This is a genomic window from Legionella erythra, from assembly GCF_001467615.1.
Taxonomy (GTDB): Bacteria; Pseudomonadota; Gammaproteobacteria; order Legionellales; family Legionellaceae; genus Legionella_C; species Legionella_C erythra.
In genome coordinates this window covers 122,259-179,929 of the sequence record NZ_LNYA01000023.1, presented here as the reverse complement: position 1 = coordinate 179,929, position 57,671 = coordinate 122,259, and the positions used below count along the sequence as shown (strand labels likewise).

Genomic DNA, 57,671 nt, shown 5'->3' with positions numbered 1-57,671 from the left:
CCTGGCCGCTGAACGCACCCGGGTTGATGGCGGCAATGCTCAGTTTATTTAATAAATCCATAGCATTCTCCTAGGCGTAATAATGACCAAAACGATTGGCGAGGACATCCGACAACAGGAAGTTTTCCTGCAGGATTAAACCACGGTATTCATTTTCCTGCCCCAGAACCAAATCAACGACAGCGCAAACACCCGAGGCGGTGCTGACCTGAATAGCAGACCATTCCAGTCCGCAAATCGTCGCCGGATAGACTTTTCTAACGTAGCTTTTCTCTGACAGTTCACCGTGTTTGATGCCTTCAACCGATACATACACAATCACGATGTCCTGATAGGTTTTAGGAATGGCGCGCTCTAAAATACGCTTTAAGGTATCACGGTCTTCATTTAATTTTAGATCATTCATCAGCAGGCGCATTTTTTCGCAATGGCCAGGGTAGCGCATGGTTTTGTAATTCAGGGTCTGAATTTTACCCTCGTACAATTCAGCCAGACTCCCCAACCCGCCAGAGGTGTTAAAGGCTTCGTATTCACACCCATCAATCTGGATGGACTCCAAGCCTTCCAATGGCCGCATGATTGCGGGCTTGCCATTTTCAATACCGTAACAGAGGTTACCGTATTCATTAATTACACCATCGGTAGACCAGGTCAGTGAATAATGCAGCGCATTATTAGCTCGCTGTGGTAAAGCACCGACACGAAGTTCAGCATGCAGGCATTCATCAAACTCTTTCATGAGGCTGTTGGCTGCGATACTGATAAAACCGGGCGCCAGGCCGCACTGAGGCACAAAGGCCGTGTCTGCGCCCTCAGCAATCTTCTTCACGGCATCAGTGACCGACGTATCTTCAGTTAAATCAAAATAATGCGCTTTAGCCGCTTTGGCTACTTTAGCAACATGGGTGTTGAGGAAATAAGGCAGACTTGAAATAACCGCAACAATGTTATTGGTTTGAAGATAAGTCAGGATTGAGTGCTCGTCTTTCACATCCATCGCGACTGTTTTGATTTGCGGCATGGTTTGCAGCAACCGGCTGACGTCCGTTCCGGAAAATTCCAAATCAGCGATATGAACCTGATAATCGCCGCTTTCCGCTAACAAACAGGCAATCAGGCTGCCAATTTTACCCGCTCCGGTAATCATAACGTTGTACATACATTCCCTCTCCATTGTAAAACGAGCCGTCATCGTACACTAAATAGGCACGCACTTGAATACTGAATTGATCTTCTTGAATTATTTGTAAAATTCTTGACCTTTTCGAGGGAGTGATTTATTGTTGCAATCATTTCTATTCTTTTTAACTAATGGAAGTCAGCACCCCAATTGAACAATTTGAATCCTTTTCTGTAAAAAGAAAGGCTGTTCCTGTCTTTTTACGATTCTTTTTGTTTGGTTTATTGCTTCCCTTGAGTTTTGCACCTTTCCATCTACCCGGCATGGCCATCCTGTCGCTGGGACTCTTTTATTATCAGTTAAGCGTTTCCCCCAAGTCCCCTTTCCTTCATGGATTAATGTATGGATTTGGCTTTTTCGGATTAGGTGTTTCCTGGATTTTTGTGAGCATTCATGAGTACGGCCATCTCAATGATTTGCTGTCAGCGTTCATTACCTGCCTGTTCATAGTTTACCTGTCCCTGTTCCCAGCCTTGATGGCATACTTGTTCAGCCGGTTAAAGATTCAGCCTTTTACCTTGCTTTCTGCGCTTGCCTTCAGTGCCCTTTGGATCCTGAGTGAATACCTCCGAGCCACATTTCTGACTGGATTTCCCTGGCTTTTGCTTGGTTTCGGCCAGTTTGATGCCCCCATTAAATCCCTGCTTCCTGTCATCGGGGTTTACGGTACGGGTCTTTTAACCTGCTTTGGTGCTGCGCTGTTATCTCTCAGTGTTCGGGCACAGGGGGGGAAGCGTTTAAAACATCTTGCTGTCTTCACATTAATTATGCTCATACCTTTTGCATTCAAGCACAGACAATGGAGTGAATCCCATGCGTCGCCGGTCAGCGTTGGCGTGATCCAGGCGAATCTGTCCATGCGCGACAAATGGGATGAGGCTTTATTCTGGCAATTACTGCAGGGGTATCAGGAAGAAACAGAAAAGCTGCTCGGTACTCAATTGATTCTTATGCCGGAATCCGCTATTCCCCTGCCGCCGAGCTATGTCAGTGATTTTCTCTATCAATTGCAGCAGCGGGCCAAACGTGCAGGCAGCGCCATCCTGCTCGGAATCCCCCAACCGGTATCTCCAGGCGACGAGCGGTATTTTAATTCGCTCATGACTTTGGGCAAAGCCAAAGGCAGCTACCAGAAACAGCATCTCGTTCCCTTCGGCGAATACATGCCCCGGTTTTTTATTGCCTTAAGCGACTGGCTGGGTATACCCGATGCGAATCTGCAGGCCGGAAAAAAAGATCAAACGCTCGTGCGTGTTCAGAAGCATGCCATTGCCAGCCTTATCTGTTATGAATTGGCTTATGGCGACCTGCTGCGCCGACAGTTACCCGCCGCCGAGTGGATAGTCTCTATCAGTGATGATGGCTGGTTTGGCCGCTCCCTTGCCATGTACCAGCAACAGCAAATGGCTCAGGTACGGTCACTGCAGGTATCCCGGTATCAGGTTGTAGCCAACAACGATGGGCTGTCATCTGTTATTAACCACCAGGGGGATATCGTCGCCTCCCTGCCGGCATTCAGTTCGGGCCTGCTTCGTGCCTCTCTTTACCCGATGACAGGCAGCACACCCTGGATACATTGGGGTGATATGCCCATTTTATTATTTTGCGCCTTGACTTACCTGTTCTGCCTGGCTCAAAAGCAATTAAAAAACAAAGACTCGGCAGAAGCTATTGCTGGCGAGGTCAAGAGGCGTTATCCTTACCAGCCTGTCTGAAATATAACGTTTAACTATGGATATTAGCTATAAACCGCGAGATGTTGAAGAGCAAGCCCAACAATATTGGCTTAAAAAACAATCGTTTAATGTCACTGAAGATTTAAACAGAGAAAAATTTTATTGCTTATCCATGTTCCCTTACCCCAGTGGAACACTTCACATGGGGCATGTGCGCAATTACACACTGGGTGATGTGATTGCCCGCTACCAGCGCGCGCTGGGTAAAAATGTTTTGCAGCCCATTGGTTGGGATGCATTCGGTTTACCGGCTGAAAACGCTGCCATCAAGCACGGTATTCATCCCGCGGAATGGACCCGAAAAAACATCGCCTCCATGAAAGAACAGTTCATGCGTCTTGGCAACGCCTATGACTGGAAACGGGAAATTGCGACTTGCGATGCTGATTATTACCGTTGGGAACAATGGTTTTTCATTAAACTGTATGAAAAAGGTCTGGTTTATAAAAAGAATGCCCTGGTTAACTGGGATCCTGTAGATCAAACCGTTCTCGCTAATGAGCAGGTTGTCGACGGCCGCGGCTGGCGCTCAGGAGCACTGGTTGAACGCCGGGAAATATCCCAGTGGTTTATAAAAATCACCGCTTATGCGGATGAACTGCTTCATGATTTGGACACACTCGATGAGTGGCCTTCCCAGGTCAAGCAGATGCAGCGTAACTGGATAGGCCGTTCCGAGGGCTGTGAAATTGCCTTTAAAGTAGACGGCTACCCGAAAAAGCTTAAAATTTATACCACACGCCCCGATACGCTCATGGGTGTGACTTACCTCGCCGTCGCACCAGACCATCCTCTGGCTAAAGAAGCCGCAAAAACAGATACGTCGATCCAGACATTTGTTGAAAGTTGCCAGGGTGTTCGTATGGCTGAGGCCGATCTGGCCACCATGGAAAAAAGAGGAATAGCCACCTCATTTAAAGCCATTCATCCAATTACCGGTGCCGAAGTTCCTGTGTGGATAGCCAACTTTGTCCTGATGCAATATGGTTCCGGAGCAGTCATGGCTGTGCCTGCACATGATCAGCGCGATTGGGAGTTTGCCCAGAAATATAGCTTGCCGTTGAAAGAAGTCATCAAACCGGTTGAAGGCTCCCATGACTACAGCCAATCCGCTTTTACCGGCGAAGGGGAACTCATTCATTCCGAACCGTTTAACGGGCTTTCCTCCATTCAGGCGATAAAAACCATCTCAGCTTACATTGAAGAGCATGAATTGGGCAAAATCACCGTGAATTACCGTCTTCGTGACTGGGGTGTTTCAAGGCAACGCTACTGGGGAACGCCAATTCCCATGATTCATTGTGAAGAATGCGGTATTGTCCCTGTCCCAGAGGACCAATTACCCGTCCAACTTCCTGAAAACATTGAATTCTCAGGCAACGGCTCGCCCTTGGCGCAGTGCAGCGAGTTCGTGCACACACAATGCCCCAAGTGCGGTCAGGACGCAACGCGCGAAACCGATACATTTGACACCTTCGTGGAGTCGTCCTGGTACTATGCACGCTTTGCCTGCAAAGGACAGGACAATGCCATGCTTGACGATCGCGCCAAATACTGGACACCGGTGGATCAATACATCGGCGGCATTGAACATGCGGTGATGCATTTACTTTATGCCCGTTTTTTCCACAAATTGATGCGGGATGAGGGACTGCTCAATTCCGATGAGCCCTTCAAAGCACTGCTGACTCAAGGGATGGTGCTTAAGGACGGCCATAAAATGTCCAAGTCCCTGGGCAATATTGTTGATCCAAACCACCTGATTGATACCTATGGCGCCGACACGGCCCGATTGTTCGTTATGTTTGCAGCGCCACCTGAGCAATCGCTGGAATGGTCGGATACGGCCGTTGAAGGAGCGCATCGTTTCATCAAGCGCGTTTGGGCCTTTGCTTTTCAACATCAGGACATCATCAAAGAGGCCAACAATGCCATTTCTGACGGCAATGGCCACGTTGATTGGCAGCAATCGGAAAGCCGTCTTAAAAAATCACGGATGATGGTCAATCAAATCCTGGCGCAGGCCAGCAATGATTATGAAAAACACCAGTTCAATACAGTGGTTTCAGGCTGCATGAAATTATTCAATGAGATATCCGCCTATACCATCGAAACGGAAAACGATAAATATTTTATTCATGCGGCCATGAGTATTTTATTGCGTCTATTAGCGCCGATCACACCGCATATTTGTCACCATGTATGGCAGCAACTCGGCTATGACCGTGTAATCATTGACGCACCATGGCCAAAGGTGGATAAAAGTGCGCTGAAAAGCGACGAACTGGATTTTGTTGTTCAGGTTAACGGCAAGTTGCGTGCGCAATTCAGTGCGGATAGTGACAGTGATGAGGAAACACTGATTCAGTTAGCTAAAGAGCATGCCCATGCCTTTATTGAGAACAAAGCCATCAAAAAGGCCATTGTGGTCACGCATCGTCAATTAATTAACCTGGTTGTCGGTTGATGCGAGGTCGCATTGCTCTCCTGGGCCTGGTGAGCCTGCTCACCGCCTGCGGCTTTAAACTGCGCGGGGTAGCAGAAATGCCACGCTGGCTTAACCATGTCGCGGTGATCATTCAGGATGCTCATCGCGATTTAGGCCCCCTGCTGAAAGAACAACTTGAGGCTTACAACATTGTTGTTGTCCCAAACCCTGCCGAAGCCCAATACCTGCTTCTTGTTGAACGGGATCAGAACCAACAGCAATTGACCAGCGTCAGTGCCAGTACAAGCCCCCGTCAATATCAACTGTTATACACCGTCCGTTTTTCTTTGGTTAAAAATAAAGGGCCTGTACTGATTCCACCAACCCAAGTTGGGGTATCTCGGCAATTAACCGTGAATAATGATAGAATTTTAGGTTCCGATTTTGAAGAATCAACTCTGTATAACGAAATGCGCCGTGACGCCGTTATGCAAATCCTTATTCGCTTGAATCGCAAGGCGTAATAGATAAATAACATGTTAATAAAGCATCAGGATATCCACTTTCAAGTCAATACCCCGTTGCCTGCCGTTTTTGTGTTGATGGGGCAGGACATGTTTCTTATCGACCAAGCGGCCACAACCTTAAAACAAACCTGGCAATCGCTGCATCATCAACGCAGTGATATCAAGATTATGGATATCGAGGCATCGAGTGATTGGTTGAGACTCATGGATGAGGTCAATAACTACTCCCTGTTTGCTGATGCCACCCTGATTGATGGGCGCTACGCAAAGAAATCCTTAGACAGTGAAGGCAAGGCATTTTTTGAATCCTACTTAACTCGGATTAACCCGGACTGTTTACTCCTTTTACGTGCCCCTGAGCTAACGCAAAAATCAATGCAATTTCTGATCAATCATCCCCAGGTGACGCTGGTGCAAACTAGAACCCCGGATAAAGCAACCGTGCAGCGCTGGGTAAAAGAACAGTTTGCCCGTCATGCCATTCGCTACCAGGCCGCTGTTCTACCGTTAATTGATCAGTATACCCGTGGGAATCTAGCCGCCTGCGCTCAATTGTTGGAAAAAATCAAACTCACGCACGTGCTTGAACAGGAGTTAACGGTTGATTTGTTGAAGCAATACCTGTTTGACCAGGCCCAGTACCAACTGTTTGAATTGAGCGATGCCTGCCTGCAAGGCGACACCGCTCAGGCATTGCTCATACTGCGGCATGCTGTCGAAAACCGAGTGGAATTAACCTTGATCCTATGGGTTCTGGCTCAAGAAATACGGCTTTTGCTGCAACTTCAGCTCAGCCATCAACGGCAACTTAATTTTTCCACGACCCTGAGTCAGTTGAAAATATGGCCGCAACGCGGCAGGCTTTACCAAGGCGCATTAAAAAGGCATAGCGAGGAGGGATTATCCAGCTTGCTGGCTTTTTGCGGCAAACTGGATACGCTCATCAAAACAAGCCAGACCCCGCAGCTTTATCGCCATTTCGAGTTGCTGATTTTAAGTTTCTGCTTGGGTAAACAGGTTATTTTATCTTGAAAAATCTCATCATTTATGGCGGTACCTTCGATCCTGTCCACCAGGGGCATATCAAAACAGCCTTGGCTGTGCAGACACATTTTCATTTTGACTGCTTTTATTTTCTCCCCTGCAGGATTCCCTTGTTAAAGGATGATGCGCATGCCTCCGGAGAGCACCGCATTGCCATGTTAAGGCTTGCCCTTGCAGAATTACCCTCTAATTTGAATTTTCAAATCGATTGCACTGAAATCGAGCGTGAATCGCCTTCTTACATGGTTACCACCCTGGAACAATTGCGGCAAAAACTGGGCCGTGAGTTGCCTATCACCCTGCTTCTGGGTCAAGACACCTTTCATCAACTCCCAGCCTGGCATCAGTGGGAAAAACTGCTGGATCTCTGCAATCTCCTCATCATCAGGCGCCCCTCTGCCCCGAGTCAATTGTCAAACGCGCTGCAATCCTTGTTGCGGCATCATGAGAGCAAAGAGAGTGGCTTGCTTTTGACTAAAAAGGCGGGGGTTATTCAACCATTTGATGCAGGACAATACGCCATCTCCTCAACTCAAATTCGTATGCAGTTGCGCCAGGGTGATAAAATCAGCAGCGACATCCTGCCTGCCTCCGTCATGGCTTACATCGATATGCAGGGTTTGTACCGTCTCACTAGCCGTTAGGGTTTCGTTCAGGCTTCATCAAGATTGGTAAATTCCAGTTCCTGGGATGCGTTAGCAACCAGTTTCTGAGTGTCCATCAGTTGAACTTTCTTGATGAAATCAGGCAGCATGGTATAAAGCCATTGCACAATTGGATTAAATTTGGCATAGAGACGGGAGTTTTTTGAGTACTCTTCATGGGGCATGGACGTCATTTGAATAACAAGCATAATCAGCGACACGATAAAGACGCCACGAACAAAGCCAAAGGCCATGCCCAACAATCGATCGGTACCACTCAATCCAGTGCGTTTGAGAACAAAACTTAAAATGGCATTGACAATCGCCCCAATCAGCAAGGTTGCTAATAAGATCAGGACAAAGCCAGCCCCTTTACGTGCCGTGGGATCTTGCATGTAAGGCTGAAACCAGGGCCCAACCACATCGGTGTAGGTATAAGCAAGCCAAAGAGCTAAAATCCAGACAACCAAAGCGATTAATTCTTTGATAAACCCACGAAACAAGCCCGTAATAACCGAAAGCCCGATAATTGAAAGTATGACTAAATCAACCCAATACCATTGCATGCCTAGCTAACCTTTGTCGTCACAATGAAGCCATTTAACTGGATGGCGCTGGCCAATTGTTGCTGTAATTTCTGAGCTTGCTGCCGTTCTTTCAGGTTGCCAACAATCACCTTATAAACAGTGCCTTTGTTGTCGACCACTTTATTAAAGCGAGCCTGATACCCTTTACTTTTTAGACGGGCGATTAACGCCATGGCGTTACGTTGCTGGGAAAAAGTCGCCAGTTGGACGGCATACCCGTAACGCGTTGCCGCATTTGCTGTTGTAAGCGTTCTTTTAGCGACGGGCTCTGCTTTTTTCACGGCAATCTGAAGCGCTGCTGGTTTGGATACCGGTTTAGCCATAACACGCTTTTTAGCCTGGGCGATACGCGCCGGCTGAGTCTGCGCTTTAACTGCTTTGGCTATCTCGGGCTTTGCATTAGCAATGGCAATGGCCGGGGCATTTTTCGTCGATTCTTCCTCAGCAATAATTGCAGGGCCTTTGTTCATTTGGCTTAACGGCTCCGCCTTGGCCAGCGTCGATTCGGGCTTTGCTTCTTCATCAATCGGGGGAATGTCGACATGGGCGACCTTCACCGTTTTAAACATTTCTTTTTCATCTGGCATGGACACTTTAGGTAATGCCGGTTTTGGTGGCAATTTAACTGACATGCTTACATTATCATCAAATCGCTGGCTGGACTTTTTCATGATGGCCGGCATAAAAATAGCCACAACTGACAAAATGACGGCAATACCGACCAGACGATGCTTGACGCGCTCATCCATAATAAATTTCATATTAAACCCCTTCGCTCAAGTTTTCACTTTTTACCGTCGGTAATACAGCACACACCGTAAAAAATGAACCATAAACTAAAATCAAATCACCGGCAGAAGCCGTTTGACAAGCCGCCTCGTAAGCAGCCAATGGGCTATTATGACACAAAAAGCCGTCAATGCCATTGTTTGCAAATGCCTGGCTTAGTTGTTCAGAAGTCGCAGCCCGCTTGCCTGCCAGCAAGGCGGGATACCAACAATCAACCACATTCTTTAATGGAGCAATGATTCCGCCCAGATCTTTATCGCCAAGGGCCGAAAAGACCGCATGCAGGCGTCGGCCTGAATAATGTTGCCTTAAATGGTCTGCAAGATAAGCTGCGGCCTGTGGATTATGAGACACATCGAATAAGACCGTATGATCCCGGGTTTCAATGGCCTGTTGACGACCCTGTAGCGTCAAGCCGCTTAATCCCTGAGCAATCCCAGCTGGCGTCACCGGTAAACTGTCATTTAAATAGCGGGAAGCCATCATGGCAGCAGCGAGCGCATTCCCGTGCAGATACGGCTGTTGGCAGCTCAGTGTTCCGCGGCTGTCTGTAAAGACTAATTGCTGTTGCTCAAGCTGGTAACGATACTGCTGTCCATTGACCGAGCAGGGGCAGCTGAGCGCCTGGGCCGCATGCAGGATACTCGACGGCGGCGAGGTATCCGCATAGATAAAGGGCTTGCCTTCGCGTAATATCCCGGCTTTTTCGGCGCCTATCTTTTCCAGGGTGTCCCCCAGGTAATCCTGATGATCATAGTCAATGGTCGTAATAATGGCTAAATCAGTATCTATTATATTGGTTGCGTCGAGCCGCCCGCCTATCCCCACCTCCAGGATGATAAGGTCCAGAGGATACTGACGAAACAGGTAGAGCGCTGCAAGTGTCGCCATTTCAAAATAAGTCAGAAGGGTATCGCCGCGCCCTTCTTCAATCACCGAAAAAGCTTGAGCCAATGCCTCATCAGCCACCGGTTGCCCATTAATTCTTATTCGTTCATTAAATTGCAGCACATGCGGGGAGGTATATGCCCCGGTAGAGTACCCGCCGGCCTGATAAAGCGCCTCCAACGCAGCAACAGTCGACCCCTTGCCATTTGTTCCAGCCACGGTAATGATTTTGGGCTGGGGCATAAGCAGATCGAATCGACCAGCAACATGTCTAATGCGGTCCAATCCCAGCTGGATTTCATTTTTATGCCGGGTTTCAAGAATAGCCAGCCATTGTGCGAGTGACCAGCTGCGATAATCAGTGGCGTACGTCACGATGAGATAACTTGGCTATCAGTTCCGCAACAGTCGGACGCAGAAACTTGCGTTCAACTATCATATCGATGTGGCCATGCTCCAGCAGGAACTCACTGCGTTGAAAGCCCTCAGGCAGGGTTTGGCGTACGGTTTGTTCAATAACCCGGGGGCCTGCGAAACCAATTAAGGCATTGGGTTCTGCCAGAATGAGATCGCCTAAACTCGCAAAGCTTGCTGAAACCCCGCCCATGGTAGGATCTGTCAATACCACAATAAAGGGTAACCGGGTTTCTGAAAAGCGAGCTAATGCGGCGGATGTTTTTGCCATCTGCATCAATGAAAAGAGCCCTTCCTGCATTCGGGCGCCGCCACTGGCCGTAAAGCAGATGTAAGGGCGTTTTTCTGCCGTGGCGATATTGACGGCTCTGACAAATTTTTCTCCAACAGTGGCACCCATGGAGCCACCCATAAAATTAAATTCAAAGGCGCTGACTACGACGGGCTGCTGCAGGAGATTACCTTTAGCGACAATCAGGGCTTCTTTTTCACCGGTTGCTTTTTGCGCCTGAGTTATTCTGTCTTTGTATTTTTTAGAGTCTTTGAATTTAAGGCGATCGATAGGTTCCAAATGGGCGGCAATTTCTTCCTGGCTTCCTTCATCCAGGAACTGGGCTAGCCGTTCACGGGCGGTTAAGCGGTGATGATGATTGCAACTGGCACAAACAGACAGGTTTTTTTCAAGTTCGGAGCGATACAGGACCGAATTACAGCCCTGGCATTTAACCCATAGCCCTTCTGGCACCCCTTTTTTCTGGGATGTTTCGGTTCTGATTTTTGAAGGGAGTAATTTTTTAAGCCAACTCATAAATAAGAATCCGTCATGATCTTAAACGGCACATAGTATAACCTGAAAATTGCCTGAGAGCTTGCTTTTCTTCAAGAAAATGAAGAATTCTTTCCGCGCAAGTGCTTGAGGCAATAGAACAAAAATCCCCCTTTTTCAAGAAAAACCATTTAAGCACTAAAGTTCCCTTTTTTTATTCCGATAACAAGTGTGGGTACGGTGAATAACAATAATAACAGGATTCACCGAGAACAAAGCAGATCCCATATCCAGGGATTCAGGTGAGGAGATTTATTATGGCTCAAGTGGTTAATACCAACGTCATGTCGCTTAACGCACAACGTAACTTAAACAGTTCGCAAAAAATGATGTCAACCGCTATTCAACGGTTGTCTTCAAGCTTGCGAATCAACAGCGCGAAAGATGATGCTGCAGGTCTGGCAATTTCTGAACGCATGACTGCTCAAATAAGAGGGATGAACCAAGCTGTTCGTAACGCGAACGATGGTATTTCCCTGTCGCAAACGGCTGAAGGAGCCATGGGTGAAACCAACAACATCCTTCAACGTATGCGTGAGCTCGCTTTGCAATCAGCTAACTCAACCAACAACTCCGGTGACCGTCAGGCCATTCAGGAAGAGGTTAATCAGCTGCAATCCGAATTAGACCGTATTGCCAACAATACCGAGTTTAACGGTCAGCGTATCCTGGATGGTTCTTTCTCAAGCGCCAGTTTTCAGGTCGGTGCCAATGCTAACCAAACCATCAACTTCGCTATCGGCAGCGTAAAAGCATCGTCAATCGGCGGTATCGCGGCTGAGGATGGGTCTGAAGTTGCCGGTGCGGCTGCAACTGACATCACCATCTCCATCGGTGGTGGGGCTGCAACAACCATCAACTCCAGTGCTGGTTTCACAGGCTCGGAAAACGGTCAGGATGCCACGTCAGCTTATGCCAAAGCCGCCGCCATCAATGATGCCGGTGTCACGGGATTGAGTGTGACCGCAACAACCACGGGTACGCAAACGGTTGGTGCTATCGGCGGTACGGCGGGTGATACCTATAACCTGACACTCAATGGTGTGGCAGTGTTCACCAACGAAGACGTAGCAACTGCGTTAAGTAACTCCGCTCTTCGCGATGCCATCAACGGCGTCAGTGACCAAACCGGGGTTATTGCCAGCTTAAACGGCGGTGACCTGACCCTAACGGCAGCTGATGGACGCAACATCACGGTTACTGAGAGTGGTACCGGCTTCACCGCAGGTACTGACGGTATCAGCGTCACCGGCGGCGACTTTGATGGTGTCTTACGCGGAAGCTTGTCAATCAGTGCCGTAGACTCCATCGCTATCGGCGGTACCGTAGCTAACTTAGGTCTGTCTGCAGCCATCGCTAAAGACTCCCTGGGTGTGGACTCAATCGATGTCAGCACAGCCGCTGGTGCTCAAGAAGCCATCAAGCGTCTTGACTCCGCATTGAGCTCTGTTACGTCTAACCGCGCCGCAATGGGTGCTCTGCAAAACCGCTTCGAGTCAACCATTTCGAACCTGCAAAACGTAGCAGAAAACCTCTCTGCTGCACGTAGCCGGATTCAAGATGCTGACTTCGCTGCTGAAACGGCCAACCTAACCAAGGCTCAGATTCTGCAACAAGCTGGTAACGCCATGCTTGCTCAGGCTAACAGCATACCGCAATCCGTGCTGTCACTCCTTGGTCGATAAGCGAGGACACTTCATGCAGGGCAACCTGCATGAAGTGCGTTTTACCCTCTGATAATGAGGGTAAGGAGTTATAAATGATTATCGATGGACCCAATGATTTGATGCCTTTAAAGCTGGAATCGAACAACAATATTGCCCCACAAAAAGTCTCTGAAGACAGCTTGAATACACCCCCTATCGCTAATAAACCCAATGATGACAATAACGTACAGATCAGGCAGGCTCTGGATGAAGCCACAGGTCTTTTACAAACGATTGTCACAGATAAATTATCCGAGGAAGTTATACGAAAAATGCCGCCCGATGAATACTTAAAACTGCTTTTGCTTTTGGATAAAATGATAAGCGGCTCTCTTGATAACCGGATATAGCGTTAGGATAATTGCAAGTTGGTATCCTTCTTGCAATTATTTTTTACAATAACGTCTCATGAAGAGACCTGTTGATAAGGAATTGATTGTGGCTACTATCTCTTCAACTGGCGCTTCAAGTCTTGACATTAAAGCCATTGTCGATGCACTGGTTGCCGCCGACATCACGCCGGCAAAGTCTCGTCTGGACAAGCTTGAAGCCAGCTACACAACTAAATTGTCTGCCGTTGGCCAGATTAAGGGCAGCCTGTCAAAATTGCAAGTCGCGATGACAAAACTCAGCGATTTGCAGCAATTTTACGGCATGAAGAGCACAGTCAGCGATCCCAACATATTTTCCGCCAGCGCAAACACAGATGCTATACCAGGAGTCTATGATGTCGAGGTGCGCTACCTGGCCAGCCGTCAAAGCCTGGCGTCTTCCCCTGTCGCATCGGCCAATACCATTGTTGGTAACGGCAGCATAACCATCGATTTTGGCACGTACAGTAATGATTTATCCACGTTTACAGCCAATCCCGATAAGCAATCAGTGACGATTAACATCGCTCCGGGGCAAAATACGCTGCAGGCTATCCGCGATACTATTAATAACAATGATTCCGGCGTCAAAGCGGCCATTGTCCAGGACTCCCAGGGCGCACGCCTGACTTTAAGCAGTCCGGATACGGGCAAAAATCTGGCGATGAAAATTTCAGTCAATGACGCAGACAGCAATAATACCAATGGGGCCGGCCTGTCCGTGCTGGCTTATGATCCCACAGCCGGGATTACTAATCTTCAGGAAACCGCGGCTGCACGCGACAGTGAGATTAAAATCAATGGTTTGACTCTCACCCAAAGCACCAATCAATACAAAGACGCCTTAGCCGGTGTCACCATTGACTTAAGAAAAGCGGATTTAGGAACCACCTACTCATTGACCATTGAAAACAATAAAGCTCAACTCACGGGTTTTGTGAATGAATTTATCAAGCAGTTTAACGACGCGATGACAACGCTTAACAATTTGACAGGGTACAACAAGGAAACTAAGCAAGGTGGCCTGCTGCAAGGCGACTCCAGTACGCGAAACCTCAAATTGGGCATCAGCAAAATTTTAAGCCAAGCCATTGATACCGGCGATAGCGCAATCAATTCGTTAGCTGACATCGGCATTAAGACCGATGCGAAAGGTTTATTGACTTTAAACACCAGCGATTTTGATGCGGCGGTGAATGATCATTATGACGCCATTGGCAATCTTTTTGCCAAAACCGCCCTGGCCTCAGACAGCAATATCCGTATTAAATCCGTTGGTGCTGATGTCAAAGCCGGCAGCTACGCTATTAACATCAGCAGCTTCACTGCCGGGGTTACCTTGGCGGGGACCATTGGCGGTCTATCCGCTACGTCCAGTGATGGCCTGACATTGAAGGGAAGCGGTGCCTTAAAAAATCTCTCCATTCAAGTCATCGGCGGCAGTACCGGCGATCGGGGCAGTGTCGTTGTCAGCGACGGCATTGCCGCTCAACTCAATAATCTGGTAACCGATTATTTGGGCGACAAGGGCGATTTAGCCAACCGAAGCAAACAGTTAAACGACAATTTGAAGAGTCTGGACGATCAGCGTCTTCGTTTAGACACTCGCATAACCAGTCTTAGGACACGTTATACAGTGCAATTTACACGCCTGGATGTGCTGCTATCCTCCTTACAGGATACCAGCGCATTTCTAACGCAACAGCTGGCTAATTTACCTAAAATAAATTCGTAGGGACACCTGATGAAAAATCCATATACTGAAGCAGTTAATCAATACAAATCCATTGAGTTGCAGACTCGTATTGAATCAGCCTCACCTCATCAACTGATTGATTTACTCCTGCAGGGTGCCCGCTCGCACATCGCCACCGCACAAGGCAATATCCAGCGCAATCAAATCAGCGAGAAAGGCGAACACATCGGCAAAGCCATCAGCATCATTGAAGGCCTTAAAACCAGCCTCAATCATGAAAAAGGCGGCGAACTGGCGAACAATCTCGACAAATTATATGACTATGTGCAACAAATTCTGTTAAAAGCCAATATCGATAACAACGTCGAGTTGCTGACTCAAAGCAATCTGTTGCTGGCTGAAATCCATGAAGCCTGGCAACAGATAAAAAAAGACAATCCTGAATTATAGCCATTGATTATGTAAAGTTTTTAACCTGTTTGCCGTTAAAGGACATAAAAGCACAGACTAATCGAGGTGATCAGTATGAAGAGATTACCTGTATTAATAACAATAATGCTGCTGGTATGGACTTCACCAATCTGGTCAGAAGCACGATTTGGTGAAACCCTTTGCACAAATCCGGATTATTTTTGCATTAAAGTGAAGGCAGGGGAAAGCTGGAGCAAGCTTTTTCCTAATCCGGAAGCAAAAGACATCGTCCGCCGCATCAATCGGATGAATGTCAACCTGCGTCCGGGGATGATTATTGCCATTCCTAAAAATCTGGATCGTGTCACGATTTATGATGTCTCCCCTTTCCCCCGCTACATCGAATCCGACGGGGAAAAAACCATCTACGTCAGCCAGAACAAACTGGCTTGGGCAGCTTATGATGAAGACGGGGAATTATTGTGGTGGGGACCTATTTCCTCAGGAACCGATCATTGCTCGGGTGTCATCGGCGGGTGCTCGACACCAACCGGTTCGTTTCGCATTATTCGCAAACAGGATATTGATTGCATTTCAACAGCCTTCCCGCGGCGGGCCGACGGCAATAATGGCGGGGCGGAAATGCCCTTTTGCATGCATTTCTTCCGTGGTTACGCGCTGCATGGCAGTGAAACAGTGCCAGGTTACCGCGCCAGCCACGGCTGCGTCAGGATGTTTACCGAGGATGCGCGTTGGCTCAATGAGGAATTTGTGGATGTCCCTGGCGACGGCCTGCGAGGCACCCGGGTGATCATTGATGCGGTTCAGCGCTAATCACCCCCCTGAGCATAGCTATTGCAACAGGGAGAATGACCCTTTGACACCATTGGCAGCCAGGCGCATTTTCAAACTTTCTGTCATCGCTTTGTTAGCGAACGGCCCAACCCTGACGATGTAGCGATGTTGATAATTCTCTATAAACACCGGTGAGGGCGTCAGGTTGGCCAGCTTGTCACGCAAGGCATTGGCCAACGCCTGTGAATTGAAGGCGCCTGCCTGCACATAATAGTAAGCCACGTGCTGACCACCGGGTGCTTTGACTGTCAGTGCCTCAATTTCAACCGGAGCGGTTCCTTTAGGCAGCAATCCTAACTTGGTAGCAGCCGCATAGGATAAATCAATCACCCGATCGCCATGAAAAGGCCCTCGATCATTCACTTTGACAATGGCTTCCCGGCCATTGCTTAAATTTTTGACACGCACATAAGAAGGCAAGGGTAAGGTTTTATGCGCGGCAGTCATGGCATACATATCATAATCATCGCCGCTTGATGTCCTGCGGCTGTGAAATTTTGTCCCATACCAGGACGCCATGCCGCGGGTTTTATAACCACTGGCTGATCGCATCACTTCGTATTTCCTGCCATTGACAGCGTAGGAATCCGGGTTGCCGTAACGGCTTAGAGGTTCATTGGCCGGTTTGGCTTTCTGAAACGCCTTGGGGAGCGGTCCTTTGGGAGCGCCATCCTGTTGCGTTGGCGTAAAGGGTTTCCTGGAAGGATTTAACCTGGCTGATGGATGACTGCCTGGTTGATTGCCCTGTGGGGGTTGGGCGCAACTGCATAATACCAGAATCAGAAATAAACATAAAAACCGCATGACCTTACCTAATTTTTCTTATTATTCGCACTAATATATACAATGCCGACCGCGATTAAAATACTCCACAGGTCTTTGGTTGCTTAAACAGGCATGTTAAGATTAGCGATTTTTGTAATATGAGAATAATAAACATGAAACAAACCCGTTTTTATTTCGGCATGATGCTGCTGCTCTCATTGCTGGCCCCGGTGACTTATGCTGACTCCGTGCTGCCCACTGCAGTACCCAAGCCAATGCCGATGAACAGCAAGCCCTTAATTACCCCCTCCCCACCGCTGGTGAATGCCAAAGCCTTTATTCTTATCGATGTCGACAGCGGTAAAATTATTGCCGAGAAAAACAGCGAGCAGAAATTGCCGCCGGCCAGCCTGACTAAAATGATGACCCTGTATGTTATTTCCAATGCCTTAAACAATGGCCAGATTCACCTGACTGATAATGTGAGGATTAGCCGCGATGCCTGGAAAACCGCGGGTTCACGTATGTTTGTGAAAGAAGGTCAGCCGGTAGCTATTGAGGATTTATTAAAAGGAATTATTGTAGACTCCGGTAACGATGCCTGCGTTGCCATGGCGGAACATCTGGGTGGAAGCGAGCCTGGTTTTGCGGAAATTATGAATCAGCAGGCACAAAATCTGGGCATGAAAGACAGTCACTTTACCGACAGTACCGGCCTGCCGGATGAGCGTCTTTATACAACCGCCAAGGATTTAGCGATTTTAGGCCGGGCCCTTATCAATGATTTCCCTCAGTATTATCACTGGTATAAACAAAAGTGGTATACCTACAATGGTATTCGCCAACCCAACCGCAACCGCCTGCTATGGCGAGACAGCCAGGTTGACGGCCTGAAAACCGGTCATACCAATGATGCCGGTTTCTGCCTGGTGGCTTCGGCCAAACGCGACAGTATGCGTCTGTTGTCCGTGGTGCTTGGCGCACCCAATGATTCTGTGCGGGCTGACGACAGTGAACGCCTCTTAAATTACGGTTTTCGTTTCTTTGAAACGCACGAATTGTATAAAGCCGGAAAAAGCATCACCGAGATGCCCATTTATAAAGGGGAAGACAACACGGTCGCAGTCGGGGTCCTGCAAAACAAATTTGTCACCATTCCCAATGGTCAGTATCAGCGCCTGAGCATTACCACCAAGGTTCCTTCCACGCTGATTGCGCCGGTAAAAAAAGGCGACAAAATCGGGGAAATGATTATCAAATTTGACGACAAGGTAATCGATACCCATCCCCTGTATGCGTTGAATTCCATTGAATCCGGCGGCTTCTTCAAGCGCAGCAAAGATGCTGTTCGTCTGGCTTTCAAACACTGGTTCGGTTAAGGTTACACCATGTCAGGCGTTGTTTATATTGATGGTCAATATTCCCCCGCGCATGAGGCCAGCCTGTCGGTGTTTGACCGCGGCTTTTTATTTGGCGATGCCGTTTATGAAGTCATTCCCGTTTACGCGGGTCGCCTTTTTGCGGTAGAAAAACACCTGCTGCGTCTTGAGTCAAGCCTGGCCAAGGCACGAATCAGTAGCCCGACATGCGACTGGATAGCTATTTTTGAGAAACTTATCCATCAAAATGGCGGCGGCGACCTGCAACTTTATCTGCACATCACACGCGGTAACCAGGGGGTGCGCAAACACGATATCCCGACTGGACTTGCGCCTACCGTGGTTGCCTTCACCATCCACAATGCCTACCCTGTTTTCAAAGAACAGCAAAAAGGCTTAAAGGCCAAGCTGGTTGAGGATATCCGCTGGCAGCGCTGCGATATAAAAACCACGTCGCTGCTGGGTAATATTCTGGTCAATGACGATGCCATCTCCAACGGTTATCAGACCGCCTTGCTGATTCGGGATGGTTATGTCACCGAAGGAAGCGCCAGTAATCTGTTTATCGTCGATCGCGATGGGCAGGTCAAAACGCCGCCACTCAATCAGTATTGCCTGCCTGGCATCACCCGTGACCTATGCCTGGACTTACTCAGCAAAACCGATTTACCCTTCTGCGAGGAGTATTTGCCTGTGCAGACTGTTTTGAATGCCCGCGAAGTCTGGATAACCAGCACGACAAAAGAACTTTATCCTATTACTCAAATTGACGATACAGTGATAGGAGACGGGTTTGGCGGCCACTGCTGGCGTCAGCTCAATGAACGCTATCAACAACTGACTGGAAAAGCTTATGACTGACAAAAAAACCTTTATGGAATTCCCCTGTCAATTCCCGATTAAAATCATCGGCATGAACTCCCTGACATTCAGCGAAGAAATTACGACCATTGTTAATCGGCATTTTCCAGAAACCCAAGAGCACGCCATTGTTTGCAAGGACAGCAAAGAAGGCAAGTATTTGTCAATAACCGCAACAGTTTATGTGCTTGATCAGGCCTCACTGGATGCGCTTTACGAGGAATTAAGCAGCCATCCTTCCATAAAAATGGTGCTCTAATGATCATCAGCCGCTACCTGGGACAACAGCCCTATCTGCAAACCTGGGAACAGATGAAACAGTTTACGCTCGCACGCCATGAGGGAACAGCCGACGAACTATGGCTGCTTGAACACCCCCCTGTTTACACGCAGGGGCAGGCGGGCAAAGCGGAACATATCCTTAACCGCAATGCGATTCCGATTGTGCAATCCGACCGCGGTGGCCAGGTGACCTATCATGGGCCTGGTCAATTGGTTGCTTATGTACTGATGGATATCCGCCGCCGCAATCTGGGTATCCGTACGTTGGTTTGTACCCTTGAAACCATACTCATCGCCCTGTTGCAGGACTATGGTATTTCAGCTGAAACCCGATGCGGCGCTCCGGGCGTGTACGTTGACAATAAAAAAATTGCATCCATTGGTTTAAGAGTCAAAAATGGTTGCACTTATCATGGGATTGCTCTAAATGTCGCCATGGATCTAGTGCCGTTTCAGGCCATTAACCCCTGTGGTTTTTCCCAATTGGAAATGACCCAGGTAAGCGATTATGCTATTCATCCCACTGTCGCAGATACCGCCGAGAAATTTGAGCATATTTTTCTTGGGCAATTTGAAAAGCAAGGACTATGACTTTATTTGCCGAGTACATACAGCCGGTTACTGCCTGGCTCCATGCGCATCCGCATTGGGCTTTGATTTTTACATTTCTGATTTCTTTTACCGAATCATTGGCCATTATTGGCAGCGTCATACCCGGCTCAGTGACCATGACAGCTATCGGCATTCTCGCCGGTTCTGGCGTGATGCGCATCGATTTAACCTTACTGGCGGCCATGTTGGGGGCAGTGGCAGGCGACAGCGCCAGCTACATGCTGGGTTACACCTTCAGCGATAAGCTTGGAACAATTTGGCCCTTTAGCCGCTACCCGCAGTGGCTGACCTATGGCAAGGACTTTTTTACCCGCCATGGAGGGAAAAGTGTTTTGATTGGCCGTTTTGTCGGTCCATTGCGCTCGATTATCCCCGTTATCGCCGGGATGATGCACATGAGCCACCTGCGCTTTTACATTGCCAATATCATCTCTGCCATTGCCTGGTCTATTTTATATGTCCTGCCTGGCATACTAATCGGTGCAGCCAGCAATGAACTGGCTCCGGAAAGTGCGACCAAATTGTTTGTGTTTGTACTCATTGTGCTGGGGGTTGTCTGGCTTGCCAGCGTCCTGGTCAAATGGTTAATCATCCGGTTAAACCGCTTCCTTAGGACCCATCTTCATGATTTTTGGTCCTGGTCAGCCTGTCATCCTCATTTAGCCCGCTTTTTTCAATTCATAACACCAGCAGAAGAAACCAATCATTATGCGACCGCCGGGCTGGTCCTGTTATTTTTAGTCTGCTTTTTGAGCTTCTGGATTGTAACCATCCTGGCGTTACATCATGGTTGGGTTACTGGCGTAAACCAACCGGTTCATCTGCTTTTACAAAGCATCAGAACAGCATCGTTTGACAGTTTTTTTATTGTATCAGCCCAATTGTGCAGTAATTTGACTTTAGTGACACTGACCACTGCCATTTTACTGATTACCGCCTATTATCGCGACTGGCGCACGCTCGTTTTTTTTGCAAACCTCTTGTTCAGTACCACCGTCGTGCTGCTGTTGACTCATTGGCTTATTGATACTCAACGTCCCAGCGGTTTGCTGGAAGTCAAATCCGGCAACTCCTACCCAGCCATTCAGTTGACCTATGCCACAGCCATTTTCTCTGCCCTGCTGTATTATATCGGCCAGTACGGCAATAGCCGTCTCAAACCTACGATTAATTTGATTTTTAATCTGGCCTTGCTGATTGCCGGTTTTGCTAATTTATACCTCGGTGACCACTGGTTTACCGATATCCTTGGAGCCTATCTTGCCGGATTGAGCTTAAGTGTTCTGCATTGGCTGTTTTATCGACGCAAACCCGCGTCAGTTGCCTATTCGTCCTATCTTGCTTCAGGCTTGGCCTTTCTTCTGCTTATCGCTTCATCCCTTAGCGGTTTACTCAATTACAATCAGGAAATACGTGGTCATCAGCCCTATTTTGCGCAGTATGTTTTTACTGATCATCTCTGGTGGAATCAATCCAAACCACTCCTGCCTATTTACCGCGTCAACCGGCTTGGACACCCAGTCAGTTACTTTAACCTGCAATACGCCGGCACAGTAAGCCGTATTGAATCCTCATTAAGCGCCTTTGGCTGGCGAAAACAGAATGAATCCCTGTACCGCTCCTTGCTTAAACGTCTAAACGGTCACTCCTCTTATGCAGAAATGCCGTTGATGGCGCAGTTATACCAGAACAGAAAGCCTGTTCTGATTATGACCTATGATCCCAAAGATGGCGGTCCCAGCCTTGTTCTCAGGCTTTGGCGTTCCAATTACCACTTAAAACATTACCGCCAGCCTATCTGGATTGGCAGTGTCCACTCCAAAGCGCTATCCAAAAAACAAATAGCAACCGAGACGAAAACTGCCCATCATCCTGCGCTTTATTACGTGCGCATGGCTTTATCACAATACTTGCAGCGAGAGGTCGCATTACCGGTTAATCCCTCCAAAAAGCTGCTTATCGATGTTGAACCCAAACTGTTGCTCATCAAGGAGCTGGCTCCCAGCGAATTATTTAATTTCACCGTTTTGCCTCATTATCAACACCCGATGACGCCTGTCGGAACGAATGATTTTTTAAGTTTTCAGGCGACTTATTGAATGATAAAAATCAATCATTTAATTTCCGGGACACTAACGACAACACCCGGCCATTACGATACACTAGTTCCATACTCCAATTAATTGCACAAGGTTAGCCGCCATGTCCTACTTTAGTCATTATTTGCAGTTTATCTTTCCCTTTTTTACCCTGTTGCTGTTGATTCTGGGCTTAACCACGCAACACCGCAACTCGCTTCTGGCCGCCTTATGGTTAAGTTTGATTGCGACCGTGCTGCATTATCAAACGGCAAGGGGAGAAATTCTTGGTAGCTATTTTGATTATAAACAAGCTGCTATTTATACAATAAACTTGCTTGTGCTACTTGTTTCATCCATTTACCTCGTTACCTTATCCATTAAAGAAAACGCCAGAAAAGCGTTGCGCTACGCGACCAGCCTGTTTTTTGCCTGCTTTATAACCGGGGCCATGTTATTACTCATCAACATCTGGGTTAATGCCCATTTTTTAAGCGACCGCATGCCTAACACGCCAATTTTACAGGTGGCGACGTTTAAAAAGACAGACTATTGCGATTACCGGTATATTTTTTACAAAGTGAGTGAGAAAGGTAAAATCAGCTACATGTGCCCCAATTATTATGGGTTCATCCCGTCTGAAGGCAGTCTGGATTCGGCGCCGCAATTTGTTATCAAACAATTGCCTCCCCAATTGCAAATTAAGTTTAAACAGGATACCTTGAAAGGCAACAGTTAATGATGAAAACCGGCAGCAAGCAAAGAGGCGTTGAATTTCACAAAGTGGCGAAATTGTTCCGTTTTGTGTTTTTTTGATAACATGATGAAAATTTTTATGCTATGACTATTATGCGCATTCTATTCTTTACTGTTCTATATGTGGTTTGCAGTATGACCTTTGCGATGGCTCCCAAATTAAATTGGGATAAGGCGGTCGATAATGCCATCATTCGTTACGGTTTACGCACCGAGCCCGAACTGAAGCGCTTTTTCGCCAAAGCGCAGGTTGCCTATCCTCCCAGGGATGTCGCACTGCTGGCTTTTAAAAAAGAACGACGCATTGAGCTTTGGGCAAAAAATGACAATCAAGCCTGGCAATATATCCATACTTATCCCTTAACCGCATTCAGCGGACGTTTGGGGCCAAAACTGAAAGAACGTGATGGTCAAATACCTGAAGGCATTTACCGTTTGGTTACCTTTAATCCGTTCAGCAGCATGCACTTATCGATGATGATTGATTACCCAAACAATTTCGATCGGCTGCAAGCGATCAAGGATGGCCGGCGCCGGTTAGGCAATAACATTTTTCTACATGGCAAATCGATGTCTGTGGGCTGCCTGGCTATTGGCGATCGCCCCATCGATCAACTGTTTCTGTTGGCAAGACGAGTGGGTCTAAATCATATCAAGGTCATTATAGCGCCCAATGATTTGCGCAAAGACAAACCAGCCACCTCCAATTTTGCTCAGCCCCGATGGTTACCGGAGTTGTACAAACAAATTGAGGCCGCACTTAAACCATTTGAGCCCGCGAAGAAAGTGTCTTAAATTTAGACGTACCCGCTTAACCGTCGTACCATGTCAAACAGCCTGGGCTCGCCTCACAATGAATCGGGGTCAAAAAATGCAATGATTCCAGGACAACCTGTTGGGTTCTTTTGCCATTCTTGATATTTCCACCTAGATGATTTTTAGTTTAAATCCTATACCTAATGGACTGATGCCTTAATGCACACGATTAAACCACGTAGCAGTAAGGTTTACCTGTTATTGTATAAAATAAACACTATACTGATAAAAAAATACCTTGTACTCATACATGCCTAATTTCCGTCAACAATCCTGGTCAACCATCGATTTTGAAGCGCTGCCGCCGCAGGATTCGCTGCTCGCCTGTCTGGTGTTGATAACCCGTTATTATCAAAATCCTTTTTCTGCGCAATCGCTGACGGCAAGACTGCCTTTGCAGAAGGGTCGACTGGATGCTCACCTGCTACCACGGGCGGCGGAGAGAGCGTCGTTAGACTGTAAGCTGTTGCACGGTAGTCTTGATGATTTCAGGGACGAATCCTTACCCGTGATTTTATTACTTGCTGACGAAAAGGCATGCTTGCTCGTTCGTGATGAATCCGGCAGAAAAAAAATCATTAACCCCGCTTCGCCAGAAGCGCTGGCCGAACCAGACACCATTGCCCACGCCTATAGCGGCCAGGCGATTCAATTGAAGCCCCACTACAAATACACAACTCGCGCCGAGGAAAAGCTGGGCAAACCGCCAAAAAACTGGTTCTGGCGGGTTCTGATTAAATCGATTCCTACTTATTCGGAAGTGTTGGTGGCCTCGCTGCTGATTAATGTATTTGCCTTAGTCATCCCACTTTTTACCATGAATGTGTATGACCGTGTTGTGCCAAACAATGCCATAGAAACCATGTGGGTGTTAGCCAGCGGAGTCGCACTCGTCTTTGTTTTTGATTTGATCTTTAAAACCCTTCGTGCATATTTTCTTGATCTAGCCAGTAAACGAACGGATGAAGAACTGTCAGCCTCCATATTTGAACAAATATTAGGCATAAATATGCTGGCCCGCCCCAAATCAGTCGGGGCGCTGGCCAATACCGTGCAATCATTTGAGGTTTTCCGCGACTTTATCACCTCAAGTACCATTACCGTGTTGATTGATTTACCCTTTTCTCTCTTATATATCCTGGTGATTTATTTTATCGCCGGCTATCTGTTTCTAGTGCCGCTCCTCATTATTCCGTTGATTCTTGCCATTGGTCTTGTTCTGCAGTGGCCCTTGATTCGATTAACGCGCCAATCCTACCAATTTGCCGCCGAAAAACAGGCAACGCTGTTCGAATCGCTGTCGAATATAGAAGCCATTAAAACAACCGGCGCAGAATCCGTTCTACAATCCCGTTGGGAGCAACTCATTCATCTGGCGGCAAAAAACGGCATCAAGCTCAGAATGGTATCCAACTCCAGTGTTAACTTAAGCCTCTTTGCCCAGCAAGCTGCGACCATCATTATTATCATTGCCGGGGTATATGCCATCCGTGAAGGCGAATTGACGACAGGCGCCCTGATTGCCTGTACCATCCTGACCGGCCGTGCCCTTGCGCCTATGCCGCAATTGGCTTCCCTGCTGACCCGCTATTATCAATCCGTTAATGCGCTTAAGTCTTTAAACCGGATTATGCAATTGCCCGTTGACGCGGATGAAACGGCTCATTATTTGAATCGTCCGGTTTTACAAGGTCATATCGAATTCAAACAGGTAAGCTTTTCATACGACAGCAACAATGCCGTGCTTAAACACATAAATTTTAAAATCAACCCGGGTGAACGCATAGCCATTATTGGCCGGGTAGGCTCAGGAAAGTCGACGTTAGCCCGCCTGATTTTAAAATTATACTTACCCGATGAAGGCACTATTTTGCTGGATGGCACCGATTATCGTCAAATCAATCCCGACGACTTACGCCAGCAAATTGGCTATGTGCCTCAAGATGTGTCATTGTTTTACGGCAGTGTCAGGGAAAATATTATCATTGGAGCCCCGTTTATTGAAGACGCCGCTCTGATTCGGGCAGCCAACATTGCCGGAGTCGGTGCATTTACCAATAAACACCCCAATGGGTTTGATCGGCAGGTGGGTGAAAAAGGCAGTGAATTGTCGGGCGGCCAACGCCAAGCCGTCGCCATTGCCAGAGCGCTGTTACGTGACCCCAATATTTTAATTATGGATGAACCCACGTCAGCCATGGATGACAGCAGTGAACGCCGTTTGAAAAAGGAATTGGATAACTATCTTTCCGATACCCATACCTTACTGTTAGTGACGCATAAACTGTCGATGCTTGAACTGGTTAATCGCCTTATTGTATTGGATGACGGTCATATCATTGCTGATGGACCGAAAGAATCCGTCCTGGCCGCTTTAAAAGCGGGTATGCCCATTGATAAGGGGGGCCAATGATTCACGTTGAACGACCTCGCTTCTTTGCCCATGTTATCCTGTGGAGCACGGCCTTGTTTCTCCTGTGTGCCCTGCTCTGGGCAGATTTTGCCGTTTTGGATGAAGTGACCGTCGGGCAAGGCAAAGTGATCCCGTCGAGCCAGGTTCAAATCATTCAAAACCTCGAGGGCGGTATTGTCAATAAACTGTTTGTGAAGGAAGGTGAGGTGGTCGATGCCAATCAGGTGTTGATGCAGATTGATAATACACGCTTCATGGCAACGTATAAGGAAGCACAGAAAAAAATGGCGTCCCTGCAAATGCAGATCCTTCGCATCAATGCTGAGATGAATGAAAAACCCATGGAGGTACCGGCTGACATGCTGAAGGAAAATCCTGAACTCGCCGAGGCAGAAAAAGCACTCTTTGATTCACGCCAGGAGCAGTTAAAACAACTCAATTTAGCCTTAAAACTGGCCATTAAAGAATTGGATTTATCCAAACCCTTAGTCAGTCGGGGAGCGGTTTCTGAAGTGGAGATTATACGCCTGGAGCGTACGGTCAATGAGATAAAGGGTAAAATCTCACAGTTTAAATCGGAGGCCCTGGAGCAACTTAATAAAGCCAAAGGTGATCTGGCGGCCCTGAAGGAAGCCCATACTGCCGATGCAGATCGTCTGGTACGAACAACCGTACGCTCACCGCTAAAAGGTATCGTTAAACGCATTAAAATCAATACCGTGGGCGGGGTTATTCAACCGGGGATGGATATTATTGAAATTGTGCCCCTGGATGACACCTTATTGATTGAGGCAAAAATCAAGCCATCCGATATCGGTTTTATCAAGCATGGCCAATCGGCCACAGTGAAATTAACCGCTTATGACTATGCCATTTATGGCGGCCTGTCCGGAAAAGTCGAGCAAATCAGCGCAGACACCATCACCGACGACAAACAAGGCAAAGAAGAGACTTATTACATCATCCGCGTGCGCACCGATAAGAACTACCTGGGGACAGAAAAACAGCCTCTTTACATTATTCCCGGCATGATGGCTACCGTAGATATACTCACAGGCCATAAATCGGTTCTTGATTACCTTCTTAAACCCATCCTTAAAGCGAAAGAGACCGCCCTGCGGGAACGCTAAGCCTTGCCACTGGATAGTTGCCCGCCTCTGCAGGCAATCATTCACCACAACGTAATCAAAGACAGGGTGTCAAAATCAGACCCAGATAATGTATCTTTGTTAAGTGCGTGCGCTTACTCGTGTTCAGGGGCGACGACAAAAATACCGGGCGCGTTACGCAGGTATTCGTTGTAATCCATGCCATAACCAAAAATATAATGGTCATCGACTTGCAACCCCACAAAATCAGCTTCTTTAAGGCCGTTGGGTACACGTTTGTGATGCTTATCGACCAAAACCGCGCTGTAGACTTCTTTAGCACCCATTTTTTTAATTTCTTCGATGATGGCAGCCAGCGTCACACCGCCGTCAAGAATATCATCAACAACCAGCACCGTTCTGCCAGTCAATTCAACGCTGGGCTTTACTTTCCAAACCAGATCGCCGCCGGTAATATCGCCGCGGTAACGGGTGGCATGCACATAGTCCACTTCCAGTGGAAAATCGAGCCGTGGTAACAGATTACCCATGGGAACCAGACCGCCTATCATCACACAGAGAATGATGGGGTTTTTGTCGTGCAGCGTGTCCTGAATCTTGATGGCCATGCGATCAAGCGCCGCTTCAACTTCTTTCGTAGTAAATAAGAGCGTGGATTTCTCATAAACGTCTTTAATTTTTTCGGGAATAGACATCAAAAATTCCAAATAATAATTTCAGGGTATTCTAACAGCTTTATTGATATTCTCCAGCGCAATCGCTGAGCCGATGGGCTACTCTTTTCGTTTACCGGCCATGGGAAACACACTGACCTTGTTATCATCACGGCCTTTATCTCGCATTTTGGCCACCCCCTGTTTTTCGACTTCGTCGATGCGGAATATGGCGTGCATGGGAATGTAGGTGCGCTTAATCGTACTGAATTCCATTTTTAAACGCTCCTCGGAGGGATCAACCACCAGCGACGTATTTTCTCCAAAAACAAACTCTTCTACCTCAAGAAAACCAAACATCTCGCTCTCGCTCACTTTGCGGGCGTAGATTTCGTAAACACTATCTTGATTAGCAAACGTAATGCGATAAATTCGTTTTTTTGACATAACACGGACTCACAAAACCACTGACCGCCCAGTATAACCAATCTTGAATAAGGGATACAGCAAAATAGCCTATTGATGAGGGTTAAGGCATTGCGCCCTGAAAATAGGGGTCGAATCGGCTAACAGGTCTGTCTCCGGCTCAGGGACCGCATTGTTTTCAACGTATTTCTGTACAACAAGGCAATAAAATCCTGCGGGCATCGGCGAGATCATCTTACCGATCACATTCAATATCTGCAGGCGGCGGCGCCATTTTTCTGTTTTAGCAGGAGGAGCGTAATAAAAGGCATTAAAATGGCATTGCATGTAGCCACGATGGATAAGCGCCCGCTTGATGGAAAAAACCGATTTTGGATAGCCTCTGACACCATTAAAGCAGGAATTTTTGGCATAGCGAAGCCAACCTCCCCATAGGCTTAAGGGATTAATCCCCAAAAAAACCAGATATCCCATAGGCTTTAACACCCTGTCCCATTCATCGACAGGATTCTCAAGGTGGGTAAACGCCTCCAGGGTTAATGGGGCAATGATGCAGTCCACACTGTCGCGATCCAGGGGTAATTGATTGAGTTTGGTCACCAGTGTGCTTCTATTTGGATCAAGATGGGTCATAGCCAGCCACTTGTGCTGGAAGCGCAGGGAAGAAAGCCATAAATTCTCGCTACTGTTACCGAGTTGTAGCATAATATCGCCATGGAGAAGCTGTTTTAGATGAGCCAATTCCGCATCAAATGCCTGAGCAATATGCTTGCCCAAAGGACTGGCAAACCATTGTTCAAGTGCAAGGAAACGATCGATTTGGTCTTGGCAAGCCAACATGAGCCTCAGACAGGGAAAGAGGAATATTTTTTATCATAGACCGCGCAGCGGCAGCAAGCAATGTCCAAATATGGAGATTTATCAATAAATTATGATCAGTAGTCAAGAAAATTATAATTTAGCCGATTTAAATGCAGTAGTGGTAATTTTTGTCTATAGTTATCATATAATTAAAAGGTAAGTTTCCATGGCAACTGCTGCAGAAGAACAACGCTTACAGGGTATTGCTCAGCTGATGGTCCATGAGAGCCTTCTGGACAAGGATAAGGCTATTGAGTACCAGAATCAGGCTCAGGCGAACAAGCAGTCGCTGCTGCAATACTTAGTCTCCAATAATCTGCTCTCTGCCGAAAAAATCGCGTTTACTGTTGCCCAGAATTTCGGTGTACCGTTAATAGACCTCGATGCCATTGACCCCGAAACCATGCCAACGAGCCTTGTTAATGAGAAATTAATCAGACGTCACGCCATCGTACCGCTTTTTACCCGAGGTAATCATTTGTTTTTAGCGACCGATGATCCAAGTAAACAGGCGTCGCTCAAAGAAATTCAGTTCCACACGGGCCTGCATTCCAATGCCGTGGTGGTTGAAACCAACAAACTTAATAAATTAATCGACAAACTGCTGAATGAAAAAGACAGCCAGGGCCTGACAGACTATGTGGAGGACGGCGCGGCTGATTTGGAAGGTTTGGAAATCAGTGCCGACGACGAGGAGCAGGATGCCGATTCCAGCGCTGCCAACGATGATGCTCCTGTAGTGAAATTCGTCAATAAAATCCTGGTGGAAGCCATTAAAAAGGGCGTATCCGATATCCATTTTGAGCCTTATGAAAAAGAATACCGCATCCGCTATCGTCAGGATGGTATTTTAACTGAGGTCGCCACCCCGCCGGTCAGCCTGTCCAGCCGGATTACCGCCCGGATTAAGGTCATGTCCAATCTCGACATTTCTGAACGCCGAATTCCCCAGGATGGCCGCTTTAAAATGAAGCTTTCACGCACCAGAGCCATTGATTTTCGGGTCAGTACCTGCCCTACCGTCGGGGGTGAAAAAGTCGTGATGCGTATTCTCGACCCGGGTTCAACCAAACTGGGCATTGAAGCCCTGGGATTCACAAGCTGGCAGCGAGGGCATTTTCTTAAAGCCATTGAAAAACCACAGGGCATGATTTTGGTAACCGGTCCAACAGGAAGCGGTAAAACTGTTTCTCTGTATACAGCATTGAATATCCTAAACACCATTGAGACCAACATTTCCACCGCGGAAGATCCGGTGGAAATCAAAGTCCCGGGCATTAATCAGGTCAATATTAACCCGAAAGCCGGCTTGACGTTCTCAAGTACGCTGCGGTCCTTCCTGCGCCAGGATCCGGATATTATTATGGTGGGGGAGATTCGCGACCTCGAAACAGCTGAAATCGCGGTCAAAGCAGCACAGACCGGTCACCTGGTGCTGTCTACCTTGCACACTAACAGCGCAGCAGAAACCTTAACCCGATTAATTAATATGGGTATTCCTTCGTTTAACATTGCAAGCTCGGTCAGCCTGCTTATCGCCCAGCGTCTGGCACGGCGTTTATGCGAACAATGCAAAGCACCGCGTGATGATTTCACGCCACAAAGTCTGATTGAACTTGGTTTTAATGAGGAAGACGCTCAACACGTCATACCTTACAAGGCTGTCGGTTGTAACCAATGCAATAATGGCTACAGGGGCCGTGTGGGGTTGTTTGAGGTCATGCCCATGTCAAAAACAATAGGTCAGATTATTATGACTGGGGGTAACTCGCTCGATATTCTTAAACAGGCCCAAGCAGAGGGCATGTTAACCATTTATCAGTCTGGCCTTCAAAAAGTCAAAGAGGGCGTCACCACTATTGAGGAGGTCAATCGGGTAACCGTTGACTAAGGCTATGGAAAAAGCGAAAAATGACATCATTACCTACCAATGGGAAGGGGTGAATAAAGCCGGCGAGAAAGTCAACGGCGTTATTGATGCCCGAAGCCTTGCCATTGCCAAAGCCGACCTTCGCAAACAAGGCATCATCACTAAAAAAGTCGTCAAAAAGCGCAAACCCTTTTTTGATAAAAAAAATAAAAAAATTACCCAGGGCGATATTACCGTTTTCAGCCGCCAGCTAGCGACCATGATTGAAGCGGGGATTCCCTTAATTCAATCGTTTGATATCGTCGCTAAAGGCCAAAGCAACCAAAAAATGCGTGATCTCATCGATACGATTAAACGGGACGTGGAAACCGGCTTGACCCTGGCTGAATCGTTGCAGAAACACCCGGCCTATTTTAATGAGTTATTTTGTAACCTGGTGGATGCCGGTGAAAAATCAGGTTCATTGGAAATCATGCTGGATAAGGTCGCGACCTATAAGGAAAAAATTGAAACCATTAAAAAGAAAATTAAAAAGGCGTTAACCTACCCTATGGCCGTTCTTGTTGTCGCTTTTTTAGTCACTACGGCCCTGATGATTTTTGTGGTGCCCCAGTTCGAATCACTCTTCGAAGGATTTGGCGCTGATTTACCCGCCATGACCCGCATGGTTGTCGATATGTCTGAATTTTTCCAATCGTACTGGTACATCATGTTCGGCGCCATCGGCGGTGCTATTTATGCATTTATTTATTTCAAAAATCACTCACCGCAATTTGCTCACTCCATTGACCGCGCCATGTTAAAATTCCCGGTGGTAGGCCCCATCCTTGAAAAAGCCGCCATTGCCCGCTTTACCCGCACCCTATCCATAACGTTTGCCGCCGGATTACCCCTGGTCGAAGCCTTAAAGTCAGTATCCGGAGCAACCGGTAATATCCTTTATGCCAAGGCTACTGAAAAAATCAGAGAGGAAGTTTCTACCGGTCAGCAAATGCAGGTGGCGATGGACAATACTCACCTCTTCCCCAATATGGTGATTCAGATGGTTGCCATCGGCGAGGAATCCGGGGCCCTGGAACAGATGCTTGGCAAGGTGGCGGATTTCTATGAGGAAGAGGTCGATAATGCCGTGGATGCCTTGAGCAGCTTGCTTGAACCCATTATCATGTCTATTTTGGGGGTTTTGGTTGGCGGCCTGGTGGTAGCCATGTATTTACCCATTTTCAAATTGGGTTCGGCAGTCTAGGAAAAACAGGAATTTCATGGAATTGAATCATCTTCTGACAACATACCTTTATATTTTTATTGGTATTCTCTCGTTATTGGTAGGCAGCCTGCTTAATGTCGTCATTTACCGCTTGCCAATTATGCTTCGTGATGAATTCCTCCGGGATTATCAGGAGTTGACTAACCAATCCAGCCCGGAAACCAAGCCATCCATTAACCTGTTTTTACCCCGTTCTTTCTGCCCGTCCTGCCAAAACACCGTCAAGGCCCGACATAATATTCCGCTCTTCAGTTATTTATGGTTGCGCGGACGATGCGCCTACTGCGGGCATCCGATTTCCAAACGCTATCCTCTGGTTGAGTTATTGACCTTACTGCTGTCGCTAGCCGCCATGTGGCATTTTGGCTTGACCCTGCATTTGCCCTTTGTGCTGTTATTTATCTGGTTGCTGATTCCCATGTTTTTCATTGATTTGGACCACCAACTGCTTCCGGACAGCCTGACACTCGGGCTTCTCTGGCTTGGCCTGATTGCCAATACAGCCAATCTTTTTACTCCCTTACCTGTTGCCGTCTTAAGTGCAGCTGGCGCCTACCTGGTTCTCTGGCTTTTTATCCAATTATTTTATTTGGTGACAGGTAAAATCGGCATGGGCAATGGCGACTTTAAACTGTTTGCCGCTTTTGGCGCCTGGCTTGGCTGGACACAACTGCCTCTTATTTTACTATTGGCCTCTATTTCCGGGGCAGTGATTGGCTCGATTTACCTGCGCCTGCAGCAAAAAGGCACTGAGACACCTATCGCATTCGGTCCCTTTTTATGCATAGCCGGACTTATCTCACTTTTTTATGGCCAAGAGATCATAAACTGGTACTTGAAACTATGGTTATAGAGGGCATTGGCCCTCTGCCTTTAAGAATTAAGCGATGTACCGCCACCACTTCGACGTTTCATTAAGGCGGAAAAAAATTCCGGTTTGTTAAGGCCAATGGCCGCAAAAATCTGCGGCACTTTATCCCAACTGTTTTCCTGTTCAATGCTGGCAACAACCAACTCAAACCCTTTGTCCCGATCCACTGTCACACCCCAGCCATTGATGTGGCATAAGCCATGCAGCCGTTTAGCCTGGACATGCCCCAATTTTTCTGCCGCTTGCAAATAAGCCAAGGCCTCGTCATAAAGCTGCCGCATTTGCCGCTCATTGCTGGGGCTCGCGAAAACTCCGGCTTTTTGCAATTCATCCCGGAATTTGGCTTCTTCAAGCAGATGGCTTCCCAACTCGTATTGGGCCGCACTGTCATCCAGATTGGTGGAGGCTCGTAGTGTTTCCCAGACCATTTCTTCTGCAAAGGGGAATTTTTTATGGCCTTTTAGCAGCTTATAGACCGAAGCCAATTGATGATACAGGGCTATTTCCTTCGCCACCATACCGTCTGTGGGTTGATTATGAACACGATTTTGCTGCATTGACTTGATTTTCTTAGTCAATGATTTCACTTTATGGCCTTTAAAAAGAATCATCTCGTCCCCCTTAATCAACAGTTGGCACAGCCATCAGCCATTCAAAAAACCAAAGCACAACCACTGCCAATATGATTAGGATAATCAGTTTGGCACCGAAACTGAATGTTTCTTTGACATCCTGACGCAGGTTAACCATGGACTCTTCTTCTACTTCTTCGTTGACAATGCCATGAATCCGATTGTCTATCGTATTGGAAATGAAATAGGAAACGATCCCGGCAACGATCGCTGGCAACAGGACGATAAGGAAAACAAGACCACCCGCCCCAATTTCACTCATGGAATAGGATTCTTTCAGATTCTCCCGCCAGATAAACACAAATTCCGGTACATCATAATTCCAGTTCCAGAGCGCTGCGGGTAAAATATAAAACGAAAACAGTAAAAAGCTTAAGCCAGTGACCAGGGCAACCATGCCAATGATAAATAGGACTTTATTTTGTTCAAAACGATCATGTTCCATAATGCATAATCCATTCAGTTTGAGTAGAATCTGGAGTTGCAATGACTCTGCACAATTTATTTATTTTTCCTGTAACATAATGATTATAAGAAGGTATGCGGAATTAGGCAAAGCAAATATACAGCAACCGCAGGAACCAACAACAGGCAAAAGCCATTATTAAACCAAGGATTTTTCATGCGACATGTGTTTATGATCTCTGACGGAACCGGCATTACCGCGGAAAACCTGGGCAATAGCCTAATGACCCAGTTTAGCAATATTCCCTTTGAAAAACGCACGATTCCCTATGTCGATACGGTAGAAAAAGCCGAATCAGTCGTATTGGAAATTAATCAACGGTTTGAAGAAACCGGAGCAAAACCGCTGGTGTTCATGACCCTCATCAACAGTGAGATAGCAAAAACCATCCGGCAAGCCCATGCTTGTGTCTATGATTTGTTCAATACCTTCCTGGGTCCGTTGGAAAAAGAACTCCATTCCAAATCATCCTATACTGTCGGCCGAGCTCACGGGGTCGCTAATACCCAGACCTATACACACCGTATTGAAGCTATTGACTTTGCGCTGGCTCATGATGATGGGGTAAAAATCCGCGGCTATGACAAAGCGGATATTATTCTCATTGGTGTTTCCCGCTGCGGTAAAACACCAAGCTGCCTATACATGGCCCTGCATTTTGGCGTTTTGGCGGCAAACTATCCATTTACCGAAGAAGACTTATCCAGTTTTCGTCTGCCCGACAGCCTGCGTCCTTACAAGAGCAAATTATTCGGTCTAACCATTGATGCCGAGCGTTTGCAACATATTCGTACCGAAAGACGCCCGAACAGCAAATACGCTTCGGCCGAACAATGCCGTCTTGAAGTAGCCGAAGTCGAAGCCATGTACCGGCGTGAACACATCCCCTACCTCAATTCCACACGATTTTCCATTGAGGAAATAGCGACCAAGGTCTTGGCTATCGCCGGAATTAAACGAAAATTTTAAATCCACCTGCATTAAGTACGTTCAGACAGACCGATTGATTCAGCGGGAAAGGGCGTCACCCAGAAGGAGGATGCTGGGTTTCGATCCTTGAGACTCGTCACCCAGCAGAATGGTTACCCCTGCCACAGCGTCATGAATTCAGTCACCGGCATAGCGCCAAGGGTGTTGGTATCATTCATAGCCTTCAGAATATTATCACATCGTTCGTCAGAGAAACGGGTTTTGATATGACGGATGAACTTATCCATTAAAACAGGGATCCCTTCTTCACGACGGCGCTGATGGCCGATAGGATACTCAACCGTTATCAAATCCGTTTGGCTGCCATCTTTGAAATGTATACGGATACTATTGGCAATCGAACGTTTTTCCGGATCATGGTAATCTTGAGAAAAACGCTGATTTTCAGTAACTTGCATTTTTGCACGCAATTCATCAATACGCGGGTCGGACGCAACATCATCCTCGTAATGCTCAGCCTTGAGATCACCATGCAATAAGGCCACTGCCACCATATACTGCAGGCAATGATCACGATCGGCGGGATTATGCAACACACCCTGTTTGCTGATGATGCGGATGGCCGACTCATGCGTCACCAACTCAATGCGGCTGATTTCCGATAGCCGGTTTTTAATTTTATCATGCAGTTGCACTGCACACTCCACCGCTGTTTGGGCATGAAATTCTGCAGGGTAGGATAATTTGAACAACACATTTTCCATCACATAAGAACCATAGGGCCGTTGGAATTTAAATGGCTTCCCACCAAACAATACTTCATAAAAGCCCCATTTGGGTGCAGAGAGCGCGCTGGGATAGCCCATTTCACCGCTTGCAGCAATCAGAGCAAGGCGCACAGCCCGGGCTGTTGCATCACCCGCAGCCCAGGATTTACGAGAACCGGCATTGGGCGCATGACGATACGTTCTTAAGCTTTGGCCATCGACAAATACCTGCGACAGCGTCCGCATCAATTGATCCCGGTCAGCCCCCAGTAATAAGGCAGCCACCGCACTGCTGGCAACTTTAACCAGAATGACATGGTCAAGCCCTACCCGGTTAAAACTGTTTTCCAGGGCCAGACAACCTTGTATTTCATGAGCCTTTATCATGGCAGTCAGAACGGAGTGCATGGACAGCGGTGCCTGATTGTTTTTTATATTCTGACGACTGATGTAATCCGCTACCGCCAAAATAGCACCGAGATTATCCGAAGGATGCCCCCACTCCGCCGCAAGCCAGGTATCGTTAAAATCCAGCCAACGGACCATCGTACCTATATTAAAAGCCGCCTGAACAGGATCGAGCTCATACCCGGTACCGGGTACACGTGCGCCTCCAGGCAAGGTTGCCCCCGGTACTACGGGGCCTAGCAGTTTGGTGCACTCTGGAAAATTTAAGGCCAACATGCCGCAACCAAGCGTGTCCATAAGGCACAGGCGAGCAGTTTCATAAGCTTTGGGGCTCTTTATTTCATGGCCTAACACGTAATCAGCAATGTCGCTGATAACCTTGTCATAATCGGGTTTTACATTATCTTCAACATACGAATGCATATTATCCTCTTGCTTCAATGGCTACATAGGCTCTTGGTTCAGGCCCGGTGTATTCGGATGTGGGCCGGATTAAACGGTTGTCCGCACGCTGTTCGAAAACATGCGCAGACCAGCCGGTAATGCGCGACATCACAAAAATGGGAGTAAACAATGGGGTCGGGATATCCACGTAGTGATAAGCTGACGCACTGTAGAAGTCGAGGTTGGGAAATAATTTCTTCTCCCGCCGCATAACAGCCTCGACGCGTTCAGACACCTCGAACAATTGCGTGTCATGTTTTGCCTGAGCGAGTTTTTTTGACCAGGACTTGATGATATCGGAGCGCGGGTCGCAGTCTTTATAGACACGGTGGCCAAAACCCATGATTTTAGCCTTTTGCGCGAGCATGGTCATTAATTGTTCCTCAGCCTCATCGGGATCGCTAAACTGGCTGAGAAGCTCCATCGCCGCTTCATTGGCGCCACCATGCAAGGGTCCTCTTAAGGTCCCAATGGCCGTGGTAATGGCCGAGTAAAAGTCAGATAAAGTGGCTGCCGTCACCCTTGCAGCAAACGTTGAGGCATTGAACTCATGCTCTGCATACAGAATTAAAGACACATTCATCATGCCGCGTTCGAGCGCCGATGGTTCACGCCCATGAAGAAGCGCCATAAAGTGGCCGCCTATGGTTTCTTCATCACTGTATTCGGAGATTTCGCGACCTTTGAAATGATAGGCGTACCAGTAACACATGATTCCCGGAAACAAGGCCAGTAAACGGTCGGCTATATCATATTGCTGTTTGAAATCATGCTCAGGCTCTAATGTACCAAGCATGGAGCAGGCCGTTCTCAACACATCCATAGGATGGGTTTCTTTCGGTATCAGCTTCAATACTGTTTTTAAGGTAGCAGGTATCTCCCGTAAACCATTTAGCTTTTTGGTGTAACTGACCAGTTCATGGCGCGTTGGCAAATGGCCGTAATGGAGCAGGTAAGCCACTTCCTCAAATGTGGCCTCAGCTGCCAAATCATCAATAGAATAGCCGCGGTAATTTAATCCTGCCCCCTCATGTCCCACAGTCGCAATAGCTGATTGACCAGCAATCACCCCTTCCAGACCGGCTGTACTATTGACCATCCTCTCCCTCCATTAATTCATCCAGTTTTTTTTCGTAAGCGTGATACCCTAACACATCATACAGGTCACTTCGCGTTTGCATGGTATCGAGCAAATCGCGCTGGGTCCCTGCCTGTACGACGGTGGTGTAGACTTTTAAGGCCGCATAAGACATGGCACGAAACGCGCTTAAAGGATAAAGAATTAAACCTACCCCTGCATCAGCCAGTTCCTGGCGTGAAAACAACGGTGTTTTGCCAAATTCTGTGATATTGGCCAGCACAGGCACCTTCACCCGATCAGCAAACTCACGGTACTCCTCCAATCGGGTCATGGCCTCAGGAAAAATCATATCCGCACCAAGTTCCACACAGCGCAGGGCTCTGTCGACAGCGGCCGCCATCCCTTCAACAGCATAGGCATCCGTTCGGGCCATGATGACAAAATCTTCACTGGTACGCGCATCGACTGCAGCTTTAATGCGATCACCCATTTCCTGCAATGAGACAATGGCTTTGTTGGGACGATGGCCGCAACGTTTGGCAAGAACCTGATCTTCAATATGAATAGCTGCAACGCCCGTTTTTTCCATCAATTTTACGGTTCTGGCGATGTTAAAGGCATGCCCCCAACCGGTATCTACATCAACCAGCATGGGCAAATCACAGGCATTGGTTATACGGCGAGCATCCTCGAGCACGTCGCTTAAGTTGGTCATTCCCAAATCAGGCAGGCCATAGGAAGCATTGGCAACGCCGGCACCGGAGAGATAGATAGCTTGACATCCGGCCTGTTTCGCCAGCATGGCGCTATAGGCATTGATAGTTCCCATCACCTGCAAAGGCGCGTGATCACTCACCAGTTGACGAAACTGTTTCCCTGAAGGACATGACGACACGTTGTTCTCCCTAAACATCCAATCCGCTTTTTTAACATGATGGGAGATGGATGGCAACAACCAAGTTATTGAAAAATCGTTTTGATTTCTTGTCAGGGACTGACGGGGGGATGAGCAGGCCCGGGATATTCCGGGCCTGATGATTATTTGGCAGAGAGTTCTTTCCACCAATGAGTTTTGGTGTCAGTCGCCCAGTTGCCTTCACGCATGCGATTGACGAATGCTTCTGTTTTTTCAGGTGTTGAGGAATTCTTATCGAGTTTGATGCACCAGTCCCAATCGCCTGTGGTAGACCACATTTTTTCCACGCCATCCCATTTCATCATGGAGCTTAAATCTGACCAGGGTTTGTTTGATTTCATAAAAATTACACTATTCCAAGCGTTCATTGTTACTGTCCTTGTTAAAGTTTGATTTAAGATTACTTAAGGATAACTTAAGTGATCTCAGAATAGTCCAGATTTTACTAACTTGCCAACAGAGAAGATAAATTTTCCAGAATTTAAGGCAGTACCCTTGAAGCAGCTTCGATTGCAGCAATCGAAGGCTAAATAAGCAATTGACCTTTGGAATACCAACGGCAGTGTCCAGAAATATAAACCCGCTCATGCTGCATTTCGCAGAGCAACTCCCCTTTACGGAATGATCCCTGAACCGCTTGCAGGTTTTGTTTTTGCAATCGTTCTGACCAAAAGGGGGTCAATACGCAATGGGCGGAACCCGTGACCGGATCCTCAGGAATATTGTGTTTTGGATAAAAACAGCGGGAATAAAAATCAACCTCATTACCGGGGGCGGTGAGGATCAATCCCCTTTTTGGCAGTTTGGTCAGTTCTGTCAGATTCACAGTCGCCTTAAGGACCTGCTCCTCATTAGCCAGGATTGCCAGGTAATCAAGATCACTTTCATAAACCTCAAGCAATGGCTCATCGACCAACGCAAGCAGCGCAGCCGGTTTGTCAAATGCCTTATAATTGAGCTTCGGGAAATCCAGAACGTAGCGATTGCCGCGTTTACGTACACTCAGCAAACCGCTTAAGCTTTTAAAATCAATCTGCTCCCCATCGCCATATTCCAGCTCAAACAGGGCAAAACCGGCTGCCAGCGTTGCATGTCCGCACAGGCTGATCTCACCCCTGGGCGTAAACCAGCGGATACGAAAACCCTCGTGATCACGAATGACAAAAGCGGTTTCTGATAAATTATTCTCAACTGCTATGGCCTGCATCAGTTCGTCATTTAACCATTCACTCAGCAGGCATACCGCCGCGGGATTGCCATGGAAAACCTTATCAGTAAACGCATCGATCTGGAAAATTTCCATACTGTGCATAGCAGACCTCTGAATTAAAACAAGGATGGCAAGAGTAGCCACCTGACAGGCTCATTGCAAGAATTTATTAGACGTATTATCAATTATTCTTCCGACTTGGCTAGACGGGAACGGACAATTTGCCTTAATAAAAAACGGGACGGTGAAATGGCCTTCACCATGCTTCTTGAAAAAAAACCCGGCTCACCATTGATTTGACCAGCAAGCCATTCGGCACTGATGGGAATGGTCGTTAGTCCACGCGATCCAAAACCGGCGCACACATACAGTCCCGGATACACCGGCGGCGGCGCATCGATCCAACGCTCGGCATGGCTATCCAGAGCCGCGTAACACGCCAGGAATTGATTTTCAATCGGGACGGCACCCACCAGTGGCAAATAATCCGGTGTTGCGCCCCTGACGCCCGCCCAGCTTTGTGCAACATCGCCGGGATGGAATTGAAATTCTAAGGCCATAGGGCTGATTTTTAGCAGATTTACCCCATCATCTTCAGGATGACAGCGTGCACTTTGCTGGTTTAAATGATAGGTCGCACCCATGGCATGCCGGTTATTTTTAGCGGGAAGAACGTGGCCGTCACCGCACAAAGGCAAGGTGAGCCTGCCGCTTTCCGCGCCGGCCTTAACGAAACTGATTTGCCCGCCAATGGGTTTGATGGGTAAACCTAAGGTCTGGGGGAATTGATTGGCACGGAAGCCGCTTGTAATAATGACGACGTCAGCTTCCTGACCATTGACATGCCAAAGGCCGCCTTGAGCATGCAGGTCAGTCACTGCCGTTTCGCCAAACCATTGCACCTGAGGCGATTGCCGTAACAGGTAATGGCATAATTCACGGCTGTTAAGCCATCCGGAGAGCGGAATGAATAAACCGGGATGCATGACAGTCAATCCCGCCCGCTCAGAGGCTTCAACCGCTGTCATCGCTACTGCCAGTTGCGGATAGGCATGCAGCCATTCGCGCATACTCTGTTGGGTTTTTAATTCTTTATCATTGCAGGCCAATTGCAAAATACCCTGCATGTCTCCTTCAACCTCAATCCCTGCAAGCGGTTTATAAAAGGCATGCGCATAAAGAAAGGCGGCGAGCATGAATTCGGTCAAAGGTGAGCGATAAGCCGACAGTTTGGGATAAAACACCGCTCGCTCATTGCCCGATGCACCGGCTGCCGGCTGAGGCCCCTCATCCAGCAATCGTACTGACCAACCACGTCGGCTCAAGGCATGGGCGCAGAAACACCCCGCCAACCCCGCACCGACAATAATGGCTCGCTTGTTTTTACTCGAGAACGCCTGGGTATGAAACCAGGGCGTTTGCCGTTTTCGTTTCGACTGAGTAGCTTCAACCAGTTCAGCCGTCAGCATATGGCGCTTTTTACCATAGCCTGCCCTTTTATCAAAGGTAAATCCCGACGCCTTAAGTCCGTTTTTAACAGAAGCAGCTGCGGAATAGGTAGCGGCTGTTGTACCTTTATGGGATAAAAGCGCCATGGTTTGAAACAGGGCATGAGTCCACATGTGTTCGTTTTTTCCCGGTGCAAAACCATCCAGATACCAGGCATCCACAGCGGTATGGCCAAGCGCCCTATCCAGTTGTTTATCGCCGGACAGGAGCAACTCATCAAAACTTTGTTGTGCCTCGCCCAACATCAGGATTAGATGAACGCGCCCCTGTTCAAACGTCAAGCGGTGAAAACCCGGCGTGAGCACCGGGTATTGTTCAAGAAGTTGCTGCGAGCAAATTTGCAGTGACGGCCATAATTGAAGACAAGAGGCCAGGTCGTTTTTTGTTAACGGAAATTTTTCGCAGCTGAAATAAAATAACCGGGCACTTTCAGGGGCATGAGTTCGCCAGAATTGCCAGGTTAACAGAAAATTAAGCCCCGTGCCGAAACCGGTCTCTGCAATGGTAAAGACCGATTGTTCCCGCTCATAGAGCTTCATAAAGCGCTCTTTCAGGCGATTGCCTTCGATAAAAACGTATTGCTTTTCCGCACAGCCGTCTTCACGCGAAAAGTAAACATCATCAAAAGCCGGGGAATAAGGCAGACCGTCTCGCCACTCAAGATCTGCCGTCCGAATTACAGTAAAGGGACTACTCAAACCACCCTCGGTTAAATTGTTGCGTAATTGCCTTTTTCCAATGTCCTGGGCTGTTCTTCACTCATCCAGCGCTTAAGGACAGGAACCAGGATGAACAGGATCAAGCCCGCCGCGATAGCAAAGAGGCCGAGGCAGAGGAATACATGGCTATACCCCGCATTGGTTATCAGGGGGTCTGTGCTGTCCATGCCTGCTGTCATCCAGTTCGAGCTATAGCTGGACAATGTGGCTCCCACACCGGAGGTTAGCATCCACATACCCATCATCCCGCCCTGCAGGGAGCTGGGCGCCAAGGCACCAATCATGGCATAGCCGATAGGCGATATTAACAATTCACCGATACTTTGCAATACAAAACTTAAAACCACCCACCCCGGCGATACCAAACCATTCTGAGCAGCTCTGGCGATGCCAACCGGCAGCAACACAAACGCCAATCCAATCAATAAGAGAGCCAGCGCAAATTGAGTCGGGATATTCACATTGACGCCGCGGGCACGCAGCCGATTAAAGGCTAAACTCATCAATGGACCGCCTGCCACAATGCAAACCGTGTTGATGTTTTGAAACCACTGCGGCGGGATGGTCATGAGCAGCCAATGGCGCTGCACATTATGGTCGATGAAGTGCGTCAGCCCCATGGGGCCTATCTGAAACAGCATCCAGAAGACCGTCCCAACAACCATTAACAAGGCAAACGCATAGATCTTTTCCCGTGCTTTCGGCGTGCTTTGCTGGCGGCCGAGGATACAGGCAAGAATCAACATGGCGATACCGGTCAAAAGGACCAGCTTATTGGCAAACTCCGCATAATGCAGAAGTTGACTGAGCAACAAGGGCAGCACCAGCACCATAATAATCCCCATCAGGGAGGCTCGACGTTTCGCGGGTTTATCAAGCCGGCTATAGGGTGAATTGTTGTCAGAGAGCGTATGCCAATAATAAAGACAAATGAGCAGAGCCAGCAAATTGCCAAGGCAGCTTAATAAAAACAACCGCTGGTAATTATGAGAGAGCTGAAAATACCCACTTAAGCTAAAGCCAATAAAAAACCCGATGTTCATCCCCGCGTAGTTAAATAAAAAAGCGGATTCACGGCGGGTATCGGCGGGTTTAAAGCGCTGCGTCAACATGCAATTAATGCAGGTGACGTTAAGTCCGCAGCCGGTTAAAAAAGCAGCCAGACCAACATAAAGGAAATCCTGATTGACTGTGGCCAGCAAAACGCAGCCGATGATTTGTGCAACCATCCCCAGGCTGAACAGCGAACGATAGGAAAAGAAACGCCCGCCCCAATACCCGCCCAGGAGATGTAAAGCATAGTTGAAGGCTACAAATACGCCGGTAATACTATTGGCCAGTCTGGCTGACAAACCAAGCTTGCCGGTAATGTACAGTACCAGCGTTGAATAGAGCACGCTAAAGCTTAAAGTCGAAAAGATTTGAATAAAGAACAATGCAACAATCCCATCCGGTAAATTATTCCATGCTGATTTATTACTATCCGTAATCGACATTAATGCCTTCCTTTTTTTAGTCAAACCAAGTCGACTATGCCATGCAAATTTTTCACTGTCTATGCCGTTTTACAATAAAGATAATCTTCTTGCCACTGGTGTCTTTTTCTTTACAAATTATTATCACTATGACTCAAAAACGATTTAATTTATCCACAAACAACACTGTGGTTATATATAAATCAAAAAGAATGTCTTTAGAACGAAAAGTAGCGTAAAATGGCTTCTATTTTAACGGCAACTTGATGTACAAATTAAATTGCCGCTATAGTGATTAAAATCAATCCGGGTTTTGATTATGCAGAGAAAAATTTATTTTACCGGCATCGAGAAACGGTGCGGCAAATCGTTTGTTTCCTTGGGCCTTCTGGCAAGCCTCAAAGAACAATGTCCTGACTTACGGTGTTACAAACTCTTTTCAGAAACGGATAACTCCCAAATCCCTCTGCTTAAAGATCTTGCGCAATCCGAACTGAATCCGCTGATGGACGTTAATCAGGGGATTTTGATGATGCGCAATCAACCCGACGATTTGCTTTCTTTGGTTTTTGAAGCTACCCAGGGCACCGGGAAGACGACAATCAGTTATTTTGAAGGCACGGACTTCGAAAGCGATAACGATGCCTTTGAGTTCCAATTCAATCTGACCTTAGCCTCCCAGCTAAACTGCGATCTTATTGTCGTGGTTTCCGCGAGGGAACGGACAATTGAGCATACGTTTTCTTTATTAAACACCACGCTCGAAGCTGCTCGAAAGCAGCACGCCAATCTCGTCGGCATTATCATTAACCGGGTATCGCATGCCGACGAGAGCGATTACCAGGAACGCTTGCTGGCAGAATTTGGTCATTTAGCTTTAACCGCCGTTATCCCTGAGTTTGACGCATTGGCTAATCCCACCGTCCAGGATATCGCGCAAAAACTAAAAGCGGATGTCATATGCGGCAAGAATGAGCTGCTTAGACCTGTTAAACAAATGACCATTGCCGCAAAAACCGTGGGCAACTTTCTGGAATCACGGCTCGATCGAAATGGCATGCTTATTATTACTCCTTCGGATCGGGTCGACATTTTGTTGGGTTCACTGCTTGCTGATCAATCAGCCAATTACCCTAAAATTGCCGGGATTGTGTTAACAGGCGGCGACATGCCAGGCAGTGTGCTTTGTGAAATTATCGCCGGCCTTGAACGCCCCTTTCCCGTGTTACTCACACAATGTAAAACCTATGAAACGGCGACCACTCTTTATTCCGCCAAATTCAGCCTGAACCAGGACAATCCGGGGAAGGTTGCTGACACGATCATTGCCCTAAAACCGTTTTTATACGAACCCGTTATGAACCTGCTGCAGCAGCAGTCATTACCGAATCGACTCTCCCCTGCCGTTTTTCTTTACGAATTAATACGGCGAGCCAAACAGATTAAACGGCATATTGTGCTGCCGGAAGGCGACGAACCCCGCATTCTGATTGCCGCGGATCATTTGCTGAAGCGAAACGTCGTTAAAATTACCCTGCTAGGGAACCCGGATAAAATTCACCTCTTGGCCAAACGCATGGATCTAACCTTACCCAATGTGCAGATTATTGATGTGGAAAACAGTCCTAATCGGGAGAAATTTGCCCATGCTTATTATACCTTACGCAAACATAAAAACATCAATCTGCCCATTGCCCTGGAAAGAATGAGTGACGTTAATTATTTTGCCGCAATGATGGTGTACACCAATCAGGCCGATGGCATGGTTTCCGGTGCAATACATACCACGGCCGATACGGTCAGGCCAGCGCTGGAAATCATTAAAACCAAACCGAATGTGACCAAGGTGTCCTCTATTTTTATCATGTGCATGCCCTCTCGCGTGCTCATCTACGGCGATTGCGCCATCAATCCTGAACCAGACAGCGACACGCTGGCAGAAATTGCCCTACAAGCAGTCAATATTGCCAGACAATTAGGCATTGAACCCAAAGTTGCTCTGCTTTCCTATTCATCGGGAAGCTCTGGCAAAGGAGGCAGTGTGGAAAAAGTTGCCAAAGCCATGACGCTGGTCAAGCAAAAACAGCCTGAGTTGCTGGCCGAGGGCCCCATTCAATATGATGCCGCTGTTGATCCCGAGGTGGCCCGCAAGAAACTCCCGAATTCCCGCGTGGCAGGCGATGCAAACGTCCTTATCTTCCCGGATTTGAATACCGGCAATAATACTTACAAAGCGGTACAGCGCGAGAGCGGAGCCTTAGCCATCGGCCCGGTCTTATTGGGGTTAAATAAACCGGTCAATGATCTAAGCCGCGGCTGTACGCCTCAGGACATCATCAACACTATTCTGGTTACCGCCATTCAGGTTGAAGGAGACTCTGTGTGAATATTTTAACCATTAATGCCGGCAGCTCCTCGATAAAATACAAGGCATACACCTATGACAAAGACAAACATGACGTCATTCTCTCAGGCTTGATTGAAGGCATCGGTGAAAGCAGCAGCCAATGGCATCACCAGTTCAACGGGAAACAAACCAGCGCCCACCGCTTCACCGATCACCGCCAGGCATTTTCTGAATTGGCTTTTCAGTTACGGCTGGATCTTGGCGATCATCCCATCGACGGAGTAGGCCACCGCGTCGTGCACGGCGGCATTGATTTATTTGAACCCACCATCATTACCCCATCTGTTCTGCAGGCGATAGAAGGCCTTGCCAATCTGGCCCCTATTCATAATCCTGTGAATGCCCAGGGTATTATTTTGGCCCAGCAATTTTATCCGAAGGCAACCCATGTCGCTATTTTTGATAGCGGCTTTCATCACACGATGCCGGCTTATGCTCATCGTTATGCCATTGCTAGCGAAATCACCCGAAAATACCCCATACGGCGATATGGCTTTCATGGCATTAACCATGAATACGTGGCCAGGCAAACCGCCATGCATTTACAGAAACCGTTAAGCGCCTGCCATTTCATTACCCTGCATCTTGGAAACGGCGCCAGCGCCTGTTTGATTAAAAACGGCCAATCCTTTGATACGACCATGGGTATGACGCCCTTGCCGGGCTTAATGATGGGCACGCGCTGCGGCGATATTGATCCGGCAATTATTTTCTACCTGCTTGAACAAGGGTTCGCGGCACAGGAAATTGATACCTTACTCAATAAAAAAAGTGGGCTTAAAGGCATCGCTCATGATAATGACATGCGGCGAATTTTAGCGCGCGCGGAGTCGGGGGATAACGAAGCACAGCTCGCTATCGACATGTATGTTTACAGCATACAAAAAACAATCGGTGCCTACCTGAGCCAACTCGATTCACTGGATGCGCTTATCTTCACCGGCGGTATTGGTGAGAATGCCCATCCTATTCGCCAGGCCGTTTTGGAAAGGCTCGGCATGTTAGGATTTCATGCTGACAAGGCACTGAATCAAACCACGGCAAACCACTTGTGGCCTATCCACTCTCACGGCCATCCCATTTATGTCGTGCGTGGCGATGAAGAGCAATTAATGTCTCAAAAAGTGGTCGATATATTGAATGCTTAGCGCGGCATAACAACAAAGTCCGCGCTATTCTAACGTGAGGATTTTAGCCGTTAGCGAAGGCAGTGAAGCATGCTCTTCAACTGGCGGTTGTTGCGGTTGGACCACAAAGCTCGTAAAAGGAGACGTGTGTAAAGCCGCTTTACTCACCTCCAATTTAAATTTTTCCTGTTCTTCGATAATCGCATTGTCTTTTGGCGCAAGCCGTAGCGCCTCATCAAGGGCCTTTTTTGCCTCATCAAGATTTTTCTCAAGGCGATACGTGCAGGCAATATTTAACCAGGCATCGGCAACATCCTGCGATGAACTAGCAGGAATCCACAACAACTGTTTAAAATACGTTCTTGCCTGGTCAAATTCACCCAATTTAAAGAGAGCCATACCCATTTGGTTAAGAGCGCTTGTATGCAGTGGATCGGCTTTAATCACTTGTAAATAATAAACTTGCGCTTCCTGGTATTTTTTATTTCGATAGAGAAAATGGCCATATTGCGCCATACACTCCGTAAAATTGCCAGCTACTACATTTTTAAACACGGGATCTTTAGTCAAAGACAATGCCTTAAGGTAATTCTCCATCGCCTTATGGTAAGCCCCATGAATTTGCTCAATCGGTTCTTCTTTTTCTTGCGAGTAATCTTCTAAAGCTTGCATGTACTGTTCATACCAACTGGCCAAACTATGAAAAAACATGGGATTATCTTCTGTTTGCTTGAGTGCCGTTTCAAGAAAATTTAAGGCCGATGATAATGATTGAAAGCATGAGCCAGGCGACTTGGCTGTCGCCGCTAGATTCATGTAGACCAGCGCCATATTATGAAAAGCGGAGGCGATTTGTGCATTTTTAAAACAAACAATGGCTTGTTTATTGTTTTTTAGAGCCGCATAGCATTGCCCCAATGTATCCCAAGCATCTGCCATTTGGGCCTGTGAATGGGTCTTATCCGCATTTTCAAGGTAGCTGTTTAAACAAGCAATCGCCTCATAGACTTGATCATTTAAGAAGTAAGCTTTTCCCAAATAAAGAGAATAGGCCTGGTTTACATCCGGTTTGCATTGTAAAAAATAAGCAACGGCATTGGAGTATTCTTTTTTGTCAAAGGCAAGCATTGCTTTATTAAAATAATCGTTAATCATGTTTTAATACGAGGCCAGGGAAGGGCAAAATTTTATCAAAAATAAAACTATATAATCAATACGTCAATAAATCCCCCCTATTCCTATAGCTAATACCATAGAAACAGGAGGGGGAAAAGCCCGACAGACAAACGCGAAAACAAGTTTATTGCTTAAGCATTAACCTGAGTGCATTCAGCCAGCACGGCCTCTGCAGCCAGGTGCGTCAATTTCAACTCCTCCTCTGCATGCGCACTGGACACAAAGCCGGCCTCATACATGGACGGGGCGAAATAAATCCCTTTTTTCAGCATGCCATGAAAAAACTGTTTAAACAGGGTTTCATCGGAAGCCGCTACGTCGGTATAATTATCGATTGATGATTTGCCATTAAAACAAAAACCAAACATACCACCCAACGAGGCAGCAAAAAAGGGAATCCCCATATCCGCGGTAACCTGCTGTAATCCCTTAACCAGTTGGCTGGTCGTCAGGCTTAATTGCTCATAAAAACCCGGTTTGGCAATTTCTTGAAGGGTGGCAAGACCCGCAGCCATGGCCAGGGGATTGCCCGACAAGGTTCCTGCCTGATAAACGGGTCCCTGCGGCGCCAGATGGGACATGATATCCGCCTTACCGCCGACAGCCCCAACCGGCATGCCGCCGCCTATGACTTTGCCAAGCGTCGTCAGATCGGGGGTTATCTTAAAGACCTGTTGGGCGCCGCCCAATCCCACGCGAAAACCAGTCATCACTTCATCAAAAATAAGCACGCTCTTGTATGTATCGCACAATTGGCGCAGACCCTGCAAAAATTTGGGTTTCGGCAGGACAAATCCCATGTTGCCGGCCACCGGTTCAAGGATAATGGCGGCCACGTCATCAGCAAACTGTTCCATCAGACGGGCAGTCTGCTCCAGATCGTTGAAATCAGCCGTTAGCGTATGCTCGGTAATGCTCGCAGGAATACCCGGCGTCGCGGGAATGCCTAAGGTCAACAACCCTGAACCCGCCTTGACCAATAAACTGTCGTTGTGGCCATGGTAGCATCCGTTAAATTTAATAATCTTGTTTTTGCCAGTGTATCCTCTGGCTAAACGGATGGCCGTCATGGTGGCTTCAGTACCAGAGTTCACCATGCGTACCTGTTCAATGGCTGGCATCAATTCAATGATTTTCTCTGCAAGCCGCACCTCAAGCTCGGTCGGCGCGCCAAAACTCATGCCGTTATAAAGTACATTCGAAACGGCATCAACCACGGATGGGAAGCAATGGCCAAGAATTAAAGGTCCCCAGGAACCCACATAATCAATGTAGTGCCGGTCATCCACATCCACAAGATAAGCCCCTTTGCCCTGCTTAAAGAAGATAGGCTCACCGCCAACGCCCTTAAACGCACGGACCGGTGAATTGACACCGCCAGGAATAACAGACTGGGCCTGTAGAAATAATGCATGTGAATTGCTCATGACGACTCCATTGCCAAAAAAAAATGCTATAGTATCCAGTTTTTAAGAGTGTGGCAAAAAAATGCTGATAAACTTTACATTGGTTTTGACTGTGGTTAAATTACCGCTTTTTTAGTTGAGGCAACCGGTATGCAAGAATACAAACGCTATATTTGCGTGATCTGCGGATTTATTTATGATGAGGCGGAAGGCTGGCCAGAAGACGGCATCGAGCCTGGAACCCGTTGGGAAGAAGTACCCGAAAACTGGTTTTGTCCAGATTGCGGTGCGGGGAAAGAAGATTTTGAAATGATTGAAATGGAGTAGGCAACCGGTTTGAGTGTTAACACGTTTAACCGGTTGCGCAAAGGTGCCTATGTTTTTTTTCGGTTGCGGCGCGCGCTTCGCAACAAATTAAGCATTTCGACTCCTAAAGAAAAGGCCATGGCAAAATAGACATAGGCACGCGGGATATGGAAAGAAAAGCTGTCAGCGACCAGCACCATGCCAATTAAAATCAGGAAGCTCAAAGCCAACATTTTCACCGTCGGGTGTTTTTCAATGAACCGACTCACTGGCTCACTGGCATAAATCATGACTAAAATGGCGCAGGTTATGGCAGTCGCCATCACCCAGAAACGCGTCGTTAAGCCAATGGCCGTCAAAACACTGTCCAGTGAAAAAATGATATCCATAACCGCCACCTGAAAAACCACGGCCTTAAACGTGGCTGCGCCCTTGCCGCTAAGCACCTTGGAAGTCGGCTCCTCCCCGACCTCGTGGTGAATTTCCTGCGTCGCTTTGGCGATTAAAAACGCCCCGCCCGCCAACAAAAATAAATCGCGGCCCGAAAAATTAAACGCACCAATATGGATAAATGGACGGGTTAATTTAACCAGCCACACGGCAGAAGCCAGCAGCATCAAGCGGGTAACCCAGGCAAACGTCAAGCCCCAGCGCCTGGCCTTGCGGCGTTTTTCAGCCGGTAATTTTTCAGTCAAAATGGACAAAAAAACCAGGTTATCGATTCCCAGAACAATCTCAAGAACAACCAGGGCCAATAAGCTCACGATAATATCAACAACATCCATTTGTAATCTCTTTAAAGATGGAAAATACAGCTATTCTCCATGATCGCGCCGGTCAGGTAAATGATTCACATTGAGAAAGAGATTCGTTATAATAACGCGCCCATGTTCAATTAACGCGCGCAGGTGAAGACAATAATTAAGCTCATTAAAAAGCTGTTACGGAAATCCAGGACTAAACAAGTGCCTGTTAATGCCAGCTACATCATTCCCCGTAATCATCATCGTTTATCGAAAACAGATATCAGCCCCAACGCCCTTAAAGTACTTAATCGCTTAAGCAGTTCGGGATTTGAGGCCTATCTTGTTGGCGGAAGCGTGCGCGATCTTTTATTGGGCAAATCACCGAAAGATTTTGATGTGGCGACCAATGCCACGCCCATTCAAATTAAAAAACTGTTCCGTAACGCACGCATTATTGGCCGTCGTTTTAAACTGGTTCACATTATTTTCCATCGCGATATCATCGAAGTGGCGACCTTCCGGGGCAGTGAGGCCATGGATGCCAACCAGCAAACCAATGAACAGGGCATGCTGGTACGCGACAATGTCTACGGCACCCTGGATGAAGACGCCTGGCGGCGCGATTTCACCATCAATTCGCTGTATTACAACATGGAAGATGCCTCCATTGTTGATTTTACCGGTGGAGTCAAGGATGTCCACGATCGTGTGGTTCGCATGATCGGGGATCCGGTCACCCGTTATCAGGAAGATCCTGTCCGCATGCTGCGGGCTATCCGCTTTTGCGCCAAGCTGCATTTTAATATGGCGCCAGAAACCAGCGCCCCGCTCGTTCAGTTAAGCCCGCTGATTCGTCATGTTTCCGGTTCGCGCCTTTTTGACGAAATGACCAAGCTGTATCAATGTGGCGAAAGTGAACGCGTGCAACGTTTATTGCAAGAGCATGGGCTATTTGCCGAAATCTTTGAGCAAACACATCGCCTGTTAAACAGCGACTACCCGGTGAATGCGCTTTTAGGAATTGCGCTTGAAAGCACAGACTCGCGTATTCGGGATAACAAACCGGTAACGCCTGCTTTTCTATTTGCCGTGTTGCTTTGGTTCCCGCTTAAGGCTAAAACCCTGCAATTGCAACAGGAAGAAAATATCCCAGCCCTGCCGGCGCTGGAACGGGCCATGAATCATGTAATCACTGAGCAAAACAAGGTTATCGCCATACCCAAGCGCTTTACCCAGGTGATGCGGGAAATGTGGCTCCTGCAATTTCGCTTTAATAAGCGCCATGGCGGAAGAGCCTTAAACCTGTTAGAACACCCCCGCTTTCGTGCTGCCTTTGATTTCCTTGCCCTCAGGGCATTGGCTGGTGACGAATCCATGGAGCTGGCCCAATGGTGGACCACGTTTCAGGATGTGTCCGAGCAGGAACAGGCCGCGATGATTGCTGCCTTAGCCCCACCGCCTTCGCGAAAACCAAAACGCCGCCACAAGCCTAAAACCGTGTCATGACCCGTGTTTATTTAGGCTTAGGCAGCAATCTTGGCTCGGCTGAGAGGCAGTTACGCCGTGCTTTGGCTGCCTTGCGAACTCTTCCCGAAACCCGACTTTTACAAGTGGCTCCTTTTTATCGAAATGAAGCCTGGGGAAGAAAAGCACAACCTCGTTTTACCAACACCGTCGCCGAACTTGAAACCAGGCTTTCTCCACGCGTTTTGCTGGCGCATTGTCACAAAATTGAACAAAACCAAGGCCGCCTGCGTCAGCTTAAATGGGGTGCGCGAACCCTGGACATTGATATTTTGCTGTTTGGTCCACTGGTCTTAAATAGCCTGCAGTTGACTATCCCTCATCCCCGATTGTTGGAGCGGGATTTTGCCTGCCTTCCCTTACTAAGCATTAATCTACTGGTCAAACTTCCTGATGGTCGCCTGCTGGCTGATGCCGTGCAATTTTAATTGCATTTGTCTTTTCTAAAGAACTAACTACACTATCATATAAGCACGGCGGTTTTTAGCGAGGGAATCGTGTACGCCAACATTTTGCATGCCACGGATTTAAAAGAAAACCATTTTGCCATGTGCCAGAAAGCCGCGGCCATCGCCAAAGCATTTGGAGGCACACTTCATCTTCTTCATGTAATAGAACCACCCGCTTCGTTGCAATTAGCCCAGGGACTGGGTTTTGCTGAATTAGGCAACCCGGTGAAAGACGACGCGGTGACTGTCATGTCTATCCTGGGCGAAGCCCTGGGGATCCCTGTGGCGCAGCAGCATGTTGAAATCGGCTCCATTAAACAACTGGCGCTCAAAAAGGTAAAGGAACTGGGCTGCGAGTTAGTGATTCTCGGTAGCCATGCGCCGTCGCATTTGCCTGCCTTTTTAGGGAGTACAGCCCATGCTGTGGTCCATCATGCCCCTTGTGATGTATTAACATTACGCATGCGCTAGAGGCCATGCCTGAATGACTCGACGGGCAATGTCGGTAAACCGTTTTGGTGTCAGCGCCTCCTCTATTTCTTCTTTTTGATTATCTTTAAGCACCTGATAAAAACTTTGATAACCTATTTCAGTGAGCAGGTTGTTATAGGACGCCACATCGATATGCGCCAGTTTTTCATTTTCGCGCGGCATAGGCGGTGGAATCAGGGCCGGTGCGATGTGTTGCTCATAGGCATAGCCTATTTCGAGCAAAAGACCCTCCTTATATGATCCGGCTATTAACTCAACCCCAACTGGCATGCCTTCTTTTGTATAGCCTATATTGATACTTAAAGCGGGCAAGCCGGCATTGGAGGCCACTGGAGCCTGCCAGGTATTGACCTGATAGGCATCATAAGTCGCCTCACCCACCCGGCTAATCGGCATCAACAGAACATCCAATTGATTATCACGCATGTATTTTTCAACATAGGCTCGGTTGTTGGAAAAACGCTGCAGCGCCTCGTGGTAAGCGCGGCTATCTTTAGCCGGCAAGTTAGTTAAAAATTGGAGACATTCGTTTACATTGCCATAGACCCGCGTGCGGTTGGACTGGCAAAAGTCGCGGTAATTTTTGCGCACACTGGCAAATGATTTAAAATAGCCATTGATCTCCTCACCCATCCCGGACATGTTGACGTTACGATTATTAATAAAATCTGTGAGATAAATATTATCAATGACGGTAACTCCCGCGCCGCTGAGTTTTGTCAGTGTCGTTTGCAGGAGTTGTTCAATGTCTTTCGGCATCGACTGAAACGTGTTGATTAGACCAACCTGACATACTATCCCTAAGCGTTTGCCCCGCAATCCTTCTTTATTGAGAAATGACCGGTAAGTTTTTACTCGGGGTACAGGCCGTGTTTTGCTATCCTCAGGATCCGGTTGAGCGATTGCATCAAGAATTAAAGCCAGGTCTTCAATACGGCGGGCTATGGGACCTGCCGTGCCATCCAGATTGCCATTCGGGAAAATCCCCTGTTGACTGAGCAATCCCGTACTGGGACGCAACCCATACAAGGCGTTAAATGCCGAGGGTATGCGGATGGAGCCGCTGTTATCCGTTCCGATTCCTGCCAGGGCAAAGCCTGCACTCACGGCGGCAGCTGTTCCTCCGCTTGAGCCGCCGGGATTTTTTTCGGTATCGTAAGGGTTGCCTATACGGCCGCTGCGGCTGCTGATGCCAAACATACCCGAAGCCAACTCATCCATGCCCCCTTTGCTTAAAATGACAGCACCCGCTTTTCTTAACCGATCCACTAAAAAGGCATCTTTAGCCGGTTGATTACCCAGCAAGGCAAGGCTACCCACTGTACTCGTTGAATCATAGGAATCGATATTGTCTTTGATAATTATGGGCACACAATGCAACGGTCCAGTCAAACGGTGGGTTTTAGCATAATAATCATCCAGTGCCTGAGCCGCAGCCATGCTTTGGGGATTGATGACCGTCAATGCATTAATCGGTGGCTTGTCATCCCCGCCCAGGTTATATTGCTTTATCCTGTCGAGGTAACGGTTAAGCACATCCGTACAGGTGATTTCACCCTTAACCAGCTTGGCCTGCATGTCTTCGATGCTGGCAAAAGGGGGCATACCGGCGGTGCCGTAAGCGTGGGTACTCAAAGCAAGAAATAGCATGCACAAGCCATTTTTTGTTCTTTTCATGCGCATAAACCTTCTTTTAACTACCGAATGGATTAATCATACCTCGTATTGACTATAATAACCCAGTACCAGACCGATGATTGGTAATTTATCGATTTATCAATTACTTTACTCATTCATCAAATTATTGGCCTGCCAAATTTGTCTATACTAATAAAAATGTTAGTCCGCTTCAGGAGGATAAGCCGTGCAGCCCACATTGTTAATTGTTGACGACGAGCCCAGCACCCTCATCAGCCTTAAGCGCACATTAACCCCCGAAGGATATAATGTCCATACTGCAGAATCCGCTTTGGATGCTCTTAAAATTCTTGAAACCCTCCCCGTTGATATCATTATCTCCGACATGCGCATGCCGCAGATGAGCGGCGCAGAATTTCTCAAGGAAGCGGCTGAGCGTTGGCCGGATGTCCGGCGCATCCTGATGACAGGATATGATGATATTCATACAGCGATTGTCGCCATTAATGTCGGCCAGGTGAATTACTATCTTGCCAAATCGTCTAAAAAAGAGGAAATGCTCAGCGCGATTAACAGCATGCTGGAGAATAAACTGCTGCGCGATCAAAATCGCATCATGCAGGAACTGATTAACCAGCAGAATGAAAAATTAAAGCTTTTAAATACCCAATTGGAAGAGAAAATCCAAAAACGCACAGCTGAACTTCACCGCAGTTATGGTGATTTACAGGAAACACACGAAGCCGCCATTCAGGTTTTTTTATCCATTCAGGAATTAAATGAAACTCACAACAAGGGGTATTCACGCAAAGTAGCCACTCATGCCAAACTTCTGGCAAAAGCCATGCACCTCACTGAAAAAGAAATTCAGACCGTTTATCTTGCGGCTATGCTTCATAATCTGGGCCGCAACGGTTTGCGTGAAGAGATACGGTTTAAGCCTTTCGCCCAACTGACAACCCGGGAATATCAGGAATTCAAACAGTACCCTATGTTAGGCGCCATGTCCCTTTCTGCCTTTCCTTCTTTAAAAGAGGTCGTCAATACCATTCTTTATCACCGGGAGCGCTTTAATGGCAAAGGTTATCCGCATGGGGTTAAAGGCGATTCCATCCCGCTTTTCTCAGCCATACTTTCCATTGCCGTCGATTACAACGAATTGATGTATGGATTGATTTTTCAAGAAAAATACCCTGCCAAACAAGCTTTGGCTTATATGAAAGAAAATGAAGAACGCTATGACCGAAAATTATTGTTGCTGTTCATGGATATTATTGCGTCGCTACCGGAACAACAGACCGCCTTGATGGAAAAGGCGTTAGAGCCGCATCAATTAATCAACGGCATGGTCTTATCAAGGGATTTGAAATCCAGCGAAGGGTTTATCTTTCTCAAAAAAGGCTGCAAACTGGACGATGAGCTGATTGAGCGGATTACAGCACTTCGACATATTTTAGTCCATGTGTACGACAACGTGATTCCACCTGCCGCACCACAGGATTAACGCTTTTTCACATGCTTCATCAATCGCCTTTTGCGCTTGACCTGCCGTTCCGTTAATTTATTTCTTTTCCCTTTAAATGGGTTTTCACTGCCTCTAAACTCCAGTTTCAAGGGGGTTCCCACCAAATTGAGATGATGGATAAACGCATTGGTTAAATAGCGTTTGTAACTGTCGGGCAAAGCATCCAGTTGGTTACCGTGAATCACGATGATAGGCGGATTGTGTCCGCCAGCATGGGCATAGCGTAATTTAATCCGGCGCCCGCTGACTAAGGGTGGATTATGCTGAGTCACCAAATCCTGCAGCAGCCGGGTTAATTTAGGCGTCGATAACCCCTGCATGGCAGAACGGTAGGCTTGTTCAATGTCATTGAATAATAAACCGACCCCACTGCCATGCAGTGCAGAAATAAAGCGCGTTTTTGCAAATTGGACAAAATGAAGGCGTCGAGCCAATTCGTCTTTAACGTGGTCTTTGTGTGAGTCATCAAGTCCATCCCACTTGTTTACCACAATGACTAAAGCCTTGCCTGATTCGACAATAAAGCCCAGCAGGTGCATGTCTTGTTCGGTTAACCCCTCTCTTGCGTCAAGGAGCATCAGGCAAACATGAGATTCGCGTATGGATTGCAGGGTTTTGATAATAGAAAATTTTTCAATTTTTTCATCGACGCGTGATCGTCTGCGGACACCCGCGGTATCAATCAAAATGTAATTTTTTTCATCACGGACAAAGGGTATGGCAATGCTGTCGCGGGTTGTTCCCGGCATATCATACACAACAACCCGCTCTTCGCCGAGAATACGGTTAACCAGGGTAGATTTACCCACATTGGGACGCCCAACAAAAGCAATTTTGATTCCCTTGTCGCCGCTGCTGTCCTCTTCCGCAGCCGGTGGGAAATCATCGGTCATGGCGCGCAGCAACGAGTGTATACCCCGCCCATGGGCAGCCGAAACAGCATACAGCTGATTGAAGCCTAATGATTGAAAGTCAGCGGTAGCAATTTCTTCATCGAGACCATCGCTTTTATTCACCACCACGAAAACCGGTTTGTTTATTTTTCGCAATTGCAGTGCAATCTGCTCATCGATACCGGTTAATCCGGCTCTCGCATCCACGAGAAAAAGCACGATATTGGCTTCGTCCAAAGCAATCTCTGATTGCCTGGACATGAGTTCATCCACTGCCTCATCATCAACACCGACGCCGCCGGTA

Annotated in this window: 54 protein-coding genes (2 of these 54 cut by a window edge); 30 read left to right on the top strand and 24 right to left on the bottom strand. The window is 47.5% G+C overall.

Annotated features, from left to right (window positions below; all coding sequences use genetic code 11):
- Both amaB and Lery_RS05715 read right to left on the bottom strand, forming a co-directional pair.
- Positions 1-61, bottom strand: partial view of an L-piperidine-6-carboxylate dehydrogenase gene (gene amaB, locus Lery_RS05720; protein ID WP_058526295.1) — the beginning only. It extends 1,460 nt beyond the left edge of the window; the window shows 61 of its 1,521 coding nt (coding positions 1-61); its start codon is at positions 59-61; its stop codon lies beyond the left edge, outside the window.
- 9 nt (positions 62-70) lie between these two features.
- Positions 71-1,159, bottom strand: coding sequence for a saccharopine dehydrogenase family protein (locus Lery_RS05715; RefSeq protein ID WP_058526294.1), 1,089 nt, complete (start codon positions 1,157-1,159; stop codon positions 71-73).
- 152 nt (positions 1,160-1,311) lie between these two features.
- On the opposite strand from Lery_RS05715, the gene lnt reads away from it, so the two are divergent.
- The 5 genes from lnt to nadD are packed head-to-tail and all read left to right on the top strand — an operon-like array spanning position 1,312 to position 7,559.
- Positions 1,312-2,895 (top strand): apolipoprotein N-acyltransferase, encoded by a 1,584-nt coding sequence (lnt, locus tag Lery_RS14950; RefSeq protein WP_082657134.1) that lies wholly within the window; start codon positions 1,312-1,314, stop codon positions 2,893-2,895.
- 16 nt (positions 2,896-2,911) lie between these two features.
- Complete coding sequence (leuS, locus tag Lery_RS05705; RefSeq protein ID WP_058526293.1) at positions 2,912-5,383, top strand: leucine--tRNA ligase; 2,472 nt, start codon at positions 2,912-2,914, stop codon at positions 5,381-5,383.
- Positions 5,383-5,868 carry an LPS-assembly lipoprotein LptE gene (locus Lery_RS05700; protein WP_058526292.1) on the top strand — a complete coding sequence of 162 codons (486 nt, stop codon included), beginning with the start codon at positions 5,383-5,385 and terminating at the stop codon, positions 5,866-5,868. Before leuS ends, Lery_RS05700 begins: the two co-directional genes overlap by 1 nt.
- 12 nt (positions 5,869-5,880) lie before the next feature.
- Positions 5,881-6,903 carry a DNA polymerase III subunit delta gene (gene holA, locus Lery_RS05695; protein WP_058526291.1) on the top strand — a complete coding sequence of 341 codons (1,023 nt, stop codon included), beginning with the start codon at positions 5,881-5,883 and terminating at the stop codon, positions 6,901-6,903.
- On the top strand, positions 6,900-7,559 hold the full coding sequence (gene nadD / locus Lery_RS05690) for a nicotinate-nucleotide adenylyltransferase (RefSeq protein ID WP_058526290.1): 660 nt from the start codon (positions 6,900-6,902) through the stop codon (positions 7,557-7,559). The genes holA and nadD overlap by 4 nt, the downstream gene beginning before the upstream one ends.
- 8 nt (positions 7,560-7,567) lie before the next feature.
- Here the strand turns inward: nadD and Lery_RS05685 are convergent, their stop codons facing one another.
- Genes Lery_RS05685 through accD form a run of 4 tightly spaced genes read right to left on the bottom strand, consistent with a single transcriptional unit; the run spans position 7,568 to position 11,045 of the window.
- Positions 7,568-8,125 (bottom strand): CvpA family protein, encoded by a 558-nt coding sequence (locus Lery_RS05685; protein WP_058526289.1) that lies wholly within the window; start codon positions 8,123-8,125, stop codon positions 7,568-7,570.
- 2 nt (positions 8,126-8,127) lie between these two features.
- Positions 8,128-8,907, bottom strand: coding sequence for an SPOR domain-containing protein (locus tag Lery_RS05680; RefSeq protein ID WP_058526288.1), 780 nt, complete (start codon positions 8,905-8,907; stop codon positions 8,128-8,130).
- 1 nt (position 8,908) lies between these two features.
- Complete coding sequence (folC, locus tag Lery_RS05675; RefSeq protein ID WP_058526287.1) at positions 8,909-10,198, bottom strand: bifunctional tetrahydrofolate synthase/dihydrofolate synthase; 1,290 nt, start codon at positions 10,196-10,198, stop codon at positions 8,909-8,911.
- On the bottom strand, positions 10,182-11,045 hold the full coding sequence (accD, locus tag Lery_RS05670; RefSeq protein ID WP_058526286.1) for an acetyl-CoA carboxylase, carboxyltransferase subunit beta: 864 nt from the start codon (positions 11,043-11,045) through the stop codon (positions 10,182-10,184). Before accD ends, folC begins: the two co-directional genes overlap by 17 nt.
- A 275-nt stretch (positions 11,046-11,320) precedes the next feature.
- Here accD and Lery_RS05665 point away from each other — a divergent pair, with 275 nt between their 5' ends.
- From Lery_RS05665 to Lery_RS05645, 5 genes are all read left to right on the top strand, one after another.
- Positions 11,321-12,748, top strand: coding sequence for a flagellin N-terminal helical domain-containing protein (locus Lery_RS05665; protein WP_058526285.1), 1,428 nt, complete (start codon positions 11,321-11,323; stop codon positions 12,746-12,748).
- 74 nt (positions 12,749-12,822) lie between these two features.
- Entirely contained in the window at positions 12,823-13,119 is a 297-nt protein-coding gene (locus tag Lery_RS05660; protein WP_237759154.1) for a flagellar protein FlaG, read from the top strand.
- Between the two features lie 58 nt (positions 13,120-13,177).
- Entirely contained in the window at positions 13,178-14,875 is a 1,698-nt protein-coding gene (fliD, locus tag Lery_RS05655; RefSeq protein ID WP_058526284.1) for a flagellar filament capping protein FliD, read from the top strand.
- A gap of 9 nt (positions 14,876-14,884) precedes the next feature.
- A complete protein-coding gene (fliS, locus tag Lery_RS05650) occupies positions 14,885-15,286 on the top strand; it encodes a flagellar export chaperone FliS (RefSeq protein ID WP_058526283.1) in 402 nt (133 codons plus the stop codon).
- A 105-nt stretch (positions 15,287-15,391) separates the two neighbouring features.
- Positions 15,392-16,081: a L,D-transpeptidase gene (locus tag Lery_RS05645; protein WP_420324145.1), complete on the top strand. Its 690-nt coding sequence runs from the start codon at positions 15,392-15,394 to the stop codon at positions 16,079-16,081.
- A gap of 18 nt (positions 16,082-16,099) precedes the next feature.
- Here Lery_RS05645 and Lery_RS05640 read toward each other — a convergent pair whose 3' ends face one another.
- Positions 16,100-16,906, bottom strand: coding sequence for a septal ring lytic transglycosylase RlpA family protein (locus Lery_RS05640; protein WP_058526281.1), 807 nt, complete (start codon positions 16,904-16,906; stop codon positions 16,100-16,102).
- Positions 16,907-17,067: 161 nt separating this feature from the next.
- On the opposite strand from Lery_RS05640, the gene Lery_RS05635 reads away from it, so the two are divergent.
- The 9 genes from Lery_RS05635 (at position 17,068) to Lery_RS05595 (ending at position 27,194) form a co-directional block, all read left to right on the top strand.
- Positions 17,068-18,246: a D-alanyl-D-alanine carboxypeptidase family protein gene (locus Lery_RS05635; protein WP_237759165.1), complete on the top strand. Its 1,179-nt coding sequence runs from the start codon at positions 17,068-17,070 to the stop codon at positions 18,244-18,246.
- A gap of 9 nt (positions 18,247-18,255) precedes the next feature.
- On the top strand, positions 18,256-19,107 hold the full coding sequence (locus Lery_RS05630) for a D-amino acid aminotransferase (protein WP_058526279.1): 852 nt from the start codon (positions 18,256-18,258) through the stop codon (positions 19,105-19,107).
- A complete protein-coding gene (locus tag Lery_RS05625; RefSeq protein WP_058526278.1) occupies positions 19,100-19,366 on the top strand; it encodes an HP0495 family protein in 267 nt (88 codons plus the stop codon). Before Lery_RS05630 ends, Lery_RS05625 begins: the two co-directional genes overlap by 8 nt.
- Positions 19,367-19,368: 2 nt before the next feature.
- Positions 19,369-19,980 carry a lipoyl(octanoyl) transferase LipB gene (gene lipB, locus Lery_RS05620; protein WP_193392306.1) on the top strand — a complete coding sequence of 204 codons (612 nt, stop codon included), beginning with the start codon at positions 19,369-19,371 and terminating at the stop codon, positions 19,978-19,980.
- Positions 19,977-22,100: a bifunctional DedA family/phosphatase PAP2 family protein gene (locus Lery_RS05615; RefSeq protein ID WP_058526276.1), complete on the top strand. Its 2,124-nt coding sequence runs from the start codon at positions 19,977-19,979 to the stop codon at positions 22,098-22,100. The genes lipB and Lery_RS05615 overlap by 4 nt, the downstream gene beginning before the upstream one ends.
- Before the next feature lie 103 nt (positions 22,101-22,203).
- Positions 22,204-22,818 (top strand): type I secretion system protein LssZ, encoded by a 615-nt coding sequence (locus Lery_RS05610; protein WP_065230252.1) that lies wholly within the window; start codon positions 22,204-22,206, stop codon positions 22,816-22,818.
- 152 nt (positions 22,819-22,970) lie between these two features.
- Positions 22,971-23,630 (top strand): L,D-transpeptidase family protein, encoded by a 660-nt coding sequence (locus Lery_RS05605; protein WP_420324143.1) that lies wholly within the window; start codon positions 22,971-22,973, stop codon positions 23,628-23,630.
- 271 nt (positions 23,631-23,901) lie between these two features.
- On the top strand, positions 23,902-26,064 hold the full coding sequence (locus Lery_RS05600) for a type I secretion system permease/ATPase (RefSeq protein ID WP_058526275.1): 2,163 nt from the start codon (positions 23,902-23,904) through the stop codon (positions 26,062-26,064).
- Positions 26,061-27,194: an HlyD family type I secretion periplasmic adaptor subunit gene (locus tag Lery_RS05595; RefSeq protein WP_058526274.1), complete on the top strand. Its 1,134-nt coding sequence runs from the start codon at positions 26,061-26,063 to the stop codon at positions 27,192-27,194. Before Lery_RS05600 ends, Lery_RS05595 begins: the two co-directional genes overlap by 4 nt.
- A gap of 113 nt (positions 27,195-27,307) precedes the next feature.
- Here the strand turns inward: Lery_RS05595 and Lery_RS05590 are convergent, their stop codons facing one another.
- From Lery_RS05590 to Lery_RS05580, 3 genes are all read right to left on the bottom strand, one after another.
- Entirely contained in the window at positions 27,308-27,868 is a 561-nt protein-coding gene (locus Lery_RS05590; RefSeq protein ID WP_058526273.1) for a hypoxanthine-guanine phosphoribosyltransferase, read from the bottom strand.
- A gap of 78 nt (positions 27,869-27,946) precedes the next feature.
- Entirely contained in the window at positions 27,947-28,273 is a 327-nt protein-coding gene (locus Lery_RS05585) for a DUF1820 family protein (protein WP_058526272.1), read from the bottom strand.
- Positions 28,274-28,342: 69 nt separating this feature from the next.
- Positions 28,343-29,092 (bottom strand): class I SAM-dependent methyltransferase, encoded by a 750-nt coding sequence (locus Lery_RS05580; RefSeq protein WP_058526271.1) that lies wholly within the window; start codon positions 29,090-29,092, stop codon positions 28,343-28,345.
- 187 nt (positions 29,093-29,279) lie between these two features.
- Here Lery_RS05580 and pilB point away from each other — a divergent pair, with 187 nt between their 5' ends.
- Genes pilB through Lery_RS05565 form a run of 3 tightly spaced genes read left to right on the top strand, consistent with a single transcriptional unit; the run spans position 29,280 to position 33,103 of the window.
- Positions 29,280-31,004: a type IV-A pilus assembly ATPase PilB gene (gene pilB, locus Lery_RS05575; RefSeq protein ID WP_058526270.1), complete on the top strand. Its 1,725-nt coding sequence runs from the start codon at positions 29,280-29,282 to the stop codon at positions 31,002-31,004.
- 4 nt (positions 31,005-31,008) lie between these two features.
- Entirely contained in the window at positions 31,009-32,229 is a 1,221-nt protein-coding gene (locus Lery_RS05570; protein ID WP_058526269.1) for a type II secretion system F family protein, read from the top strand.
- Between the two features lie 16 nt (positions 32,230-32,245).
- Positions 32,246-33,103: a prepilin peptidase gene (locus Lery_RS05565; RefSeq protein ID WP_058526268.1), complete on the top strand. Its 858-nt coding sequence runs from the start codon at positions 32,246-32,248 to the stop codon at positions 33,101-33,103.
- A gap of 20 nt (positions 33,104-33,123) precedes the next feature.
- Here Lery_RS05565 and Lery_RS05560 read toward each other — a convergent pair whose 3' ends face one another.
- The gene (locus Lery_RS05560; protein WP_058526267.1) at positions 33,124-33,732 is read right to left on the bottom strand and encodes an SEL1-like repeat protein; all 609 of its coding nucleotides are present in this window, start codon (positions 33,730-33,732) and stop codon (positions 33,124-33,126) included.
- Between the two features lie 10 nt (positions 33,733-33,742).
- Positions 33,743-34,198, bottom strand: coding sequence for a hypothetical protein (locus tag Lery_RS05555; RefSeq protein ID WP_058526266.1), 456 nt, complete (start codon positions 34,196-34,198; stop codon positions 33,743-33,745).
- A 177-nt stretch (positions 34,199-34,375) separates the two neighbouring features.
- On the opposite strand from Lery_RS05555, the gene ppsR reads away from it, so the two are divergent.
- Positions 34,376-35,188 carry a posphoenolpyruvate synthetase regulatory kinase/phosphorylase PpsR gene (gene ppsR / locus Lery_RS05550; protein ID WP_058526265.1) on the top strand — a complete coding sequence of 271 codons (813 nt, stop codon included), beginning with the start codon at positions 34,376-34,378 and terminating at the stop codon, positions 35,186-35,188.
- A gap of 113 nt (positions 35,189-35,301) precedes the next feature.
- Here the strand turns inward: ppsR and Lery_RS05545 are convergent, their stop codons facing one another.
- The 7 genes from Lery_RS05545 to Lery_RS05515 all read right to left on the bottom strand — a co-directional run bounded on the left by Lery_RS05545 (position 35,302) and on the right by Lery_RS05515 (position 43,699).
- Positions 35,302-36,747, bottom strand: coding sequence for a bifunctional 2-methylcitrate dehydratase/aconitate hydratase (locus Lery_RS05545; RefSeq protein ID WP_058526264.1), 1,446 nt, complete (start codon positions 36,745-36,747; stop codon positions 35,302-35,304).
- A 1-nt stretch (position 36,748) separates the two neighbouring features.
- A complete protein-coding gene (gene prpC, locus Lery_RS05540) occupies positions 36,749-37,867 on the bottom strand; it encodes a bifunctional 2-methylcitrate synthase/citrate synthase (protein WP_058526263.1) in 1,119 nt (372 codons plus the stop codon).
- Positions 37,857-38,744: a methylisocitrate lyase gene (gene prpB / locus Lery_RS05535; RefSeq protein WP_202814028.1), complete on the bottom strand. Its 888-nt coding sequence runs from the start codon at positions 38,742-38,744 to the stop codon at positions 37,857-37,859. The genes prpC and prpB overlap by 11 nt, the downstream gene beginning before the upstream one ends.
- 143 nt (positions 38,745-38,887) lie before the next feature.
- Positions 38,888-39,133: a hypothetical protein gene (locus Lery_RS05530; protein WP_058526261.1), complete on the bottom strand. Its 246-nt coding sequence runs from the start codon at positions 39,131-39,133 to the stop codon at positions 38,888-38,890.
- A 158-nt stretch (positions 39,134-39,291) separates the two neighbouring features.
- A complete protein-coding gene (locus tag Lery_RS05525) occupies positions 39,292-40,077 on the bottom strand; it encodes a PhzF family phenazine biosynthesis protein (RefSeq protein ID WP_058526496.1) in 786 nt (261 codons plus the stop codon).
- Positions 40,078-40,160: 83 nt separating this feature from the next.
- The gene (mnmC, locus tag Lery_RS05520; RefSeq protein ID WP_058526260.1) at positions 40,161-42,182 is read right to left on the bottom strand and encodes a bifunctional tRNA (5-methylaminomethyl-2-thiouridine)(34)-methyltransferase MnmC2/FAD-dependent 5-carboxymethylaminomethyl-2-thiouridine(34) oxidoreductase MnmC1; all 2,022 of its coding nucleotides are present in this window, start codon (positions 42,180-42,182) and stop codon (positions 40,161-40,163) included.
- 11 nt (positions 42,183-42,193) lie between these two features.
- Positions 42,194-43,699, bottom strand: coding sequence for a peptide MFS transporter (locus Lery_RS05515; RefSeq protein ID WP_058526259.1), 1,506 nt, complete (start codon positions 43,697-43,699; stop codon positions 42,194-42,196).
- Positions 43,700-43,997: 298 nt separating this feature from the next.
- Between Lery_RS05515 and pta the strand changes: the two genes are divergently transcribed.
- Positions 43,998-46,064, top strand: a complete 2,067-nt coding sequence (gene pta, locus Lery_RS05510) for a phosphate acetyltransferase (protein WP_058526258.1) — start codon at positions 43,998-44,000, stop codon at positions 46,062-46,064.
- Positions 46,061-47,233, top strand: coding sequence for an acetate/propionate family kinase (locus tag Lery_RS05505; RefSeq protein ID WP_058526257.1), 1,173 nt, complete (start codon positions 46,061-46,063; stop codon positions 47,231-47,233). Before pta ends, Lery_RS05505 begins: the two co-directional genes overlap by 4 nt.
- 24 nt (positions 47,234-47,257) lie before the next feature.
- Here Lery_RS05505 and Lery_RS05500 read toward each other — a convergent pair whose 3' ends face one another.
- Together Lery_RS05500 and hemL are read right to left on the bottom strand one after the other, a co-directional pair.
- Entirely contained in the window at positions 47,258-48,367 is a 1,110-nt protein-coding gene (locus tag Lery_RS05500) for a tetratricopeptide repeat protein (protein WP_058526256.1), read from the bottom strand.
- 152 nt (positions 48,368-48,519) lie between these two features.
- Positions 48,520-49,815, bottom strand: a complete 1,296-nt coding sequence (hemL, locus tag Lery_RS05495; protein ID WP_058526255.1) for a glutamate-1-semialdehyde 2,1-aminomutase — start codon at positions 49,813-49,815, stop codon at positions 48,520-48,522.
- Positions 49,816-49,944: 129 nt separating this feature from the next.
- Between hemL and Lery_RS05490 the strand changes: the two genes are divergently transcribed.
- On the top strand, positions 49,945-50,121 hold the full coding sequence (locus Lery_RS05490) for a rubredoxin (RefSeq protein ID WP_058526254.1): 177 nt from the start codon (positions 49,945-49,947) through the stop codon (positions 50,119-50,121).
- A 47-nt stretch (positions 50,122-50,168) separates the two neighbouring features.
- Here Lery_RS05490 and Lery_RS05485 read toward each other — a convergent pair whose 3' ends face one another.
- The gene (locus Lery_RS05485; RefSeq protein ID WP_058526253.1) at positions 50,169-50,885 is read right to left on the bottom strand and encodes a TerC family protein; all 717 of its coding nucleotides are present in this window, start codon (positions 50,883-50,885) and stop codon (positions 50,169-50,171) included.
- A 180-nt stretch (positions 50,886-51,065) separates the two neighbouring features.
- Here Lery_RS05485 and pcnB point away from each other — a divergent pair, with 180 nt between their 5' ends.
- The 3 genes from pcnB to Lery_RS05470 all read left to right on the top strand — a co-directional run bounded on the left by pcnB (position 51,066) and on the right by Lery_RS05470 (position 53,290).
- Positions 51,066-52,352: a polynucleotide adenylyltransferase PcnB gene (gene pcnB / locus Lery_RS05480; protein ID WP_237759153.1), complete on the top strand. Its 1,287-nt coding sequence runs from the start codon at positions 51,066-51,068 to the stop codon at positions 52,350-52,352.
- Positions 52,349-52,798 carry a 2-amino-4-hydroxy-6-hydroxymethyldihydropteridine diphosphokinase gene (folK, locus tag Lery_RS05475; RefSeq protein ID WP_058526252.1) on the top strand — a complete coding sequence of 150 codons (450 nt, stop codon included), beginning with the start codon at positions 52,349-52,351 and terminating at the stop codon, positions 52,796-52,798. The genes pcnB and folK overlap by 4 nt, the downstream gene beginning before the upstream one ends.
- A 69-nt stretch (positions 52,799-52,867) precedes the next feature.
- Positions 52,868-53,290 carry a universal stress protein gene (locus Lery_RS05470; protein WP_058526251.1) on the top strand — a complete coding sequence of 141 codons (423 nt, stop codon included), beginning with the start codon at positions 52,868-52,870 and terminating at the stop codon, positions 53,288-53,290.
- Here Lery_RS05470 and Lery_RS05465 read toward each other — a convergent pair.
- Complete coding sequence (locus Lery_RS05465) at positions 53,276-54,988, bottom strand: amidase (RefSeq protein ID WP_162262954.1); 1,713 nt, start codon at positions 54,986-54,988, stop codon at positions 53,276-53,278. The two genes, Lery_RS05470 and Lery_RS05465, sit on opposite strands and share 15 nt — an antisense overlap.
- Positions 54,989-55,175: 187 nt before the next feature.
- Here Lery_RS05465 and Lery_RS05460 point away from each other — a divergent pair, with 187 nt between their 5' ends.
- Positions 55,176-56,453, top strand: coding sequence for an HD domain-containing phosphohydrolase (locus Lery_RS05460; protein WP_058526249.1), 1,278 nt, complete (start codon positions 55,176-55,178; stop codon positions 56,451-56,453).
- Here Lery_RS05460 and der read toward each other — a convergent pair.
- Positions 56,450-57,671, bottom strand: the 3' portion of a protein-coding gene (der, locus tag Lery_RS05455) for a ribosome biogenesis GTPase Der (protein ID WP_058526248.1). Its footprint extends 167 nt past the window's final position; 1,222 of the gene's 1,389 nt are visible here — the last part of the coding sequence; the start codon falls outside the window, past its right edge — the gene reads right to left on this strand; the stop codon is at positions 56,450-56,452. The genes Lery_RS05460 and der overlap by 4 nt on opposite strands.

Coding starts and splice junctions, on each gene's coding strand:
- Lery_RS05715 (WP_058526294.1), bottom strand. CDS start 1,159: ATGTACAACGTTATGATTACCGGAGCGGGTAAAATTGGCAGCCTGATT.
- lnt (WP_082657134.1), top strand. CDS start 1,312: ATGGAAGTCAGCACCCCAATTGAACAATTTGAATCCTTTTCTGTAAAA.
- leuS (WP_058526293.1), top strand. CDS start 2,912: ATGGATATTAGCTATAAACCGCGAGATGTTGAAGAGCAAGCCCAACAA.
- Lery_RS05700 (WP_058526292.1), top strand. CDS start 5,383: ATGCGAGGTCGCATTGCTCTCCTGGGCCTGGTGAGCCTGCTCACCGCC.
- holA (WP_058526291.1), top strand. CDS start 5,881: ATGTTAATAAAGCATCAGGATATCCACTTTCAAGTCAATACCCCGTTG.
- Lery_RS05685 (WP_058526289.1), bottom strand. CDS start 8,125: ATGCAATGGTATTGGGTTGATTTAGTCATACTTTCAATTATCGGGCTT.
- Lery_RS05680 (WP_058526288.1), bottom strand. CDS start 8,907: ATGAAATTTATTATGGATGAGCGCGTCAAGCATCGTCTGGTCGGTATT.
- accD (WP_058526286.1), bottom strand. CDS start 11,045: ATGAGTTGGCTTAAAAAATTACTCCCTTCAAAAATCAGAACCGAAACA.
- Lery_RS05665 (WP_058526285.1), top strand. CDS start 11,321: ATGGCTCAAGTGGTTAATACCAACGTCATGTCGCTTAACGCACAACGT.
- Lery_RS05660 (WP_237759154.1), top strand. CDS start 12,823: ATGATTATCGATGGACCCAATGATTTGATGCCTTTAAAGCTGGAATCG.
- fliD (WP_058526284.1), top strand. CDS start 13,178: ATGAAGAGACCTGTTGATAAGGAATTGATTGTGGCTACTATCTCTTCA.
- fliS (WP_058526283.1), top strand. CDS start 14,885: ATGAAAAATCCATATACTGAAGCAGTTAATCAATACAAATCCATTGAG.
- Lery_RS05645 (WP_420324145.1), top strand. CDS start 15,392: ATGCTGCTGGTATGGACTTCACCAATCTGGTCAGAAGCACGATTTGGT.
- Lery_RS05640 (WP_058526281.1), bottom strand. CDS start 16,906: ATGCGGTTTTTATGTTTATTTCTGATTCTGGTATTATGCAGTTGCGCC.
- Lery_RS05635 (WP_237759165.1), top strand. CDS start 17,068: ATGATGCTGCTGCTCTCATTGCTGGCCCCGGTGACTTATGCTGACTCC.
- Lery_RS05630 (WP_058526279.1), top strand. CDS start 18,256: ATGTCAGGCGTTGTTTATATTGATGGTCAATATTCCCCCGCGCATGAG.
- Lery_RS05625 (WP_058526278.1), top strand. CDS start 19,100: ATGACTGACAAAAAAACCTTTATGGAATTCCCCTGTCAATTCCCGATT.
- Lery_RS05615 (WP_058526276.1), top strand. CDS start 19,977: ATGACTTTATTTGCCGAGTACATACAGCCGGTTACTGCCTGGCTCCAT.
- Lery_RS05610 (WP_065230252.1), top strand. CDS start 22,204: ATGTCCTACTTTAGTCATTATTTGCAGTTTATCTTTCCCTTTTTTACC.
- Lery_RS05605 (WP_420324143.1), top strand. CDS start 22,971: ATGACCTTTGCGATGGCTCCCAAATTAAATTGGGATAAGGCGGTCGAT.
- Lery_RS05600 (WP_058526275.1), top strand. CDS start 23,902: ATGCCTAATTTCCGTCAACAATCCTGGTCAACCATCGATTTTGAAGCG.
- Lery_RS05595 (WP_058526274.1), top strand. CDS start 26,061: ATGATTCACGTTGAACGACCTCGCTTCTTTGCCCATGTTATCCTGTGG.
- Lery_RS05590 (WP_058526273.1), bottom strand. CDS start 27,868: ATGTCTATTCCCGAAAAAATTAAAGACGTTTATGAGAAATCCACGCTC.
- Lery_RS05585 (WP_058526272.1), bottom strand. CDS start 28,273: ATGTCAAAAAAACGAATTTATCGCATTACGTTTGCTAATCAAGATAGT.
- Lery_RS05580 (WP_058526271.1), bottom strand. CDS start 29,092: ATGTTGGCTTGCCAAGACCAAATCGATCGTTTCCTTGCACTTGAACAA.
- pilB (WP_058526270.1), top strand. CDS start 29,280: ATGGCAACTGCTGCAGAAGAACAACGCTTACAGGGTATTGCTCAGCTG.
- Lery_RS05570 (WP_058526269.1), top strand. CDS start 31,009: ATGGAAAAAGCGAAAAATGACATCATTACCTACCAATGGGAAGGGGTG.
- Lery_RS05565 (WP_058526268.1), top strand. CDS start 32,246: ATGGAATTGAATCATCTTCTGACAACATACCTTTATATTTTTATTGGT.
- Lery_RS05560 (WP_058526267.1), bottom strand. CDS start 33,732: ATGATTCTTTTTAAAGGCCATAAAGTGAAATCATTGACTAAGAAAATC.
- Lery_RS05555 (WP_058526266.1), bottom strand. CDS start 34,198: ATGGAACATGATCGTTTTGAACAAAATAAAGTCCTATTTATCATTGGC.
- ppsR (WP_058526265.1), top strand. CDS start 34,376: ATGCGACATGTGTTTATGATCTCTGACGGAACCGGCATTACCGCGGAA.
- Lery_RS05545 (WP_058526264.1), bottom strand. CDS start 36,747: ATGCATTCGTATGTTGAAGATAATGTAAAACCCGATTATGACAAGGTT.
- prpC (WP_058526263.1), bottom strand. CDS start 37,867: ATGGTCAATAGTACAGCCGGTCTGGAAGGGGTGATTGCTGGTCAATCA.
- Lery_RS05530 (WP_058526261.1), bottom strand. CDS start 39,133: ATGAACGCTTGGAATAGTGTAATTTTTATGAAATCAAACAAACCCTGG.
- Lery_RS05525 (WP_058526496.1), bottom strand. CDS start 40,077: ATGCACAGTATGGAAATTTTCCAGATCGATGCGTTTACTGATAAGGTT.
- Lery_RS05515 (WP_058526259.1), bottom strand. CDS start 43,699: ATGTCGATTACGGATAGTAATAAATCAGCATGGAATAATTTACCGGAT.
- pta (WP_058526258.1), top strand. CDS start 43,998: ATGCAGAGAAAAATTTATTTTACCGGCATCGAGAAACGGTGCGGCAAA.
- Lery_RS05500 (WP_058526256.1), bottom strand. CDS start 48,367: ATGATTAACGATTATTTTAATAAAGCAATGCTTGCCTTTGACAAAAAA.
- hemL (WP_058526255.1), bottom strand. CDS start 49,815: ATGAGCAATTCACATGCATTATTTCTACAGGCCCAGTCTGTTATTCCT.
- Lery_RS05490 (WP_058526254.1), top strand. CDS start 49,945: ATGCAAGAATACAAACGCTATATTTGCGTGATCTGCGGATTTATTTAT.
- Lery_RS05485 (WP_058526253.1), bottom strand. CDS start 50,885: ATGGATGTTGTTGATATTATCGTGAGCTTATTGGCCCTGGTTGTTCTT.
- folK (WP_058526252.1), top strand. CDS start 52,349: ATGACCCGTGTTTATTTAGGCTTAGGCAGCAATCTTGGCTCGGCTGAG.
- Lery_RS05465 (WP_162262954.1), bottom strand. CDS start 54,988: ATGAAAAGAACAAAAAATGGCTTGTGCATGCTATTTCTTGCTTTGAGT.